The sequence below is a fragment of the Streptomyces tendae genome, from assembly GCF_014650435.1.
GTDB classification, from domain to species: domain Bacteria; phylum Actinomycetota; class Actinomycetes; order Streptomycetales; family Streptomycetaceae; genus Streptomyces; species Streptomyces tendae.
Genome location: NZ_BMUY01000025.1, coordinates 1 through 42,461 on the forward strand (window position 1 = coordinate 1; position 42,461 = coordinate 42,461).

Sequence of the window (42,461 nt, forward strand, 5' to 3'; positions counted from 1 at the left end):
CGCGGAGCGGGATACCAGGCGCTAGCGCCTGGAAATGCAAGGAATTCGCACAGCGAATTCAAAAGCATTTTCGAAGTTTCGCGAAACGCTTACGCGTTTCGCGGATTCCCCGCACGGCGGGGAATTGCATTTCCGCTTACGCTCCAATGCTCGGGGGAATTTCTGGGCGGGTAGGGGGCGTCCGCTTGCGCTCCCGCCCTGCCGGTCGCAAGCGGCAGCAACAGGGGGAGGGGTGATGATGCATCAACTCTGCTGCCGGGTAGGATCACGAACCCGTCACTACCACCCATCGGGGTCGGCACTCCTCTCGGGCCCCCGCCCGAACCAGTCACCCCGGATCCGAAACTACCCGTCGGACAGTAGCGCGAGTCCCGTCGGACGCTCGGCCCGAAATTCACCACTCCCGCAGAGAGTAGCACCCTGCCGGGGGTGGACAGTGCGCGTACCGGTCGACTGCCAGTCGTGTTCGAGGCATCGCTGACATGAGGGATGGAACGGGATACATCGTGTGATGCATCGGGTGGGATCACGAACGAGTTGGCACCTTCGGATCGTGTCACTTGCGCTCGATGTGGGCCACCCATGTAACGGCCTGGACTTTGCTGGGGATTTCACCAATCCTCTGGGCTGCTGCGCGGTAGCAGTCGGCGAGCAGGTTGTACCGTCCGATTGCTCCCAATCCTCGGTCGCGCTGCCCGTAGATTTCGCGTACCGCGATATCATGTGCGTGGCGGTCGATTACTACGGCCTCCGTGTGCTCGGGGTCTGCAATGCACACGTAGAAGAATCCCGTTTTGATGTGCATGGGCAGAACTTCACTCGGGTCGGTTCCTGCCATGATGCGGTTTGCCTTGGTGATTGCATCACGAACGTGTCCGCTTGCCTTTCCTTCGATAAAGGCCTTGCGGGCAAGTCGGCAGTTTTCCGACCATGACTTGTTGGCGGACAGTGCGGCGAGAACACCCGCGCCCTTTTCAGTCTCTCCCGCAGCGATTTCGGCGGCGAACTGATGCGCCGTCACGTACCACTGACGGCCTCGTTTTACCTGGTCGAGCGTGGCCGTATTCCACTGATCGATGATGGCCTGGGTGTAGGCGGTGCGCTGCTTTTCGGTGCACTTGACCGGGATCATGCTTCCTCGGGGTTTGAGTGATCGCGCGGAAGGGGCGGGGAGGAGCGGGCTCGACGGCGGCTCAACTCGGGTGCCGGGCGCGGTGAAGGAATGAGGTGGGGTGAGGGGCCGGGGGAGGCTCGTTGTGGCCTCCCCCGGCCGTATGAGGGCTCAGGCGGTACGCGGGTGGGGAACCGTCGGCGTGTCGATTCCGGCGAGTTCCAGAAGTGCGGCGCAGTTGTCGAGGGTGAGTCCGGTGGTGCGGTTTTTGGGGTCGGTTCCGGTGTATACGGTGGTGCCGTAGTATTCGTGTGAGACGAGGATGGTTGCGGCGTGAATGGCGATGGCCGGCCGGTTAAGCTCAGACCCGTTGTTCCCGTCGTCGTCCAGCCACACGGAAATCTTGGGCGAGAGGTCCATTACGGCGATATTCGGTGAATCGATTTCGCTGTAAATGGTGCTGATGTCGGTCGGAGAGTTGCCGGAGAATTCAACGATCTTGAACGAGGCGTCGGGACGGAGAACGAGCGCGAACGTTGCGGACACGGGTGTCCCCTTTCAGGGCGTGGTGATCTTGGGTGGTGATCGGCTGCCACTGCCGACCAACAAGAAAAGTGTATCGCAATTTAGCTACCTAGGCGATCACTTTCGCCGAGTTTCCGCAGGTCAACCCGTATGGAGCAGTGGGCCGGGGCCCGGCCGCCGTGCCGCCGATTCGCACCGCGCAGCGGTGGGAATCTGCCTGTCCGGACGCCGCAGGCGGCGGGGCTGCGCGCAGCGTCTGCCCCGGGACCGGGCAGGCCCGCCGTAGGACCGCGCAGCGGGCCCGGCGGTGGTGGGGGCGGGGCGAGCGTGCGCAGCACGCGGTCGGGCGCGCAGCGGCCGACGTCCTGGCCGCACCGGGCGTGAGCGCGCGCAGCGCGCGGTCCGGGTGCGCAGCGCCCGGGCACGCCTCGGCGGCGCGGCGGCCGGGCCCCGGCCCACTGCTCCCCCAGGGAAGGCAGTCTTCTGACGGTGTGCCTCGCTGCGCCGTCGGGCGGCGATGCACGCAGGCGGGACGCGCGAGTGCCCCCCAGGCGCGGCCTGGGGGGCACGGTTCGGCGTTTGCTGCGCGCGGGTCAGGTGGCGGGGTCGAGGGCGTTGATGAGGTCGGCGGGGGCGGGGGTGGTGCCGGTGGCGAGGTGGCGCACGCCGTCGCCGGGCGGGGGCCATGCTGCGCCCCGGCCGAGCGGGTGGCGGCGGGAGGTCGCGATGCGCCAGCCGTGCCGTTCGGACCACACCAGAGCGGGGGCCGGCGCCGCGGGGGCGTCCAGGACGATCGCGGCCATGCAGACGTCGTCGTCGGGGTGCTGGACCGGGGGCGGGGTGTCGGTGGAGCGCCAGCCGTGTGCGTGCAGGGCCTGGGCCACGGCGGCGAGGTAGGGGAGCGCCTGGCGGCCGCGCAGGACGGATTCGGCGCGGACGCTCGCGCGGCGGGTCTGGCCGGCGGGGTAGCCGAGTTGGGCGGCGGCCTGTGCTGCTGTGAGCCCGCGCTGGTCCATGACGTCGGCCATCCGCTGCGCGCGGCACTGGGTCAGTGCGGCCTGCGCGGTGTTGCGGTGTACGCCGAGGTGGTCGGTGACGTCGGCCGCGGTGAGGGCGGGGTCGGCGTCCAGGAGCTGCGCGACGCGCGCGGGCAGCTGGTCGCGGGGGACCTGGTCCCCGGCGCCGGTGGGCCGGCCGCCCCCGCCGCTGCTGGTGCGGGCACGGGGCGAGGGGGCGTAGTCCCGCACGACCCGGCGGGGCCAGTGCTCAACTCCGCCCACGCGCACCAGGTGCTCGCTGATGGCAGGGTCCTTCTTGCGGCGGTCCCACACCGACAGGGGCTCGCCTCGCAGGGCGGCGGCCTCCTGGCGGTCCAGGAGGTCTGCGTCGTCGTCCGCTGCTGGCAGCTGCGGGACGGGGAGTCCGGCGAGGTGCGCGTCGACCTGCTCGCCGTCGTAGAGCCGGGTGCGGCCCGCGTTCAGGGGCGCGGGAAAGGCGTCGGCCAGGTGCTGGCCGGAGTTCAGCAGGGTCTGCACTGCGATGCCCTGCTGCGCGGCGATGTCGGCGAGGGTGCGCACCAGGTGCTGGCGTCCGGCGCGGATCATGGGGGCCTCCAGAGTCCGGCGAAACCACCGGCAACTCGTCAAGAAAACGGTACGGATTTTTCCTACTGAACGGCGCGGTAGGCTGCTCTGCGAGCACGCGTCCCTTGGACGGTGACTTGGGTCGGCCGGCACCCGTGCCACCCGCCGGTTGGCGGACTGAGGGTGCCGGCCACTTTGCTGCTGGTGATGCCCATGCGGGCTCTCTCTTCATGATCGGCTGTGCGGGCCGCTGAGGGACGATCATGGGTAGGCCGGGGGATGCGCCCGGCCCGTCCGTGATCGCGCCGCACAGCGGCGTCCAGGACGGTTAGAGGGCAGGTTCTTCCGCGCTGGACATGTCGCGCAGGCGGCTGTAGTGGAACTGGTGGCCCACGGTCACGGTGGCCGTAGGGCCGTTGCGGTGCTTGGCCACGATCAGGTCGGTCTCGCCGGAACGCTCGGACTCCGGCTCGTAGTAGTCCTCGCGGTGCAGCAGGATGATGCCGTCGGCGTCCTGTTCCAGGGCGCCGGAGTCGCGCAGGTCGCTGACCGCTGGCCTTTTGTCCTGCCGTTGTTCGGGCCCGCGGTTGAGCTGGGCCAGGGCGATGATCACGGCGCCGGTGTCGGAGGCGAGGATCTTCAGTTCGCGGCTGATCTCGGTGACGCGGTCGTAGGTCGACTGCCGGGCGTTGCGCTGGTCGGTCTGCATCAGCTGGAGGTAGTCGACGACCACGAGCGGGGCGCGGCCGGTCTCGCGGATGACGGTTTTGATGCGGGAGCGGATGCGGGCGGGGCTGACGCGGGCGCTGTAGTCCATCCACAGCGGTAGGCCCTTCAGCTCCGGAGTGTGTCGGTCGAGGCGGTCCCAGTCGTCCTGGGTGAGGCTGTCGACGCCGTCGCGGATGTGGTGGAACGCCACCCGGGCCCGTGCCGACAGGATCCGGTTGCTGACCTCGGCACGGCCCATCTCCAGGCTGTGCACCAGTGTCGGACCGCCCTTGCGGGCGTTGGCGGTGGCGACGCCGAGCGCGAACGCGCTCTTGCCCATGGCCGGGCGGGCGGCGACCAGGATCATCTGGCCGGGCATGAGCTTCATCAGGATGTCGAGGTCGGTGAACCCGGTGACGGCCGCTGGCGGGACGGAGACGGCCAGGCTGTCCAGGTGTGCGTCCAGGTGGTCGCCGAACCGGCCGAAGGTGTCGTCGTCCTGGTCGTCGGCGGCCAGGGACTCCAGCTCGGCCTGGTGGGCGGCGATCGTCTCCGGCACCGACAGCGGGTCTGCCTGGCGAGCGCCCTGCATCCCGCGCACCAGCGCGGCCTGGTAGCGGCGCACCTGGGCGTACCCGTGGACCAGGTCGGCGTAGTGGCCGGCCTCGGCAGACGAGCAGGCCTCGCTCGCGAGCCGGGACAGGCCCACCATGCCCCCGGCACGCTCGAGGTCGCCGGTGCTGCGCAGCTGCGCCTCCACCGCGGGCACTCCGGTCGGCCGTCCGGCGCCGTGAAGCCGCTGGACGGCCAGCCACACCAGCTCGTGTGCGGGCTCGTGCCAGTCGCCCTCGCGCACGGCGCGGGCCACGTCGGCAACCGGGTCGTACGAGGGGGTCGCCATCAGGCAGGCCCCCAGTGCGCGGCTCTCGGCTTCCACGGAGACGGCCTGCTCCTGGTCCAGGGTCATGGTCACTTGGCCGCCTCCACTTCGCCGCGGGTGACGCCGGGGTGCGTGCATCGCTGCTGCGGGGCGTCGTCGTCGTCGTCCAGCAGCCAGCCGTACTCATCGCACGCCGGGCAGGCCTCGATGACGCCGCGCGCCGCCGCCGGCCGCGCGCCGGTGCCCGGCGCGGGGGTAGATGCCGGCTGCGGGCGGACCTGGGCGTAGCGGCGCAGGTCGCGTACCCAGCCGGGCAGGCACTTGGTCCAGGACGCTGCCCCGCCCGTGTTCTTCAGGACCTCCGCTTCGAGCAGGACCAGGTAGTCGGCGCTGGCATCGACCAACGACGGCCAGCCCTGCTGGCGCATCGTGCGAAGCAGCTTCGGCGCGCAGCTGCGGGCAGTGGACGCACCCGCCTGCCAAAGCCGCATCTGCTGGAGGAAGTCCTCAGCCGCACAGATCTCCTCCGGAGAGAACTCCGGTCCCTCCTCCCGCTGTGACGGAAGCGAACCCGAGGGGCGGGTGTGAGGGGTAGGGGAGGAGGAATCCTCCTCCTCCGGGGGGTGTGGGGGGGAGGAGATTCTGTTTCCCGGAACCCGGGAAGCGTTCTGACCTGCGGGAACATGCCGTTTACCGCTTCCCGGAACGCCGGAACCGTCGTTACCGCTTCCGGCGTTCCGGGAAGCGTTGCGACCTGCGGTTTTACCTGCTTCCCTGGACGACGCTTCCGGCGTTCCGGGAAGCGTCGCGACCTGCGGTTTTACCTCGTCGTGATCTTCGGCCCCCGGAGAGGCCGGCGACCAGTCCGGGTTCCAGGCTGGGTTGTCGTAGACCTCGTAGACGACCCGGCCCTTACGGCCGGGCTTGGTCGGGTGCGGCAGCTGTGTCCGGCGCACGTATCCGGCGTCCAGGAGCCGGGCGAACGACTCGTACACGGCGTTCTTCCCGACCAGTTCGCGCGCGTTCTTGGCAGAGCGAATGCCGCGTTCCTGGAGTTGCTTCCAGACGCTCAGCGGAGTGGACTCCATGGAAGAGGCCAGATTGAACATGACTTGAATCAGCACGACGTAGTCGAGGGTGTGTACCAGGTCACTCCCGACGCCCATGTGTCTCGGGACCGAGACGCCGCTGACGGGGGCCTTCGCCGCTTTCAGGTGTCCCGACTCGTCCACGGGGTGGCTGCCGGGCGGGTGTTGCTGGCTGTACAAGGAGTCATCTCCCCAGGTAGGGGAGCCATGATCAGTGAATGTGACCGACCAGAAGACCCGGAGTAGTGGCGTTGCGCAATCTCTGGCGCATACTCTGGGTAGAGGTGACCACGAGGGCCGCAAGGCCCACGGGCATCACCCCCGGCGAGGTCACCTCACCGGATCACGACTCAAGGCTCTGTGAAGGTCGATTGAGTCGGACTTGGAAGCGGCTCCTGTTGTGGCGACAGGGGCCGCTTCGCATTTACGGGGGGCGAACGCAGGAATCCACGGCTACTCCACTCCGTCGACAGCGTCCGGGTGCTTGGCTGCCCACCCCGCGAGTAGGCGCGCGTACGCCTCCAGGTGGCGACGTCGAGGCTTGGCCGCACCGACTTCCCACCGGTTGAAGGCCACGCGGGTGACTCCGAGGACGTGGGCCACTTCCTGCTGGGTGAGATCGTCCGCCTTGCGCAGCCGCGCACGGACCTCAGGCGGCGGCAGGGCGTCCGGTCGTGCCAGCAGAGCATCGACCGCGTCCAGCAGCTCAGACAACGCTCCCCCTCTCCTTACATGATCCAGAACTATACAGAACTCTTGACTTAAGGCCGGGGAGTTGGGGGCGTGTCGCCGGATCTGCTGCGCGCCGGAACGAACGCTTCCTACGGCCAGCGCCAGCCGGCGCCACGTAGCGCTGCCGCTTGTGCTCGGACGATTGTCCGCAGTTCATCCTGGTCAGCTACCTCGCCATACGAGGATTGTGACGTCATCTGGCCGGGGTGCTTCCGATAGATGCCTCCTGGAGTCGAGATCATCCACCCGTCAGAGACGGCGGCGCAGCACATGACAGCCGCGATTGCCTCCCATGCCGGAATCGCTGGCCAGGCTCCTACCGCGAGCAGCAGTGCTGTACGTGCCGTCAGGTGCGTACTGATCACCGGGAATCGGTCGTCGTCGTACGCAGCGAGCAGCGTCTCGTAGGTGAGGCGCCCCTCTGGGGGGTCATAGGGCCCAGCCGCTGTGGACCCGTCCGGCAGGAGGTCCAGCCCCGCGGAGATGCACCACCCCATCTCGGGGTGTGCCTCCAGAGCGGCGATATCGCGAGCGAGGCCGCCGGGGAGGATCACGTCATCTGCGTCCAGCGCGCGGACCAGTTCGCCCGTTGCTCGCGACAACGCCAGCGTGCGGGTCGCTCCAGCACCGCCTTTGCTGGCCATCCCAGTAGAGATCCAAGGCTCCTCCGGGATAGCCAGCAAAGGCCGGCCTGTGGTCCCGTCCTCTTGGACGAGCCACTGCAACTCCCAGCCACGGGGAAGGCGTTGACGCTCGTCTCGTACGGACTCATAAGCTTCGCGCAGGTATGTCGCTCCGCCGTCGTAGACGGGCGTTACTACGTTGATGATTCGGCTCATGACCATCGCTTCAGTGGTGTGATGTAGCGGAGCTCTGCCCGATCCGCGGGCAACGGAATGTCCGTCACCTCTACGACCTGCCCCTCCGTGGAATACGAGACTTTCCGTACACGGAGCACTGGCACTCCCGGAGGGATGTCCTGCTCCTCCGACTCCGTGGCCGTTGGCATATTCGCTGTGACCCAGTCCTCGATGCGGTCGAGTTCGATACCCACAGTGTGGAGCTGGTGCTGAGCGCCGCCGGGCCACGGCTCGCGGTCAGGGTCGAAGAGGTCGGGATTCTGGCTGGCGAGGTCATGCGGCATGTATGAGACGGATTTCCCTCTGCCGGCGCCTTGCTTGGTGCGCCGCGTGCCGATGCGCCGGAGGACCAACGATCCGTGTGCCACGCCGAGAGCCTCAGCTACATCAGCCGGGGCGGGCACCACATCGATCTGCACGTGGTTTTCCATGGTCGACACGGATACGCCATGGTCCGACTCCGCTACGCCGAAGCCGCCTCGCACCTCTTCAGGCTCCAGCACCAGATCCTTCTCCGTCTGGTAGCGAGAGTTCACCCGCACCTGGTGAATCGGCTGTACTCGTACGCGGGTCGTACCGCCGGCTTTCCCCGACAGCAGGCCCTGCTCCTTGAGTACCTGCACTGCCCGCGAGGCCGTGTTGGGAGCTACTGCGTGCGCTTTGGCCAACTCCACCACAGTGGGGAACCGGTCACCGGGCACGTACTCCCCCCTTCGGATCGCATCGGCCAGCGACTCGGCTAGCTCCAGGTACTTCGACGACGTGTGTGCCATGGAGGCCACTCTCTCACTCGGCAAACCCCTGCGCAACAACCAACGCAACATGGAGTCGTCCATGTTGGTTTGGTTGTTGACGTTGGCGCCCCAGTGTGTCAATGTCTCCATCGGCAGCCGATGCATCGCAATTTGGATGATGCGATCTGGTTTGGTGGGCGTGGTGGACGGGTCTCCTCGGGGGCACGGCCGCGGACCATTCGCTGCCTTGAGAACTCCACAGAGTGATCCACCACTACGACCGCCGTGTGCGGCTGCGGTGGGTGGAGACCCGTCGTGAGGCGCTATCACCGCTGGTGGTAGTAGTCGGCACGTATGGATCCGTCGGGCGCCCTTCCGAGGGCGGTCTGGAGGGGTAAGACCCACCAGGCGCTCATCACCGACGGGGAGTACGGAGGGCAGGCACCCTCACGACGCAAAAGAAGCGCGCGGCACACATTCGCTCCCGAGACCTCAGCTCCAGGCCGCTGAGACGAGGAGTCCGCGTGAGACCTGGGGGATCTACCGTCTCCCGCACGACGATGGGAGGGGCACCCCGTTTCCCCTGCACCACAAGACGGGCGCGCGCGGCGGAAGAGGTCGCGCACACCAACCCCTTGCAGCCCTGCGCTGCCCGCTGGCCACCGCTCCCCGTTTACCCGGGTGGGCGGTGGCCAGCGGAGTGCGCAGGACGCACTACCCGCCCGCTGTCCGTCCGGACCACTGCGGGCTGTGCGACGAACCCCCAGGGATGCCGCCCTGGGGGTTCTTGTCGCAGGTCACTTCTTCGGAGAGGACGACCCGCATGCACAGCATCCCACCCCGCCCGAGCGTCCAAGACGAGATCGGCCCCCGCCTCCCGGGAGCCATCTACGCCAACGTCGACGGACGCTTCGAGGTCCTGGCCCTCATCACCAACCCGACGGACGCCGCGCAGCTGCTTCGCCGGGCCGCTGCTCGATGGGCCCTCATCGTCCGCGACACGCTGCGCCCCGACGGCGACCCCTTCGTGGTCGGCTCCGTCTGGACGACGTCCGACTACCTGGTCCGGCCCGCTCGGACCGAGTACGCCCCGGCTGCCTGACGACCCACCACGGTCCGCCTCCCACCCCCACCAGAGCGTCGGGGGTGGGAGGCGGGCCGTGGCTGGCCGTCCGGTCAGCCACAAGGTGACAGCCCCGGAAGGTGAGAGCTCCGGGGCTGTCCGGTCAACAGGATTGGAGCATCCCAATGACCGCAGCGATCATGACACGCCCCACGGCCCGTACGACAGGGGCCACGATGAACCCGGAGTACTGGTGCCCCCCGTGCGGCGCCTTCCACGCCGGGCCCTGCGCCTCCGTCGCGCACCGGCAGCTCGGTGACCTCCTGGCCCGGATGGTCCGCGAGGCCGACACCCGCGTCCCGACCGGGCGTCGGGCACGCCGCACCCTCCAGGAGATGCTGCCCGGCCACGAGCGGCAGCCGGTGCTCACCCTGCACCGCCCGGTCATGGCCGACGACGCCTGCCCGCTGTGCGGCCGGTTCAACTGCGACCCGAGCAAGTGCCCGCCCTCGGGCCTCGCTCCGGCGCTCGCGCCCGCCACGCCGCGCAGTGAGATGCAGTGCGACCGGTGCGGGGGCGTCTTCGGCGCCGCACCGATGCCGACGGGCACGCAGGGCACGCGCCTGGTGCCGACGGCATGGACGTGCGACGCCTGCCAGGCCCTCGGGATCTGATGCCACACCTCATACACGCGGCCCGGGCAGCGCAGCACCGCGCGGCCCGGGCCGCCGCCCGCATCGGCGCCGGCCACCCCCTGACCCGCCTCCTGCTCGCGGCCGCTGCCGTGGCCGCCGCAGCAGCGTGGGACGCAGGACACCGCGTCGCAGACCTCCACCCACCCCGCCGGCACCACGAAAGACGACCACGTGCCTGACGCCCTGTACCAGCGCTACCTGAGGGCCCTGGAGATCTACCAGGACCACCGCGCCGCCTGCAGCACCTGCACGAACTCCCGCCGCTGCCGCGAAGGCGACCGGCTGTGGGACGCGTTCACGCGCAGCCAGGACGCCTACCTCGAACGCCAGCGCAGTCAGCGCGGCAAGCCCAACTCCCGCTGAGCCACCTCCGCTCAGCCGACACCGCCACCTCTGTCGGTTGCCTCCCACGCCCGTCCCAGCCAGCCCTCCCCCGGGCGGCCGGTACGGGCGCGGTGAGGGGAGCCGGACAGCCCGGACCACCGACCACGAAATGAGGGCCCGCGCACGTGACCGCAATGACGAACGCCCCCACCGCCACGCTGTTCAACGATGAGACGCTGCGCACGGCGGCCAAGCTCGCCGACAACTCCTACCAGCCGTTGTGGATCGGCCCGTCCGGCGAGGAGTCCACCGGCGAGGAGGTGGCCCGCCACCTGGAGGCCACCAGCGCGCTGCTCGACAAGGACGGCTGGATCCGTGCCTACAACTACAGCAGGTCGGCCGGCGCGGACCTCGCCGACGACGACTCCATGTCGGTCAAGGACATGCTCCGCATGCTGCTGCGCTTCATCCGCGAGGAGAGCGACACCGACCCGCAGCGGCCCCTGTTCACCGCCCTGCGCCACGTCGGCGAGGTCGGTGAGGCCGGTGACACCGACACGGCCAGCGTGGCGGGCCACGTCCTGGACCACGTGATCCAGGCCCACACCGGAACGGAATCCGCCCGCGCCACCTCGTGGTCGGAGCGGCAGCACCGCACCCACGCGGACATCACCGCCCTACTGAGGGCCAGCGCCCGGTTCGCCCGCACCTACGGCCCCGCCGACACCACCGGGCGAGCCGCCTGAGCCCCCTGCCCCGTCTGTCGGCTGCCTGACCCGCCCGGCCCGGCCCCGCACCCCTCGCGGTGGCTGGTCCGGGCGCGGTCCAGGGGAGCCGGACAGCCCGGCACGTCAGGAGGACCCGAAAATGATCGAGAAGCTTCGCGCGAGGAAGCGCCACGCCCGTCTGATGAAGGTCGCTACCGACCTGGTCCGGGACGCGTCGGTGATTTCCTCGGAGGACGCCGGGCGGGTCACTACCGCGCAGGTCGCCTGCCTGGCCTTCGCCCGGTACGAGATGCGCATTGACGACACCGAGGCCGCGGACTACTTGGCAGCCGCCCTCGTCTCCCGCGGCTACAGCAGCGACCACCGGCCCGCCCCCGCCGTCTGACAGCTGCCTGACCCGCCCGGCCCCGCCCCGCACCCCTCGCGGCGGCTGGTCCGGGCGCGGTCCAAGGGAGCCGTTCAGCCGCGCTCCGTTCGTCTGCCAGGGAGGTTCCCTGTGTCCCGCACCATCCCGTTACGCGCGCCCCTGGACGACTCCGGGCTGCCGCGCAAGGAGCGCACCGCCCCGACAGGCGGTCCCGCTGCGCCCCGTCCGCACGCTCCCGCACCTCGTCAAGGAGAAGGCATGTCCGACACGTTCTCTGTTCCGTTTCAGCAGGTCCTCGACCGCATCACTCCGCATCTGCCGCCGTACCTGCAGAAGATCGAACCGGTCAACGGCCGGGTGAGGTTCGAGTTCGCGCCGTTCACCGGCCACGAGAAGGACCCGGCCAAGCCGCAGTCGTACTACGACGACCCGCAACTGGATTACGTCCCCGAGTCGGAGGACCAGGCCGAGTACCGCATCCGGAGGATCGCGCGCAGCGTCCTGGACGACCTGTACCAGCAGGCGAGCAAGCACTGGCAGGACGCCGCCTACGTCGCCGAACTCCGCCGGGTCGTCAAGGACGCCCCGGAGCGCTGGCAGGCGTACGAGCGGGAAGCGAAGGCCCTGGAGGCGGCCTACTCGTACCTGCGCACCGCCGAGGCGGCCCGGGAATGGCCGGCCGCCGTCTCCCGCCTGGTCGACGCCCAGGACCGCACCCGCGCTGCTGCCGCCCGGTTCGACGAGCGCGCGGCCGACATCGCCGATGCCGACTACCGGCACCTGTACGCCGACTTGACCCCTGCCCAGGCGCTCGCCGAGGCGGGCTACCCCGAGGCCAAGGACTGGTACGTCGGCGACGGCTTCGGCGGCTACTTCCGCGGCGGCCTCACCGAGCGGGTGGAGCGCCAGATCGAGGAACAGACCGAGCACCTGACCAAGGTTGGCCGCCTGGCGGGCCTGCACCCCTGACCCACCTCCTCTGCCCGCACTGATCAGAAAGGAACGACGTGAACACGCTCAAGAGCCTGCGGATCTCGCCGCGCGGGACGGTACTGACCGTCCTGGGACTGGTCACTCTCGGAGTGGCGATCCTGTCGGTGGCCGTCAGCTACCAGATCCTCGAGCCCCGCTTCGGCGGGTGGGCGGTGCCGGTCGTCGGCGCCCTGGACGCCCTGTGGTGCGTCTTCCAGGCCACCGAGATCCTGGCGGGCAACAACCGCCGCCGGGTGCGGCGCGTCCAGGCGGCCGGCCTGACGCTCACCTTCGTCAATGCGGCCATCCCGACCGCGGACCTGATCCTGTCCGGCCCCGCCGGATTCGACCTGGCCGTCGTCCTCACCCCGGTGGCCATCGTCTTCACCAAGCTGGCCTGGTGGATCGCGCTGCCCTCGCTCGGGCGCCGGGCATCCACCAAGACCCGGCAGGATCTCGACTCCAAGCGCCAGGAGGTCGACGACCGCCTGGAGGAGATGGAGGCGGAGGCCGCGCACCGCATCGAGCTGCTGCGGACCGCGACCAGCCTGGAGAAGCGGGTGTCCAAGGAGGAGACCCGCTACCGCAAGGCACACCTGAAGATGCAGCAGACCAGCATCGAGGCCCTGCACAAGCAGGCCGCGGCCACACAGACCACGGTCACGGAGAAGGCGCTGCCCGCCTCCGTCGCGGCCATCCGGCTGCCGGACTTCGGCACGTGGACGCCCACCGCCCCCGCGCTGCCCACGGCACCGGCCCTGCCCGCCGCCGACCGTGACGCCTCCAACGCCGACGACAGCGGCAGTCACGCAGGTCAGGGCGATGGCGTGGGCAACGGCGACCGCAGCCGTCACACCGGCCGTGACGCCGACCGCGACCGCGTCACGCTCGAACAGCTCGCCACCGTCACGGGCGTGCCCACGCCGGAGCCCGGCGAACAGCTCACCGACGGACAGCTGGACGTCGTCCTGCGCCACCTGCGCTACCGCGACGAACCGCCGCTGTCCTACCGCCAGGCCGTCGCCACCTTCCGCGAGAGCGGCTACGTCGGCAGCGAGAAGCGAGTCCGCCACGCATGGGGCGCGCTCATGTCGAAGGAGGGCACCGCGACCGGCCCGACGGAGACGGCCGGCACCGACACCGACGACGTCGACACCGACGACGAATCCGAGGACGCGGACGCCTGACCCATAAGAGGGCGTCCGCCCTGCTTTGTCCGTCACCACCCATGAGGGCCAGCCCGCCGCGCGGACTGGCCCTTGTGGCGACTGCCGGACGAACCAACCCGCAGTCGACCAGGGCAGACCCGGCGAGTGACCCGGCGAGCGGATCTCGCGTTCGCAGACCCGAGGGAGCAGACCCGGCGAGCACTGGACAAAACTTCTGGAAATCGAATGCGTGAGCGACTACGTTCGCCCACCCGTTCAAGATCACCCGTGAAGGAGAGGGGTGTGGGAAAGAAGAAACAGCAGGTCAGTGACGACTTGTGGGGGCAGGGTGCGGGCGCCATCGGCGGCCTCGCCGTCGTCTTCGGCATTCTCGCCGCCATCAAGGACAAACTCGGCCTGTCCTGGCCGGCCACCGTACTGCTCACCGCAGGCGTCCTGGTCGGCCTCGGATACGCCGCCTGGCGCCTGCGGAGCAGCCTCGTGCGGCTGCTGCACGGCACGCCGCAGCCCGCCGCCGCAGCCGTGCAGAAGGAAGCGCCAGCGGCCTCCCTGGACGGTGAGCAGGCAGGCGCTGAACTGCTGCCTGCTCACCCGGAACTCACCGCGGCACTGCGCACGGCCGGCGTCATCGGCAGCGAGCAGGTCATCCGCGCCGACCAGGTGACGATCGCCCCGGTGCAGACCGGCGACCTCTACGACTTCCTGGTCCCCAAGGGCCGTACCTACGAGGACGTCGAGAAGCGCCTGGGCGCCGTGGCCGGGATGTTCGGTGTCACTCGCCTGCACATGACCCTTGAGCGCAGCCGTGACAACGAGCGCCGCGTCAAGCTCCTCAAGCTGCACGAGCCCCCGTTCACCAGGCCTTTCCCGGCTCCGACCAGGCAGGAGATCGAAGCGTTCGCCGGCGTCCCGCTCGGTCACGACGTGACCGGCCAGCTCGCCGGCGTGCCCACCTTCGACAAAGCATCCCTGCTGGTCGCGGGAATGACACAGATGGGCAAAACCACTCTGGTCAACGGCCTCATCACCTGCCTGCTCATCGCCTACGGCGAATTCGAGCTGTATCTGCTCGACGGCAAATTCTGCGGGCTGACCCGCTTCGAGCCGTACGCCACCCGCTACGAGTCATCCGACGACCCGGCCGTGTTCTGGGACATGGTCCAAGAACTCAACCAGCGGTCGGACGAGCGGTACGCGCAAATTACGGAAGCCATCCGTAACCGCCAGACCCCGCCCAAGTTCAAGCCGGTCATCTTCATCGTCGATGAAGCGGCCGACTTCTTCGCCTCGGGTGCCACAAACGAGGAAAAGGACCAGGCCAAGCAGATTGCCGAGGACACGAGGTCACTGGTTGCCAAGTCCCTGGAATCCGGCATTTCCACGGTGCTCATGACGCAGCGCCCCTCCACGAATGCCATTCCCGTCATGGTCCGTGACCAGTTCCTTTACCGGATGTGCCTGTATGTGGCATCGGCGGGAACGGCCAAGGTTGCTCTCGGTGACACCTATTTCGAAACGGTCGCGCCGATCAACCCGGTACTCCTCGACCCGGACATCAAGGGCCAGGCAGTACTGTTCGCCAAGGGGCGCTCCACCCTCATCAGAGGGTTCAACTTCGAGGACAAGTTCATCTGGGACGTGGTGGATGAAAGAGTCGCCAAGCGCATGGAATCCCTCCCGGAAGAAACGCCGCTGAGGCAGGCCATCGAACTGATGCGGGCCAAGGGTGTGGAGTTCATGACCACACCGGACATGGCGCCCGCACTCGGCATCCTCGAAGACGATCCGGTCAAGCGCGGAAAGAAGCTGAACGAGCTTCTCGGCGGGCCGCCCACCTACAAGAACTCCCAGGGGCGCGGCTACCGACTGGCCGATCTGACCGCCTTCGCGATGTCCGGGTCGTGACCGTCACGCCGCATCGCCACCGCATCGCCATCACGCTGCCGCCGACCGCCATGCCACCGCCATCCTGGCGGTCCCGTGGCGGTCCCGTGGCGGTCCATGGCGGTCACCTGGCGGTGCCATGGCGGACCGGCATGGCGGAGCTGACCTGCGAAAACACGTCACATGCAGGAAAGGAGGGAAGACGCCCTTGAGGAGCACCACAGCCGTCACCATCGGCGTAGGAGCCACCGCCGCCGTCGTCCTGGGCGCGCTCGTCCAGGCCGCCGGCAACGACCCGGTGGGCACAGCGCTCAGCATGGCCGTCCCCGCCGAATACAAGCAGCTGATCGAGGAAGCGGGGAACACCTGTCCTGAGGTCACCCCAAATCTTCTTGCCGCGCTTCTCACGCAGGAATCCAACTTCGATCCGGAAGCACGCTCGCAAGTCGGAGCGCTGGGAATCGCACAGTTCATGCCGTCTACGTGGGAGACCCACGGAATCGACGGCAACGGGGACGGCAAGCGCGATGTGATGGATCCTGAAGACGCGATCCCCTCATCGGCGAAGTACCTGTGCACTATCGCCAAGGACGTCAAAGACGTTCCCGGGAACAAGCAGGCCAACATGCTGGCCGCATACAACGCCGGACCCCAAGCCGTCCGCGACGCTGGAGGAATACCGCCCTTCGAAGAAACACAGAACTACGTCCGTTCCATCACCGCACTCGCCAACTCTGGCGGCGGCGGTGGAAAGACAGCGACCACTGACCAGGCCGCCACCGCCATCAACGCGGCGAAACAGATGATCGGCACCCCGTACTCATGGGGCGGCGGAAACGCTAACGGTCCCAGCGCGGGAACCTGCTGCTCCCCCAACGGCCGATCCGGAAAATCGACCGTTGGTTTCGACTGCTCCGGCCTCACGCTCTACGCCTACGCAAAAGCAGGAATCACCCTGCCCCGCACGGCAGCCGCACAATATGCGGCATCCGAGCCCATCAAACCCGGCCAGATGAAACCCGGCGACCTCGTCTTTTACGGCAGTAATGCCACGAGCATTCACCACGTCGGCATTTACGTCGGCAGCGGCTGGATGATCGACGCCCCCCGTCCCGGCACACAAGTCCGCTACTCCCCCCTCGACACGATGCGCGACCTTTTCGCGGTCGGCCGTCCCACCTCGAACACCAACAAGGAGATCTGATGCGCAAGTTCAACATCGCCGCCCCCGTCGACATGAGCGAAGGCTTCAAGGACTTCTTCGACACCATCGGCCTGACCGGTGGCGGCCTGGTCACCAAGGGCATCGCCGCCGTCATCGCCGTCATCGCCCTGCGCATGCTCCTGCAGCTGTCCGGCGACCCCAAGGGCGCCCTGCGCAAGGGCAGCATGGCCGTCGGCACATTGTTCGTCGCCGTGGTCCTCGCCCTCTACGGCGACACCCTGTTCAGCACCGTGACCGAGGCCAAGGGCTGATCACATGGCGTTCCGGGCAGACGAAGACCCGTGCGACGCCCTGAAGGGCACGCCGGGCTACGAGTACTGCGTGCGGGACGACGACGGTGGCGGCCCCCCTGACGGGGGGCCGCCCGCCGGCGGGGGCCAGGGCCTCACCGACGGAGCCGTCACCAACGTCCAAGACCTCGCTGAAAGCCTCCTCAAGAAGCTCGGAGAGCTGGTGGCGCCCGACAGCACCTGGGCGCCGGAGAAGCCCGACAACTGGCTCTACAGCCAGTTCCTGTGGCTGGGCCAGCACCTGGCCGTCGCCATCTTCATCTGCGTCATCGTCGTGTGCGCCCTGACCGCATGGCAGGGCGCACCCCGCATGAAGCAGATGGGCGCCTCCACCGGATGGACCCTCGCGGCCGTCGCCGGCATGGCCTCCGTCCCCGGCGTCGTGATGTTGCTGAACAAGGCCGTCAGCGCCGCCTTCACCACCATGTTCAGTAGCAACGAATCCACCCTGTTCGGCGCGATCTCCAAAGACATGGACAAGGCAGCTGACGCGGACAACCCACTGGCGCTTCTGCTGATCCTGGCCGCGCTCGTGGTTGCTCTCGCGTTCGCGGCGCTGGTGTTCGCGACACGGAATCTCGGCATCCTGGCGTTCGTCTGCATGGCGCCTCTGGTGCTGGCGTCGTTGGCCCGCGGGGGTGACACGTCGGCAGTCAAGGCGTGGGCGCAGCGGCTGCTGGGCCTCATGTTCGCCCCGCTGACGCTCATTCTGGTCAGCCCGTTCGTGAAGATGACGGAGGGCGCCCTCGTGATGGACGCGGTGCTGCTGGTCGGAGCCGACGTCCTCATGCTGCGGATGGTCTTCCACGGGGTGCCGTACTTCGGACCGCGCATGGCTCGTGGTGCTCGGGCGATGGTGGAGCGCAGGACCGAGAACCCGCTGGCGCGGGCGGTCGTGCGGGCCGGCGCACCGGACGTCTATGAGCAGGAGACGACTCCGCGCGGGCCGCGCCTGGTGGACACTCCGCGCCGCGCCATGACACAGGACCGGGGGGTACTGCTGGCCGCCTACGGCGTCAAGCAGCCCAACCGCCCCGGACGGCTCACCACCGCATCGGCCAGCGACAAGATCCGGCAGGACGCGGCCCGTACCGAACAGCTCCGCCAGGCCCGCCGGCCAACCCGGGGAGCAACTCCGCGCGCAGCCGGCGGACAGGCGGGACCAGCCACGCGGTCGGTGCCCACTCCCGCAGCGGCACCGGAACCGACGGCCCCGCCAGCGAGCAACCCGTAACCCCCGCCGGCCCCGGCGCCCCGCCGTCTCACAGCAGCGGTGGGCGCCGGGGCCGGCCCATCCCTTGAGGAGGAAATGCCATGTACTCCCTGACGCCTGGCTACCGTGTGCCCGCCCTGCAGCACGGTCTGAGCCCTGTCGAGACCCTGTTGACGAAAGCCAACGCCGGCGTCGGGAGCGCCGTCCTGATGTCGGCCGTGCTCACCCCGCCCCCCATCTGGGCATTCGGTGCGGTCGGCGCTACCGCCGCGCTGCTCAACGTGGCGCCCGGGCCGCGCTCGCTCGCCCGGTGGGCGGCCGTCGGCTACCGGCGCCTGCGGGAGCGCACCGCCCCGGCCGCCATGACCGACAACGCGGGGGCAACCTCGACCTGGACGCTGTACCCGGAGCACGGCACCATGCAGGACACACAGCTGCGCGCCGCCTGGCACGAGGCGTTCTCCCGCGCTCTCGCGTTCGCTGGCGACCAGGCCCGCGGCGCCGGGATCCAGGTGCACGTCACGCACCACACCACCGTCGGTGAGTACACCGACCACGCACAGACGATCTCCGTACACGTGCCCAAGGGCCTGGTTGGCCAGCCCGCCCGGGTCGTCGACACGATGGCCCACGAGTTCGCCGGCCTCGGGGCCCTGACCCTGGTGGAGCCGGAGCCGCTGCCCCTCGTGACCGCGCGCGGCGCGGGATGGGTCGCTCTGGACGACGGCCGCCACGCCAGCACGGCCCGGATCACGGCCTGGCCCGACGAGACGGGCGGCGACCTCATGCCCAAGCTCCTGCTCGGGCAGGGCGCCGAGGAGCGGTCGTTGTCCGTCCTGTACCGGCCGCTGCCGACGGGCCAGTCCCGCCGGTCCGCGAAGTGGCAGCGCGCCGCCAGCGAGGCCTTCGTCACCGACAAGGTCAAGCAGGACTCGCACGACCTGGCCAGCAGCGCGATGCACGGCGCGCTGGTCCAGGGCGCCACGCTCGTCGACGTCGACGCCTACCTGACGGTGTGGGGAGACAGCCCCGAGGCCGTCACCGACGCACGCTGGCAGGCCTCCCTCATGGCCGACCGGCACCGCCTGGGTCTCGACTGGCTCACCGGCCAGCAGCACCGCGCCCACGTGATGACCACCCCACACGGAGCCTCCACCAGGAAAGGGGCGATCCTCTGATGATTCGCCTGCCCTCCAGCCACGCCGCGATCACCGCACCGCTCGTCACCTCCAACGCCCGCTTTCCCGGCATCCCGATCGGCCGCTCGCTCCTGGACGGCCGCCCGTTCCACCTCTCCCCCGCGATGACCGACGACGCCGTCTTGCCGTCGACCACCAGCCTCGCCCTGGGCGGTCTCGGCTCGGGCAAATCCACGACGGCAAAAGTCCGCGCTCGCCGCGAACACCACATGCACGGCCACCAGTACGTCGTCATCGATTCGTACGGGGAGGAAAACGCTGGTGAGTGGGTGCCCCTGACCCACGCCCTCAACGGCAAGGTTATTACGGCCGGTTCGTTCACCCTGAACCCGGTCTCCGACCTGTTTCCCCGAGAGGTCCGCGAGCAGCTCGTCCGCTCGCTCATCGCCGCTGTGGAGCCCGGCGCCCTCACCCACCAGGCGACCCACGCTCTCCAGCATGCCCTCAACCACCCCAAGGCTGGGAACCTCAATGGCCTGGTGGATGCGCTGGTGGAGCCGGAAGACGGACGGTGGCCGGCCACCAAGCTCGCTGAGTGGGGGGAGGGCGCCGCCATCGCCCTGTCCCGCTACACCGAGGGATCGCTGCGCGGTCTGTTCGACGGAGACAACGCCAGCCTCCCCGAGACCGACCTTCCCATCCTCTGCTTCGACTTCTCCCGTCTGGACCGCAACAGTCCGGCGATTCCGTCGCTGATGGCAGCGGTGGCGTGCTGGGTCGAGCACGTGTGGCTGCCTCAGTCGACCGCCCCCCACCGCCACCTGGTCCTCGAGGAGGCGTGGCAGATTCTGCTGTCACCGGCCACCAGCGAACTGATCCAGCGGCTGTTGAAGTTCAGCCGCAAGATGGGGCTATCGCTGGACGTGGTGATGCACACGCTGTCCGACCTCGGGACCGGTCCGGCGCAGGATCTGGCACGACTGTGCGAGGTCGCCCACATCGGGCGCCTCGGGCCTGAAGAAGCCGCTCTCGTCGGCACCTTGCTCAACCTCCCTGACTGGGCCATCGCCAAGATCCCGACCCTGGACCCCGGGCAGGCCGTGTGGAAGGTCGGCCCCGACTACGTCGACATCGTCCAGACGGTGATCAGCGAGGACGAAGCTCGGCTGACCGACACCTCATCCCGTCGCCGCCAGGCGCAGCAAGCCCTCGCTGTCGAGCAGGACACCGCCACACCCGCCACTGCTCCCGACGTCTCCGAAGACCAGGACCAGGAGCAGGAGCAGGACACCGCCGTGCTCCCGGCCCTTGACCAGGACAGCGCCATTGATGACGACGCGTGGGATTGGGAGATGCCTCCCAATGTCATCGACACCCGTCACCAGGACGCCATCCAGGCCGCACGGGAGGGGCGGTGCAGCGAGGCCGCCGACCTCGCCGCGCTCGGGGAACGCGAGGACATCCACGCCCACGGCATCAACTCCGACGAGGCCATTTCCTGGCTGTCGACCCGGGCCAAGGTGGCTGAACTGTGCGGAAGCCCGGACCAGGCCATACAACTGCGCGCTACCGTCGCCCGTATGGGCAAGGAAGTTGAATGGTTCGAGCAGACCCAGGACGATGACACCTCACCGCAGTGGCACCGCGGACCCGACCCGGTGACGCCCACACCGCCTGCGGAGTACGAACCGTCAGCGAAGGCACGCCGGCGCACCTGGCCCTACATCGCCGCCATCGCGGCTCTGGCCATCGCCGCCGGCGGAGTATGGCAGAGCGCTGCGGACGACAAGAAGGAGCAAGCGCAGCAGGAGAAGGCAGCCGCCTACAAGGGGGTGTCCGCTGTAAACCTCAACATTGACGGAGTCGAGACCGAAACCTTGGCGAAGTGGAGCAAGGACGGTAAGTCCGTGGTCCTGTCCGTCTGGGTCGACTCGGAAGAGAAGCCGAAGTTCGTACGGATCGACTCCGGCGACCAGAAGGCGCAGGAGAAGGTGACTCCCTTGGAAGAGGGCCAGATCCCCATGCCCACCCGTCTGGAGGTGAAGGTGCCGGTCGAGGACCACTACGAAGCGGTACGGATGACCGTTGCCGTGGGCGGCCCGCAGTGGAAAGAAGGCAGCCGGGCCCCGGGGCGCACGATCGAGTTCCGTCCGGATCGGACCGCCGTCGACACCGAGACAGGCAAGGAGCTCAAGCAGCACTACTCCCGGCTGCTCTGACTCTGCCCCATCCCGGCGCCTGCTGCTGATGCCCCGTACCTGGTGTGCGGGGCATCAGCGCGCTATGGCGTCGAAGCGTTCTCCGGGCGCTCCGTCTGGTCCTCACCCCCTGCCCTGCTGCGGGATGCGAGGACTGTTCAGGCCGCCCGGCCTTACGCACGACAACTCCCAGCCCTCCCCCAGTGATTGGACAATTCGTGGCAGTCATAGGCGTTCTGCGGGAGCCGACCCCGCCGACCTGGTGGCAGGCGAACCGTCACAAGCTGTTCGGCGTCGCCGGATTGGTGCTCGGCTACATGCTCGGCAGCCACTTCGGTGGCACAGCCGACCCGCAGCCGTCTCATCCCCGCCCGGGCCACAGCACGCCTGCGCCCTCCGCTCCCGGAACGCACCGCACACCCACGGCCCCTGGCTCCACCGCCTGACAGCTCCCCACAGCGCTGCGCCCCGTCAGACCGAGGCTCTCGGTCTGACGGGGCGCAGCGCTGTACACCGACGTCTGGAGGTACCGCACGTGCTCATCCCCCGCCCGCGCCGCCGCATCGGCCGCCCCCGCCCCACCGTTCCCGGCCCCCGCTACCCGCAGCCTCCCCGGCGTCTGCCCGGCGCCTGGCGACGCTGATGGGTAAGCGAGCATGCCCCCGCCGTGATGTTCCGGAACGGTTACCGCGCGGCGCTCAGGGCCTGCCCGAGTACGACCGGGGCGCTTGCCCCGACCACCTCGCCACCCGGCGGCAGCTGCGGGACCGGAACGTCAGTCCCGGAGGGCACAGGCCGGTGGCCATCCTGCGCTGTGCGCGCTGCCGCTACGTCCCACAGTGGTCCTGCACCCACCGCAGCCGCGCGTGGCTCTACGACCTGCGGGTGGCCCGGCCCAAACGGGTGCCGACGCTCGCGCAGGAATGGGCGCTGGACCGGGCCATGGCAGCGAGACAGACCTGTCCCGTGCCGTCCTGCCGCCGGCGCTACATGTTCTGTCTGCCGCTCAAAACTCTGGGCTGCTGTTTGGAGTGCTGGGACGGCACGCCGGCCGACCCCTCCACCTACATCGCGCCCCGCCCCGCGCATCAGCTGGCCGCGTGACTCATCGGCAAGGGCGAGGGCCCGGGACGGCGGCAGCATCGGCAGACGTACGCGACCGCCCCGGACCGCTGCGGACACCGTCCCGGCGACCGCAGCGCTCTTCAGTGTGCCCCCGGCACGTCACCCCATGACCTGCCCGCGCAGGCGGCACTCCTACGACCCCCGTTCCGCCTTCACGCCCCGCGCGCAAGCGGAATACCGACTCACCGAACCGTCACGACACGAGAGGACGACTCCTCATGAGCCAGGCCCGCTTGCCCGAGGGCGACTGGATCCGCGGCATCAGCGTGAAGCAGCCCTACGCTGCGGCCATCCTGACCGGCGCCAAGCGCGTGGAGAACCGGCCCCGGCCCTGGAAGCCGGGCTGGGTGCTGCTGCACGCCAGCAAGACCATCGACCAGCACGCCCGGCGCCTCCCGCTGGTGGCCCGCACGATCCGCGACCGCCAGCTGGTGACCGGCGCCGTCCTCGGCGTCGCCCGGATCACCGACTGCCACCAGGACACCGACCGGTCCACGCCGTGCTCGGAATGGGCGCACCCCGGGGCCTGGCATCTCGTGCTCGACGACGTCCAGGAGCTGCCCCTGCCCGTTCCCGCGCGCGGCCAGGTCGTGCCCTGGAAGCCAACGCCGGCCTTGGTCCGGAGGGTGTTCCAGCAGTTGCCCGGCTTCCAGCCGTGAGCACCCACCACTGCCCCCGCCAGCGCCGCACCTCCACGAGCAGCGTGCCCGACGGGCCGGGCAGCCCGTCGTTCCACACCACCGAGCAGGAAGGCATGACCGTCCGATGATCCGCCACATGTTCCGCCGCTGTGGCCACGCCCGTGGCGGCCTCTCCCCCGAGGACCAGGCCGCCGTCGACGCGTTCCGCGTGATGCTCGCCGCCCTGCGCTCCCCGGAGCCCTGGACCCCAGGCAGCGCGCAGGACATCGCCGTCCACGTCGGCCCGTTCATCGAGCGCGCCCACACCCGACCCGGCGACGACCACGGCCCCGACCTCATCGCCGTAGCCCTCCAGGACCCGGATGGCCCGTACCCGCTCTACAGCGCCCGCCGCTGGAAGCATGGTTGGCTGCGCTGCGAGACAGCGAAGATCCTCGGCGTATGGAACCCGGCCTACGCCGTCCTCACTCACGCTGCCGCCGGCCTCGACCTGCCCGACGACGTCGGCATGGCCCCCGCGCATTACGCCCTCTACATCGAGGCCCGCCGACGCGACGACAGCCTCGACGGCCACACCGTGCTGCGCATCGGCCCGTACACCCAGACCCGCCACGCACAGCAGGACTGCGACCGGATCACCGCCGCGCTGGACGGACGGGAGACCACCCTCGTGCCCGGACACCGCGTCTCCGTGCGGTTCGCACCGTTTGACGTCAGCGACCACCGACTGTTCACCGACCCCTACAAGGCCGACGTCGTCGCTCTCCTGGCCGCCATCATCGAAGGAGCGACCGCATGACCACCACCCCCGAGGCCACCGCCGACAAGAACCTGGACGCCGCGTGCGCCGCCGTCACAAGCGAGATCAGCCGCACGGACAGCAAGGCCGCCCTACTGCTTGCTTTCAACGGGGCCGCGTTGGCCGGCCTCGCCACGATCGCCAGCCATGACTTACCCACCGCGACCAAGGCCGTCGGTGCGCTCGCCGTCCTCGCTCTGGGCACTGCCGCCGTGCTGCTGCTCCTGGTCGTCCGCCCCGCGCTGCGCGGCGACGACCGCGCGTCCTTCCCGTACTGGGCACGCCTGACCGACGACGACACTGTCCGGGCCACCATGCACAGCGACACCCGCGCCGCTCAGATCCGAGTCCTGTCGGCTATCGCCGTCGCGAAGTTCCGTGGGCTGCGCCTCGCCATCAACTGCACCCTGGCGGCCCTCGCCCTGCTCGCTCTCGCCGCCACGGTCGCCCTGCTGTAACCGCGACCTCCCGGCAGTCAGTGCCGCAGGTCCGCCTCGATTTCCCCGAGGCGGGCCTGCGGCACGACTGAGCCCCCTTGTTCGACCCGTCCACGTTCACCGGCCCGGCCCACGCAGCCATCGGTCACCGACACGAGACGAGGCAACACCGTGACACTCATCAGCCCGAACACCGTCCTCGCGAACGCCCTGACGCACGTAGAGGACGTCCTCGCCCCCCGCATCCGCGCCGGCAAGCCGCAGCGGATCGCTCTGGTGGTGGGCACCCAGATCAACGGCGCACCGCACGCCGGCACTTCGCTGGTGCAGTCGATGGCCTTCGCCACCGCCGCCCGGCTCCATGACCGCCACGGCCTGCCCGTGGAGGTCCGCTTCTCGGCACTGGACAACGCGCCGCACACCCTGATCACCGACCCCGTAACGGGCCACCGCTACCAGCGGGCCTACGCCCAAACCCTCGGCATGGACGGCATCACCAGCCTGGTCGACGCCCTCTACCGGCCTCTGTTCGACGCCCTGTCGGATCGACTGGCCGTGCCGTACGGCGTGGAGACGTACTCGCAGCAGCAGGCCAGCAGCCTGTTCCGGGAGACATGGCTGCGCGTCCTGCCGCGCCTGGAGGCCGCCCGCTTGTGGCTGGCTCCCTCCACGGGAGTGCCCCATGTGCGGGTGCCCTGCCCGCAGTCCTGCGGGTGGGCGGAGAAGTACGCGGAGCGCACCCACGTAGAGATGGCTGGCCGCAGTCTGGCCCGCGTGTCGGCGGTCTGCCTGCACCACGGCCCCTACACGGCCATGGTCACGCCTACCGGCGGCGGCTACCTCGACCTCGCCACCCTCTACCGGAACCTGGTCAAGGAGCTGGCCGCGCTCGCCGAGCCCGATGTCCTCCAGGTGATGGTCAAGGGCACCGACTGGATGCCCGGGAGCCTCCTGGTCGACGGCGCCCTCCAGGCCGTGGGCCTGTCCCAGGGCCAGCTGCCCGCGCGGCTGTTCTGCCCGATGATCGTCGCAGAGACGGGCGCCAAGCTGTCCAAGAGCCTGATCCGATCCGGGGACGCGGCGTTGCCCGCAGGCGCTGAGCCCTGGATGCTCGATACCCGGAAGTGGCCCGGCACCGTCGGGGAGTTCGCGGACCGTCTGCTGCACCTGGCGGGGCTGCTGCTCTCCCACCCCCGGCACTTCTTCCGCTCATACTCGGCCGCGGAACTGTCGCGGCTGATGTCCGTACCCCAAGGGAGCCCGACTGCATGAGCACCACCTCGGCCCGCGTCCTCGAACTGAACCTGTACCCCCAGTACTTCGACCTTGTGGCCGCCGGCCGCAAGACCCGAGAGGTCCGGGTGAAGTACCCCAAGTTCGACGGCCTAGCGACCGGTGACCTGATCCGTTTCGCGGTGAAAGGGACCGACCAGTCATGCCTGACGCGGGTCACACGGGTCGCTGAGTACCCATCGTTCGAGGCCCTTCTGGACACCGAAGGCCCCTCCCAGGTGAACCCCGAAGCGACCCGTGAAGAGCAACTGGCCAACATCCGGCGCATCTACCCGCCCGAGAAGGAACGGCTGGGGTGCCTGGCTATCGGCATCGAACTGGTCCACTGACCTGCAGACGACGAGGGGCAGGCCCCTTGCCGCGTCGTACATCGCAGAAGGCCCCTGCTACCCGGTCTCCGGGTTGGCAGGGGCCTTCTGCGTTCTTGCCAGCCTAGGGGCGAGCACTACCAAGATCATTCTTGCCCAATTGGGCAAGTTCCTCGCTGTGCACCCGATGACTTGTTGTCCGCGGACAACAAAGCGTCGGTGGTCAGAGCCCCCGCACGTCGTCGGGGAGCCGATGGAGCACACGCTCGACTCGTCCACGGAGGATCCCGATCAGCCTGTCCGCATTCTCCCGATCCACAGCAGCTGCGTCACGGTGCACTGCGGCGAGGTTCTGCATGCTGTTGGCGAACTCGGTGGCCTGTCGCACGCAGGCTTCCAGGGCCACGAGTGGATCACTCACCGATGCGTCGGCTGGCGCATCCGCGTGCGAGGTACGCGGTGGGTCTTCGTGAGCTTTGGCTTGTGCAGGCACAGAAGCTTCTGCACCGGACGGGGCCGCCGATACGGGATCTCCTGCCGTGGGAGCGGGGCGTTCCGCTGGTTTGTTGTCCGCGGACAACAAACTGCCGTCCTTGAGATCGGCCGCAGCGCTACTGGGTGGAACTGGCGCTGCGGGCGTCGAGCGTCCCTCTTTGTTGTCCGCGGACAACAAGTCCTCGCTCTTCCCGGCCTGAAGCGCCAGGAGCTTGCGCCGTTCCTCAGCCTTCGCGAGGGCTGAGGCTTCCTTGGCGGCCTTCAGATGATCCAGGAGTGTGGCCGCACCGAGACCAGGGTTCTCCCTGGCATACCGGGCCAGCGTTCGCCCGTCTCGCTCGGGGAGGGAGCCGGCGCTCAGCATTGCCTGCAGCTCGCCAGGTAGCTCCAATAGCGCCAGCTGGTTGGTTACCCATGAACGGTCCTTCCCGAGCTGCTCAGCCGCCCGGGTCCTGGCTCCGCGCTCTCCTTGCTCCGCGCACACAGTCACCAGTTGTTCGACGCCTCGTGCGCGCTCGATGACGTCGAAGTCCTCCCGCTCGAGGTTCTCCTTGAGCAGGTGGTTGATGAATGCCTCGCGACTGGTCGCCAGGTCGTCGCGGACGACGAAGTCGAGGGAGTCCAGGCCGACGTGGACGGCGCTGTGAAAGCGACGCTCGCCGTTGACCAGGACGTGGGCAGCCTCGCCGATCCGGTCCTCATGGTCGGGCCACAGTGCGAGATAGGCGGAGCGTGACACGGCGACGCATGCAGCCAGTTGCGCGTGCCGCAGTTCCTCGCCGAAGCGGGTCTTGTCCTCGTCAGTGCCGAAGTTCCGGCGGGGATTGAGAGGGGTGGGGGAGACCTCGTTCAGTTGCAGCCGGACCAGCTCATAGACAGGGACGTCTCCCTGCGTAACCGCTTTGGCACGGCCGCGGGCGCTGCGTCGGGTCTTGCTGAAGGAGGAGCCAGTTCCTAGCCTGTCGGCGACGCTCATCCGCTGATCCTCCGGGCGATCGATCGCATTGCTTCAGCCTGCTCGCAGTAGGGGGCGTGGGCCAGGAGAGGGGCCTTCACCCGTACCGCCTCCCGCTGATCCTTCAGTTCTGGAACTACGGCAAGGACGGGAGGCTCGCCAACCTTCTTCCATTCATCCAGAGAGGAGGTGGCCACGTAGCCCTTGCGGCTGTCGTACATGTTGACGACGAAACCGAGCTGGCTGATGGCGACGTCCAGGTCTGCAGTCAGATCTTCGATCTGCTCTTCGAGCATGTCGTAGGCGTCTGCCGACGAGTCCTCGGACAGCACGGGGATGACGATGCCGGAGGTGCCTTCCGACTCGCCGTCTCGGGTGCGGCAGTAGTAGATCGCGGTGTCCATGCTGTAGCCGAGGCTGGGTGGGCAGTCCACGACGATGAAGTCGAAGTCATGCTCCAACGGTTCGAGCGCCTTCTCCAGCGCCGTCTCCTTCACTCGCACAAAGCGGCTTGTGGCGAGCTTGGCGTCTAGCAGGAAGGCGTCTTTGCACGCCGGCAGTAGCCAGAGGTGATCCTCGAAGTCGCCACCCTTTATGGGCACCAGTAGGTCGGCGAGTGCACCGTCCTTGACTTCACCGAGCATGTGTTTCGCCAGGCTGGGCTCATTGATATCGATGAGGGGATGGCCGAACTGCTTTGTCAGGTGTCCCTGTGGGTCGAAGTCGATTAGCAGCGTGCGGCGGCCGGACTCCGCCAGTGCCTGAGCGACGCCAGCAGACACCGATGTCTTGCCCACGCCGCCTTTCTGATTGCCGAAGATGACGCGCCGTGCTCCGGTGACCCGCTGAGGTGTGGGTCGTGGCGAGGGGTGCTCGTTCAACCACAGCCTGATCGACTGGGCGATGCCCTGGTTGTATGAGATTCCGCGAGCCTTGCAGTCGCGCTTCAACTTGTCGTAGAGCCCCGTCGGCAGATACGTCGCGAACGACGTGCCGCCCGTCGTATCGACTAGGGGCCGGCCCCTGGACTTTGACTTGCGCCACGCCTCCACGCCATGGGTCACGGCGTCCTGAATGTCTGTATCCACTTCGGCAGCGCGGACCTTGAGCTCCTTACGAAGCTCGGCAGGCAGCTTGGCCACTACCTTTTCCCGATCACCGGGGTCATACGGAGCTGTCATGGCGCTACCTTACTAACTGAATTGGCGCTGGAAGCAACAACCATGACGGTGGGGAAGGTCTGGCTCCCGCATCACCCCGAGCGGGTGATCATCAAGCAGACCCCGTGACTCTGCCCCGGACGTCAAAAGTTGGTCGGACGTGACACGACTGATGATCGCCGCCACTGCGGCAGCCGCGTTCGCCACTACCGCCTTGTTCGCCCCAACAGCTGATGCCACCCCGGCTCCTGCTGCGGCGGTCACCGCGCCCGCCAAGGCATGCACCATCAAGTGGAAGGTCACAGGGAAGAAGGTCGCGGTCCGGATGCCGGAGGGCAATGCACCAGTCGCAGCGCCCGACTCCCCGGTGGTGCGCTACCTCTACCGCGGGGACGTGGTGCGCTCATGCGTGGAGGCGATCGCCCGCACGCAGAGCGGTCCGGCGTACCGCAAGTGCGGTCGCGGAGGCCACATCTGGAGAGTAGTCCGGGGCGGCCAGGTGCCGGCCACGTGCCTTAAGAGGATCTAGACGGCGAGACGGCAGGGGCTGCTGCCGAGTGCTGCGGCCCCTGCACCGCACTCGCCGTCTGTCTCACGGCGGCTGCGGCCCGCCGATACGGGGCAAGGTAGGTTCATGAGTGACCAGTGGGAGTACCAGTTCGTATCGTTCCCCGCTCCGGATGATGAGCAGGTAAACGCGACGCTGGCGGACTGGGGAGCACAAGGGTGGGAGCCCGTGCACCATGCGGTCGCGACGGACCACCATGGGATCCCGACGTACTACTCGTTCCTGTTCAAGCGCCGTCTCGCCTAGTCGGACAGACAACCGCGGTGGCGGCCGGCGAGGCGTGAACGGCACGCGGTCCGGCGTAGCGTTCGGCGAGAATCAATGCCCCATGTCCGGGCGATGCAGAAGGTGTTGAGGGTGGAAGACTTCTTTACGCGGGTGGGGCGGGTCTGGCCGGCGGGGCGGCGTGATCTGCACTGGCACCTCCTGCCGACCGAGGCAGAGGCCCGTGCTCTGACTGTGCCGTACGCGGAGGTGGTGAGTCGGCCGGGGCTTCAGCCGGTGCCGCCGCAGTGGATGCACTGCACGCTTCTGCACGCCGTTGGGGCTGGCCGTAGCGCGGTTGACACGGACGGGCTGGTGGACACGGTCCGGCAGTACGCGCAGACGGTGACGCCGTTCACGCTGACATTCGACCGGCCGGCGGTCGGCCCGGTCGCCGTGGAGATCAGCGGCTGGCCAGGGCAGCCGTTCGCCGAGCTCGGCACGGCCGTGACTGAGGCTATGACAGGCAGCGGTGTGCCCTTCACCGCCGCGCGGAGCCGCTACCCCCACATGTCGGTCGCCTACACCACCGAGGGCGCGGAGGACGTGGACGCTATCGCCGTCAAGGCCTCCCTGGCAGATGTCGCAGGGCCGCTGTCCGCGACGGTGTACGTCGACCGGCTGCACCTGGTGGAGCAGTGGCACGACGGTGCCCACATCACATGGGAGCCGCTCGCGGAGGTACACCTCGCAGGAGCCGGAGCGCCGGCATGACAGGCTTCCCGGGCACACGCCCCATCAAGGCAGACACCGTGCACGTGGTCGCCGACACTCTGGCTGTGACCATGACCGGCGGCATCATCTGCCAGGGCACCCTCCGGAAGGGGCTGGGCTTCGTGGAGCTGGTCCTGCCCGACGCCGATCCCCAGCAGCGACGCGACCTGGAGCGCGCAACGCGGTACACCTTCGAACTGTGGCGCGGCGGCACCCTCCTGTATCAGTCCCCGCCGCTCACGGTCCACGAGACCCGCAGGGACGGCGACGGCGCCCTGGTCGTCACCGGAGCACCCCGGTAAGGCACGTCTCGCCTAGTCGAACATGCGCAGCGCCCTGTCCGGCCGACAGTGCGAGCACGCCGTGACGCCGTCCGCGAGGGCGCGCCGGGCCTGTTCCTGGTCGATGCCCTTGCTGCGCGTGCCCGTGTTCCAGCAGCCGCCGACGTGGACGTAGACGGGCGGGCTGCCCTTGTTGAGGCCCTGTTCCAGAAGCCAGGCGGGCGGGGCCGGCTTCTCCTCGATGCCGCGTTGTCGTTCGGCCTCGCGCCGTTCTTCCTCAGCGATCCAGCGGCGGGTGCGGTCCAGGTCCCGCAGCTGCACGCGCTCCAAAAAGCGGAGCAGTGTGAGACGCGCTGGATCGTTCATGTGTTCGATCCTATGCTGTGGTGGTCCTGCAGCAATCCAGGGGTGGGCGAACGGAGAGACGACATGGAGCCCGCCGACCTGCTCGACTGCCACGGCATCAAGCCCGCCCGCCTGGAAGCGGCACCGCCTCCACCTGCGCGGCGAGAGACGCTGGCCCGCGTCCAGGAAACGCCACCCCGGTCCTGCGTGGTCTGCGGTGACCCTGCGGCCACCGCCCGGGTCGTGTGCTTCACGGGGGCGGGGCCGCGCTGGGTGGATCTGTGCTGGGACGACAGGATGGCGGTCCGTCCTCGATGCCGTGTCCCGGCGACGCTGGAGGGCATCGCCGCAGACCTGCGGGCGGCGGCCCAGGAAGCCGGCCTGCCGGGGGCATCGTCGCTGTCGTTCTATCCTTCGTTCGAAGCGGCTGCTCGTGGCCGCCGGACCGGCGAGGAAACCCGATGACCGCCCCTGTACCGCCCACCAGCGAGCCGGACACTTCAGCGCGCACGTGCCCCAGCGACCAGATCGGCCCCTGCTCCACGTGCCGCCGGCCGACCCACAAATACGGCTCCGGCGCTGGCTCCCCGTTGTGCGAGTACTGCGACGCCAAGGCAGTCCGACGCTGGGGTAGGACACTGCGCGCCGTCTGACACGCGCTGAGCGGTGAGCGGGCCTGAGCCCGGAGGCAAGATTGCCGATCCGGCCGATCTGGCGGATATATGCGGCCAACCTTGTACGACGCAGATGTCTGGGCTGTGCATGGTGGCTACAACCTTGACCAGGGGCGTTCGCTGAGCTGGTGGGGGTTGTGCGTGCTAACCATCAATGTTGCCGTGCTGTTGGCGGTCATCATCGTGGTGCGGTTGCGCCGACGGACCGAGGCGCGCAGCCGCAACGACGAAAAGCTGACGGTGCTGATCGTCCTGGTCTTCGGCATCGTCGTCGCGCCGACCGCCTTCGGGCAGGGCGTGCTGGACTTCGTGGGCCAGCTGGTCTCCGGCATCAACGACACCGGCCGCTGACGGCCCCGCACACACTGCTCGCACTTCCGGGCCGCCAGGAGCATCCTGGAGGCGTGACCCGCGCGCCCATCGTCGTGCACCGGCCCTCGATCTCCGGGGGGCGACGGGTCACGGTGCACCGGCCCGGCCGGGACGAAATCCTCGGCACCGCCCACAGCGATCACGACCTGGTGGTCTTTCTTGAAGCCGCCGGCATCGAGGACCCGGAAGCTGTTCTGGATGACTCACGGTGGGTGGAGTGGCGCGGCGGCCCGGCTCACGATTTCCGTGCCGCCTGACCCAGCCGTCTCATTCGAGCCACGAGGCGTGCAATTGCACACCAGCGCATCGGCGGCGCCGTAGCGTGAGTGGTGAAGAGGGATGACGGGCGCGGGGGAGCGGACGCATGGATGTCGATTGGGGTGCCTACCTGTACGGTGCTCACTACGCCGCATACCTGGACCACCTCATGCACTGCAACGACTGCGGTCCCATGCGCTGCGCGGTGGGCGCGGACCTGTGCGCCCGCTACCTCGCCTCCCCGGACACGCACACGGCAGCTTCTTCTGGCCCCGTGCCCGGCGCCGGCGCGGAAGAGCCGCGCTGACCTCTCCCGGATTGGCCCGCCAGGCGTCCGGGTGTGAGCGGACAGGCTCACACAGAGCGAGCGGCGCCTTGGATACGCCCTGGACGCGCCGGACCGGTACTCATCACGCCGGTGACCGGCCCCGATCCACCGCCGTACGCCGGTGGTGGCCACCAACGCCACCCGGAGGCCACCAAGGACCGCGAGGGCTTGATCATTCTCAAGTTCACCGCGGTCAACTTGGTCCAGGCCCCGCCTGATCCGAGCTTACCGAGCCCTCATGCCCAGGGGCCCGGAAACAGGCACTGATGCGTGCCTGCACGCGGGTCCGCTGCTCGGGAGCTGACCCAGGCCCTTGCCGTCCCGTTGCGGGCATACGCCGGCGCCCGGCTGTGTCGCCTCACTCCTCCATGCCCTCAATTCGAGTGAGTTATATCGAATGGCTAAATCCAGGGCTAACGTCCTGTTAGGTTGGTGGTTGGAGGTGAGGCGCATGGCAGCGTCGCAGGAGGAGCTGTTCGGTCTGGTGGATGCGTTGTTGGAGGAGGAGCCGTCGTTGCCGCCTCCTGCGGAGCGGGCGCGGCTGCGGGAGGCGGCGGGGGTGACACAGGCGCGGTTGGCGGCGGCGTTGCGGTCGACGGCGCAGACGGTGAAGAACTGGGAGAACGGGCGTTCCGAGCCGCGGCCGCCGCGTCTGGAGGCGTATCAGCGGCTGCTGGCGGGGTGGGCCGCGAAGTACCCGAACCCCGCCACCACTGCCCCCACGGCGTCGCCCGGGCAAGGGGCGTCTACTGCGCCGCCCGTCGCCGCAGCCCCGGCAGCTGCTCCGGTGGGCCAGGGCCCTGCCGGTCAGGAACCCGCTGCCCCGGCAGAGCTGCCCGAGCCGCCGGTGCAGTCGTCTTCCGCTGCGGCGGCCGGGACCGGCACCGCTGCTGCCCCTGCTGCTCCCACGCGTCCGGCTGTCCGCAAGACGGGGCCGGTCCGCAAGGCTGCGGTCGGGGCGGGTGTGGAGGTGGACCCGCGGTTCGCGCATGGCCCGTTGCTGGTCCTGGACGGTGACGGGACCGCGTTCGGGGTCGGCGGCCTGGTCGTGGACTGCCCGGCCACCACGGTCCCGCAGCTGGTCAAGTGGACGCTGGAACAGCCCGTGGGCGCGCCCGCCCTGAACCGCTACGGCCGCCCCTCCGACCCGCTGGTAGTCCTCACTGCCGAGGCGGCGGTGCGCCTGGGTCTGCCGGAGCGGCTGGAGGGGCACGAGCAGCGGGCGGGACTCCGGCTGCCGGACGACCACCCGGTGGTCAAGCAGGTGGCCAGGGCGAAGTGGAAGCTGACCCGGCGGGGGTTCGGCCCGTGGGCCCGGATCTACCGTCCCGCGAAGGCCGGCCAGCGCCAGTGCGTCCAGCTGGCGATCCTGTCCTGGGGGGCGCTGGACACCCGCTCCTGGCCCGGCGTCGACACCATGGACCCGCCGGAGATCGCCCGGGTGCTGGGCACGTACGCGGCCCGGGTGATCACCCCGCGCGGGGGGACGGCCGTCAACGGCCTGGAGCTGATGACCGCGCTGCGCCCGCCGACCCGGCCCGTGCGCGAGGCCGCGTCCGGCGCGTGGAGCTCCGGCCACAACCCCGGCTCCCTGGGCACCGAGCCCATCGACCCGGCCCCGCCGGAGGCCCCGATCGAGCACCCGGTGGCGCAGGGCTGGGAACGGGGCTTCCTGGACGAAGAGGTGTTCCAGTGGGTGCGGGACATCGACCTGCTCGCGGGCGAGGAGGCGTTGCAGCCCTTCGCGCTGGGCCTGGACGTGAACGCCGCGTTCCTCGCCGCCACCTCCCGCCTCCAGGTCGGCCTGTGCCCGCCCGCGCACGAGACGCGCCCGGTGTTCGACAAGAAGGTCCCCGGAAGCTGGCTTGCGGACCTCTCCCACATCGAGCTGGACCCCCGCCTGCCCAACCCCTTCACCCCCTCCGGCCGGCGGCCGACCGGCCCGGCCTGGTACGAGACCCACACCCTGGCCTACGCCCAGGAACTCGGCCACAACGTCGACCCCCTGGAAGGGTTCCTGCGCCGGGAGGCCGGCGCCTACCTGGACCCGTGGCACGACCGGCTCAAGACGGCACTGCTGGCCACCCTGGACGACCTCGGCGTGCGCATGGGCATGGACGACACCGCGTTCCTGACCGCGATGGACCAGCTGCGCCACCAGGACCCGGGCGCCCTCGCGGTCCTGGCCGCAGTCAAGGCCACCGCAAAGGGCGGCATCGGCAAACTCCGCGTACGGGCCAAGGGCCTCCACTACGTCAAGGGAGAGCGCTGGCCGCAGCTGGAACGCCCGACCTGGCGCCCCGACATCCGCGCCGCGGTCATCAGCAAGGCCCGCGTCAACATGCACCGCAAGATGCGCCACATGGCCTCCGCCGGCCTCTACCCGATCGCGGTCCTCTCCGACTGCGTCGTCTACCCCAGCCCCGGCCGCAGCCCGCTGGACGTCCTGCCGTACACCACCAGCGGCAAGCCGCTGCCCGGCTCGTTCCGCCTCGGCGTCCAGCCCGGCCTGGTCAAACTCGAAGGCGTCCAGACCATGGCCTGGGCCGTCGACCTCATCGAACAGGGCCACAACCCCGCACAGCTCATCAAGGGCACCGACGCCGTCTGGGACGAAGGAGAGTAACCGTGGCACGCACCATCCGCCCCCAGACCGCAGGCCAGGACGACGCCCTGATCGACCAGGCACTGGAGAGAGCCGGGCGTCACGCCTTCACCGCCGACCCGCCCAAGACCCTCAAAGGCCAGATCAACTACCTGCTGCGCCAGCTCGGCACCGCCCGCGCGGTCGCCGCCGAACTCGGCATCACCGCCGACTCCGTCAACCGCTACCGCCGCGGCGCCCGCAAACACCCGCCCCGCCGCATCCAGGACCGCATCAACGACGCCGTCCGCTCCCGCTGGCAGCCACGGGTGCGCGAACGCGCCCGGCGCCGCGCCGCCGCACAGAGCGGCATGACCGTCGAATTCCGTGCCACCTTCGGCTACAAGGCGCCGATCGGCACCACCGACGAATCCCGCGAGCGGCTGCTCACCGTGCACCTGCCGCCCGCGTGGGCGGGGCGCCTCCTGGACGCGCAGGCCGGCCGCTCCGGCGAGAGCCCCAACGAGGTCCTGGCCGCCGCTGCGGGCGAGCTCTACTTCCGCGACGGCGGCACCCGCGCGGGGAACCTGGACGTGGAACTGACCGGTATCGACTACATTGCCGCAAAGTTCTGAAAACCCACCCCAACTCCCTTAAGGACACGCACCCATGACCCACAGCGACAGCACGCTCAACGACCGGGACACGAGCCCGCTGGCCGCGTACGACCAGGAGGCGGCGGAGGCCCTGGCCTCTGTCCGTGAGATCGAGGTTCTGGCCGACGGCGCGCATGCCGGGCAGACCGACAAGATCGGAGTGCCGTACATCGAGCACGTCCGGGCCGTGGCCGCCGGACTCAGCCCGTTCGGCGACGAACTCGTCATGGCGGGCCTGCTGCATGACGTTCTGGAAGACACCGACTGGACCGCCGAGCGCCTGCGGGAGGCAGGGGTGCCGGCCCGGGTCATCGAGATCGTCGAGGCGGTGACCAACCAAGCGGGGATGGCCTACGCCGAAAAGATCCGCCGCATCACCGCAGACCCCCAGGCGACACTCGTGAAGATCTCGGACAACGCGCACAACTCCCGCCCGGACCGGGCCGCGCAGCTGCCCGCCGACAAGCGGGAGCGCCTCGCAGCGAAGTACCGCTCCGCACGCGCCGAACTGTGGCCGGCCGCGAACCGGGACGACATCGAGGCCATCATCCGCATCGTCAACCCGTCGCTGCTCGCCGAGCTGGACGTCCATCACTGAGCTGGAGCGACCGCCGGATCCCCAGGGGCGTCTACCGGACAGACTGGGATCCATGAGCGCTCGTACGGCGGTCACCGCGACCGTACGCGAGTGGGCCGCCTCCTGGTGGGGCGCCGTACACAGGTCAGGCCCCCGGCACGCCAATTGCCGGGGGCCTGACCTCCATCTCACTCAAACACCGCTCGACCTGCACAGCAAGCATCCGCCCGACCTAGTGACCAGGGAGATCACCCGATGGCGAGCCTGCACGACACCACCACTCCCACGACAGCCCCCACGGACGACGGCACGAGCACAGGGGCCGGCCCCGGCCGGAGCCGGCCCCACTTCCCGTCCTGGCAGGACGTTCCCGCAGGGATCTACGCCACCGAGACCCAGCTGAAGACGATGGACTTCCCGCGCCGGCCCGGCCCGCCCGCCGCCACCGTCAAGGGCCGGGACGGACTGGGACGGACGGCCACCCTCACCCTGTACCGCATCGACCAGTCGGTACCCACCGCGTCCACAGCCGCGCAACTGGCCGCCGCCCGCCGCCGCGCCGACCCCGCAGCCCGCGTGTGCGCGGACTGCGGCGCCCGCCCCGACCGCGCCCCCATCGCGACGGAAACCTACGGCGCGCTGTGCCCGACCTGCTGGCACATCCGCACCCTGCGCCAGCGCCAGGAGGAAGCCGCCCGCGACCGCACGGCCGCCATCCGCACCGCCCGCGCCCTGCTGCGCCACAGCAGCCGGCCGCTGGGCGTGCTGCACGTCGACTACACCGAGCGCGGCCACACTCCGGCGGGAACTCGCCGTAGCCCGTCGGCGGCCAAGGTCACCGTCATTGGCGCGAACGGCCGGGTCCTCGCCGAACCGTTGCTGCGCCTCGTCTCCGCCCGCGCCAAGAGCATCCCTCCGGGCGCCGGCGACCCGGTCTCGGGCGCCGACGTCCTGGCCGCGGTCCTGTCGAAGCTCACCGTGCTGATCTGGTGCCACCGCGACCTGGACGACCTGTCGGCCGGGCTGCGCTCGCAGGGCGCCGCTTGGCCCCTGCAGTCCCACGGGCACGTCCATGAGATGTCCATGCTGGCCACCGCGTGGCGCGGCGAGGTCCACCAGGACGGCGCGCGGCCCGTGGCCCTCGCACCCGGGCGCGCGGACCGGATGCTCTATCTCCTCAACCAGATCACCGACACCGCCCTCTCCGCGAACCGGAAGTGACCTTGGAAGGCCATCAGATGAGTCCGTGGGAGAAGTGGGAGACCGCCGCGAAGGCCATCCTCGCCGACCCGGCCGTAGCCCGGCTGCGCGACCAGATCGACCAGGAGGAACACCGCCTCGGAGCAGAGCTGCGCCCCTCCTTCCATGCCTGGCAGGAGCGCTACGACGCTGCCGTACGGGACGGTGACCTAGCGGCCCTCGCACGTGTCTGCCCCGCGAAGCACGGCCAGTGGGGGCGGATCTGCGTCCTGGACACCGGGCACGACACCACCGCCCCGCACTGGGGGACCACTCGCGACGGCCAGTGCGTGGCCTGGATCGGCACCGCCCCCGACGACTAGACGCCACCGCCTTACGCCACCACCAGCCGGTGTCTATCCTTGCTGTCATGTCTGTCACCACGATGACCCTGCGGGTCCCCGACGACCTCGCCCCCTCCATCCGGGCCGCCGCCTCCGAGGCCGGCCTGTCCGTGAACGCCTACGTGGTGCGCGCCGCCCGCCGCGCCGCCACGCTCGACGCCGCGAAGCAACTTGCCACGCTCGGTCTCGGCGACGACCTGGCGGGCGAGGGCGACGCCCTGTGAACCGCGGGGAAATCTGGGCACTCCCCGACGGCCGCAACGTCCTGGTCATCAGCCTGACGGGCCTCGAAGAGGCGTACGGCGCCGTCCTCGCGATCGTGCTGCACGACAGTGGCCGCTACCCGGACACTGCCATGTCCGTCGTCATCGGCGACCCGCTCCCCTGTACCGCCGTCGCCGTCAACATCGTCCAGCTGCGCACCGAGCGGTTCGACGGCGCCAAGCTCCTCGGTCCCGTCGACACCGCGGCCATGGCCCGCGTGGACGCCGCCCTGCGCGCCGTCCAGGACCTGTAGCCGAACAGGAAAACCGCAGGATGAGCAAGGTGGTGCGGAAATACACTCGTCTGCGTGACAAGCACATGGCGGCGGCTGACGGACCGCCTCAACGGCAAACAAGAACCAGAAGCCCTCTACGAAGAGCTTCCTGATCATCTGTCTGTTCCCTTGAGGCAGTGGTCCATCACAGTCCTACGCAACTACAACCTCGTTGGCCTCGTCTGCCTGCGCCTGCGGCTGCCGTCCAAAGTCCTCAACAGCCAATCCCCGGAGGGGATGCTCGCCAACTACCAGGACAGCCGCAACCCGATGATTTTCATCGAAATCATCGATGCGCTCCTGGCGGGTCTCGCGGACGTCAGCCCCTTCTCATCGGGGAGGTACAACGGGGTTACTGTCGGCGATCTCCGCAATGAGTTGGACCGCATCCTTCTCGAAGGAGGATCGGCCTACATGATCAACCCGGAAAAGAACGGGTTGTGCCGCAGAGTTGATGAGACCTTGAGGCAGTCGCTGGAGGCCGCGGTGCAGGCTGCGGACAAGCAGACTCAGGGCGCAAGCGCGCACCTCCGGGAAGCATTTGCCGCTGCCTATGGGATCAATCCCAACCCCAGTGTTGCCTACTCCCAGTCCATCAAAGCGGTAGAAGCCGTAGCGAACCCCATTTTCCTTCCTAAATCACCTGAGCCCACGCTGGGGGCCGTGCGGTCGAACCTTGACCAGGGCAGGAAGAAGTACGAGATGGTCGTGCATGACCGATCAGGGGCGCCCGCAGAGATCAATGCAGTGGTCGAACTTCTCAACCTTCTCTGGCATGGCCAGCGCGACCGTCACGCAGGCGGCCCTACGAGTCGACCAGTGACACAGGAAGCCGCCGAAACCGCCGTACACACCGCCGCTCTGCTGGTCCACTGGATAGCAACGGGCGCGATTCGCAAGAAGTAGCCCGTCAGGGCAGGTGCTTGACACAGTGTGGGGCTGCTGCCGGTCCGGCGCAGCCCCACACAGGATCTGCGATCCTCGCTACGCCGATGCCCACTCCAGTCCGAGTGCGGCGAGTGCGGCGAGTTTGTCGCCGGTGAGCTTGGCCCGGCGGCTCTTGTGGTTGGACAGGAACACCCCCAGCTTCACGACGTGTTCCACGCCGTCGACCACGACGGTCTCCTCGTGCCCCCTGGAGGGCGTCAGGGAGCCCGTGCGGGCCTTGTACTGGGCCAGCGCCGCAACGCCCCGCTCGAAGGCCGCTGAACCGCCCCGAGACGCATTCACGGGCGCTTCCTGCTCCGGGGGCAGCGGCGTGACACCCAAGGCGGTCAGGCGCTCGCGCTGGCCCTCCGCCAGGCCCTGCCACACCACGTGCTCGCGCTGCCGCTGAAGCCACCGCCCCACATCGTCCCCCTGCGACGTCACCCCCGGCACGATGTCCGCCAGGTCCGCCCCGAGCGCCACCAGCCGGCCCACACCGGCATAGTGCCGCTGCCAGTCCACCGGCCACACCGGCCGCCAGTCCTCATCGATCGCGGCCAGCTGCTCCGCACGCCGGCGCGCCCGGGCCGGGTCCTTGCCCAGACCGCCCTTCTTGCGGCAGTTGGCCAGCCACTGACCCACCGGACGGTCCAGGGCCGTTGCGGTGACCGGAGCGGCCAAGGTGCCGGTCTCCGTGAAGTAGGCACGGGCCGCGGCCAAGTTCTCCTCCCACGCCACCTCCGACGGCTCCCACACCATCCCCAGCTCGTCCAGGTCCGCCGCACGCTCCACCGCCATCGTCCCCGCCTGCACCGCCCGCCGCTGATCCGCCAGCCACCGACCCAGCGGGAACGAGTGCCCGTTCGGCGTCAGCTCCCGGTGCTCGTACGGCACCGACAGATGCCCCGTCCGACTGCGGTAGGCGACGGCGGCCCGGTGGCCGGCCTTCCAGTTGGCATGCTCCGGCTGCAACAGGTTGTACCGGACGAACCGAGCAATCAGGGCAGGGTCCCGGTGCGCACCGAACCGGAGCAGCACCCGCTCCTCCTCCTCACCCTCCGCAGGCGCCTCGCCCAGATACGAAGGCTCCTGCCCCTTACGCTGCATTCCCTCTTGCGGAACCGCCAGCATTTCAACGGCCCGCTCATCATGCGCACGCAAACCGGAAAGAACCTTCACCAAAGGCCGATAGGAAATCGAATACGGCATGTCTTCCGCCGTCTCATCCGACCCTAGAAAAACCGGCACAATCAACGTCGCCAATTTCCCCTGGCCCGGCTTCTGCCGCAACGCCCGACCAATCGCCTGCACAATATCGACCGCCGAACCCTTCGGATCAATCAGAGCAACCGAATCCACCGACGGCACATCCACACCCTCACCGAGCACCCGGCAATTCGACAACACTGCACGCCCGGCACGACCACCGAACGCACGCAGCCGATCCGCCCGCACATCGGCGTCATGCTCACCCGACAACCACTGCGCCCACACCTCTTCGGGGTACCGGCCGGCGTCCTCGGCATGCAGACGCTTCGCCGCCCGCTCCAGCCCCTCCGAAAAGGCGCGCGCCTCGATGGTGCGGTGGTGGAAGGTGATGCAGCGCGTCAGGTCATGCTCGGACATCGTCTCCAACAGCGCGGCCTGGAGGACCGCCAGGCGCTCGCCCCGCACCGTCTCCTCGTACCGCTCCTCGCCATACAACCGCTCCGGAGTCAGGCTCTCGTCCCGCAGCTCGGCAACCACGATCTGGTAGCGGGCCAGCAGCCCCCGCGCGATGGCCTCCGACAGGTCCAGCTCGAAGAGCACCGGCCCGTAGACCGCCTCATCGTCCATGGAACAGGCCATCTCCTCCGGCAACGGGTCATGCACCGGCTCCTCCCCGCTCGCACGCTCCCCGCGACGCCACCGCGGCGCCGGCCGCTCCATCCAAATCCGCGGAGTCGCCGTCATGTACAGCCGCCGCATCGCCGGCACCAGCTCCTGATCGTGCACCGCCGCCCACGCCTTACCCAACGACCCACTTGTCCGGTGCGCCTCATCCACCAGAACCAGGTCCCACACATCCATCGGAAGCCCGTACTCGCCACGGTGCGCCTCGATCAGCACCGGCAGCGACGCGTACGTCGCAAACACCGTCACCGGCCCCTGCCCGTGCCACAGCGCCAACTGCGGCGCACTCGTCGTGGATTTAACCTCCAGCGCGAACAAACGCGGATCGTCCTCCATCGAACACACCGCAACCGCCGGACCCAGATGCCCGAAAGCACGCCATTCCTTGACTGTCTGCGCCAGCAATTCCAGCGTCGGCACCAGCACCAGAACCCGCCCATGCGGAACCAGACGCTTGACCGCCGCCGCACCGATGAACGTCTTTCCCGTGCCGCACGCGCTGACTACGGTCCCCCGCAGTCCCTGCGGGGGAATGCGTTTCCCTGGAGGGATGTCCAGGCCCGTCACGATGGCGTCGACTGCCTCAATCTGGTGGGGACGGAGGGTGAATTCTGCCGCCATTGTGAGTGTCTCCGTTCGAGAGCGGGGCGGGTGGGGATCTGTTCGTGATCCTACCCGCTGCATCATGTGATGTACAGGCTAGATGCATCAGGACAGCAGTTCGGCTGATACTCGCTCCTCCGACAGGCAAGGGTGCTACGGTTGACGCGGTTGCATGAGGTTGAGCAAGGCGGGGCGACATGAAGGGGTGGCGAGCGTGACGGACTGTCGGAGCGTCAGTTGCCGCACTGTGGAAGGTTTGTGCAGTCCCGCATCCCCTTCACCCCTGTCGCGGCGCCGGCCTCGGTGGGGTGGTGGTGACCGGTTCGGGGTTCTACCTGGCAGCAGAGTTGATGCATCATCAGCCCGCCTCCTGTTGCCGCTGCTTGTAACCGGCAGGGCGGGAGCGCAAGCGAACGCCCTCTACCCGCCTCGGAATTCCCCCGAGCATTGGAGCGTAAGCGGAAATGCAATTCCCCGCTGTGCGGGGAATTCGCGAAACGCGTAAGCGTTTCGCGAAACTCCGGAAATGCTTTTGAATTCGCTGTGCGAATTCCCTTGCATTTCCAGGCGCTAGCGCCTGGTATCCCGCTCCGCG

46 protein-coding genes are annotated in these 42,461 nt (G+C 68.9%); 34 read left to right on the forward strand and 12 right to left on the reverse strand.

Annotation, left to right across the window (positions count from 1 at the left end):
- Window positions 1–556: 556 nt before the first annotated feature.
- The 8 genes from IE258_RS41540 to IE258_RS38510 form a co-directional block, all read right to left on the reverse strand.
- Window positions 557–1,132 carry a DUF7178 family protein gene (locus IE258_RS41540; protein ID WP_229892707.1) on the reverse strand — a complete coding sequence of 192 codons (576 nt, stop codon included), beginning with the start codon at window positions 1,130–1,132 and terminating at the stop codon, window positions 557–559.
- A 150-nt stretch (window positions 1,133–1,282) separates the two neighbouring features.
- Window positions 1,283–1,657 (reverse strand): DUF3846 domain-containing protein, encoded by a 375-nt coding sequence (locus IE258_RS38480; RefSeq protein WP_189750446.1) that lies wholly within the window; start codon window positions 1,655–1,657, stop codon window positions 1,283–1,285.
- 572 nt (window positions 1,658–2,229) lie between these two features.
- Window positions 2,230–3,240: a DUF6292 family protein gene (locus tag IE258_RS38485; RefSeq protein WP_189750447.1), complete on the reverse strand. Its 1,011-nt coding sequence runs from the start codon at window positions 3,238–3,240 to the stop codon at window positions 2,230–2,232.
- A 307-nt stretch (window positions 3,241–3,547) separates the two neighbouring features.
- Complete coding sequence (locus IE258_RS38490; protein WP_229892712.1) at window positions 3,548–4,894, reverse strand: replicative DNA helicase; 1,347 nt, start codon at window positions 4,892–4,894, stop codon at window positions 3,548–3,550.
- A gap of 2 nt (window positions 4,895–4,896) precedes the next feature.
- Window positions 4,897–6,075 (reverse strand): hypothetical protein, encoded by a 1,179-nt coding sequence (locus tag IE258_RS38495; protein WP_189750449.1) that lies wholly within the window; start codon window positions 6,073–6,075, stop codon window positions 4,897–4,899.
- A gap of 273 nt (window positions 6,076–6,348) precedes the next feature.
- Window positions 6,349–6,609, reverse strand: a complete 261-nt coding sequence (locus IE258_RS38500; protein WP_189750450.1) for a helix-turn-helix domain-containing protein — start codon at window positions 6,607–6,609, stop codon at window positions 6,349–6,351.
- Between the two features lie 107 nt (window positions 6,610–6,716).
- Window positions 6,717–7,466, reverse strand: a complete 750-nt coding sequence (locus IE258_RS38505; RefSeq protein WP_189750451.1) for a glycosyltransferase — start codon at window positions 7,464–7,466, stop codon at window positions 6,717–6,719.
- Window positions 7,463–8,260 carry a GntR family transcriptional regulator gene (locus IE258_RS38510; RefSeq protein WP_189750452.1) on the reverse strand — a complete coding sequence of 266 codons (798 nt, stop codon included), beginning with the start codon at window positions 8,258–8,260 and terminating at the stop codon, window positions 7,463–7,465. The genes IE258_RS38505 and IE258_RS38510 overlap by 4 nt, the downstream gene beginning before the upstream one ends.
- Before the next feature lie 784 nt (window positions 8,261–9,044).
- Between IE258_RS38510 and IE258_RS38515 the strand changes: the two genes are divergently transcribed.
- The 19 genes from IE258_RS38515 (at window position 9,045) to IE258_RS38605 (ending at window position 26,112) form a co-directional block, all read left to right on the forward strand.
- A complete protein-coding gene (locus IE258_RS38515) occupies window positions 9,045–9,323 on the forward strand; it encodes a hypothetical protein (protein WP_189750453.1) in 279 nt (92 codons plus the stop codon).
- A gap of 146 nt (window positions 9,324–9,469) precedes the next feature.
- Window positions 9,470–9,958: a hypothetical protein gene (locus IE258_RS38520; protein WP_229892708.1), complete on the forward strand. Its 489-nt coding sequence runs from the start codon at window positions 9,470–9,472 to the stop codon at window positions 9,956–9,958.
- Between the two features lie 192 nt (window positions 9,959–10,150).
- Complete coding sequence (locus tag IE258_RS38525; RefSeq protein ID WP_189750454.1) at window positions 10,151–10,342, forward strand: hypothetical protein; 192 nt, start codon at window positions 10,151–10,153, stop codon at window positions 10,340–10,342.
- Window positions 10,343–10,497: 155 nt separating this feature from the next.
- The gene (locus tag IE258_RS38530; protein WP_189750488.1) at window positions 10,498–11,049 is read left to right on the forward strand and encodes a DUF6197 family protein; all 552 of its coding nucleotides are present in this window, start codon (window positions 10,498–10,500) and stop codon (window positions 11,047–11,049) included.
- 121 nt (window positions 11,050–11,170) lie between these two features.
- The gene (locus tag IE258_RS38535) at window positions 11,171–11,416 is read left to right on the forward strand and encodes a hypothetical protein (protein ID WP_189750455.1); all 246 of its coding nucleotides are present in this window, start codon (window positions 11,171–11,173) and stop codon (window positions 11,414–11,416) included.
- 240 nt (window positions 11,417–11,656) lie between these two features.
- Complete coding sequence (locus IE258_RS38540; RefSeq protein WP_189750456.1) at window positions 11,657–12,367, forward strand: hypothetical protein; 711 nt, start codon at window positions 11,657–11,659, stop codon at window positions 12,365–12,367.
- A 38-nt stretch (window positions 12,368–12,405) separates the two neighbouring features.
- Entirely contained in the window at window positions 12,406–13,557 is a 1,152-nt protein-coding gene (locus tag IE258_RS38545) for a hypothetical protein (RefSeq protein WP_189750457.1), read from the forward strand.
- A gap of 264 nt (window positions 13,558–13,821) precedes the next feature.
- Window positions 13,822–15,444: an FtsK/SpoIIIE domain-containing protein gene (locus tag IE258_RS38550; RefSeq protein ID WP_189750458.1), complete on the forward strand. Its 1,623-nt coding sequence runs from the start codon at window positions 13,822–13,824 to the stop codon at window positions 15,442–15,444.
- A 187-nt stretch (window positions 15,445–15,631) separates the two neighbouring features.
- Complete coding sequence (locus tag IE258_RS38555; protein WP_189750459.1) at window positions 15,632–16,627, forward strand: C40 family peptidase; 996 nt, start codon at window positions 15,632–15,634, stop codon at window positions 16,625–16,627.
- Window positions 16,627–16,899, forward strand: coding sequence for a hypothetical protein (locus IE258_RS38560; RefSeq protein ID WP_189750460.1), 273 nt, complete (start codon window positions 16,627–16,629; stop codon window positions 16,897–16,899). Before IE258_RS38555 ends, IE258_RS38560 begins: the two co-directional genes overlap by 1 nt.
- 4 nt (window positions 16,900–16,903) lie before the next feature.
- A complete protein-coding gene (locus IE258_RS38565; protein WP_189750461.1) occupies window positions 16,904–18,172 on the forward strand; it encodes a hypothetical protein in 1,269 nt (422 codons plus the stop codon).
- 80 nt (window positions 18,173–18,252) lie between these two features.
- Complete coding sequence (locus IE258_RS38570; protein ID WP_189750462.1) at window positions 18,253–19,329, forward strand: hypothetical protein; 1,077 nt, start codon at window positions 18,253–18,255, stop codon at window positions 19,327–19,329.
- Window positions 19,329–21,509 carry a putative type IV secretion/conjugal transfer ATPase gene (locus IE258_RS38575; RefSeq protein ID WP_189750463.1) on the forward strand — a complete coding sequence of 727 codons (2,181 nt, stop codon included), beginning with the start codon at window positions 19,329–19,331 and terminating at the stop codon, window positions 21,507–21,509. The genes IE258_RS38570 and IE258_RS38575 overlap by 1 nt, the downstream gene beginning before the upstream one ends.
- Before the next feature lie 621 nt (window positions 21,510–22,130).
- Window positions 22,131–22,592 (forward strand): RRQRL motif-containing zinc-binding protein, encoded by a 462-nt coding sequence (locus IE258_RS38580; RefSeq protein ID WP_189750464.1) that lies wholly within the window; start codon window positions 22,131–22,133, stop codon window positions 22,590–22,592.
- Between the two features lie 239 nt (window positions 22,593–22,831).
- The gene (locus tag IE258_RS38585; protein ID WP_189750465.1) at window positions 22,832–23,272 is read left to right on the forward strand and encodes an ASCH domain-containing protein; all 441 of its coding nucleotides are present in this window, start codon (window positions 22,832–22,834) and stop codon (window positions 23,270–23,272) included.
- A 118-nt stretch (window positions 23,273–23,390) separates the two neighbouring features.
- Window positions 23,391–24,053, forward strand: coding sequence for a hypothetical protein (locus tag IE258_RS38590; RefSeq protein WP_229892709.1), 663 nt, complete (start codon window positions 23,391–23,393; stop codon window positions 24,051–24,053).
- Entirely contained in the window at window positions 24,050–24,511 is a 462-nt protein-coding gene (locus IE258_RS38595) for a Pycsar system effector family protein (RefSeq protein ID WP_189750467.1), read from the forward strand. The genes IE258_RS38590 and IE258_RS38595 overlap by 4 nt, the downstream gene beginning before the upstream one ends.
- Window positions 24,512–24,661: 150 nt before the next feature.
- Window positions 24,662–25,762, forward strand: coding sequence for a hypothetical protein (locus IE258_RS38600; RefSeq protein WP_189750468.1), 1,101 nt, complete (start codon window positions 24,662–24,664; stop codon window positions 25,760–25,762).
- Window positions 25,759–26,112 carry an ASCH domain-containing protein gene (locus IE258_RS38605; RefSeq protein ID WP_189750469.1) on the forward strand — a complete coding sequence of 118 codons (354 nt, stop codon included), beginning with the start codon at window positions 25,759–25,761 and terminating at the stop codon, window positions 26,110–26,112. The genes IE258_RS38600 and IE258_RS38605 overlap by 4 nt, the downstream gene beginning before the upstream one ends.
- Window positions 26,113–26,314: 202 nt before the next feature.
- On the opposite strand, the gene IE258_RS38610 is transcribed toward IE258_RS38605, so the two are convergent.
- Both IE258_RS38610 and IE258_RS38615 read right to left on the reverse strand, forming a co-directional pair.
- The gene (locus tag IE258_RS38610; protein ID WP_229892710.1) at window positions 26,315–27,562 is read right to left on the reverse strand and encodes a ParB/RepB/Spo0J family partition protein; all 1,248 of its coding nucleotides are present in this window, start codon (window positions 27,560–27,562) and stop codon (window positions 26,315–26,317) included.
- Complete coding sequence (locus tag IE258_RS38615; RefSeq protein WP_189750470.1) at window positions 27,559–28,722, reverse strand: ParA family protein; 1,164 nt, start codon at window positions 28,720–28,722, stop codon at window positions 27,559–27,561. Before IE258_RS38615 ends, IE258_RS38610 begins: the two co-directional genes overlap by 4 nt.
- 613 nt (window positions 28,723–29,335) lie before the next feature.
- On the opposite strand from IE258_RS38615, the gene IE258_RS38620 reads away from it, so the two are divergent.
- The 3 genes from IE258_RS38620 to IE258_RS38630 all read left to right on the forward strand — a co-directional run bounded on the left by IE258_RS38620 (window position 29,336) and on the right by IE258_RS38630 (window position 30,549).
- Window positions 29,336–29,515 carry a hypothetical protein gene (locus IE258_RS38620; RefSeq protein ID WP_189750471.1) on the forward strand — a complete coding sequence of 60 codons (180 nt, stop codon included), beginning with the start codon at window positions 29,336–29,338 and terminating at the stop codon, window positions 29,513–29,515.
- A 93-nt stretch (window positions 29,516–29,608) separates the two neighbouring features.
- On the forward strand, window positions 29,609–30,247 hold the full coding sequence (locus IE258_RS38625; RefSeq protein ID WP_189750472.1) for a 2'-5' RNA ligase family protein: 639 nt from the start codon (window positions 29,609–29,611) through the stop codon (window positions 30,245–30,247).
- Window positions 30,244–30,549 carry a hypothetical protein gene (locus tag IE258_RS38630; protein WP_189750473.1) on the forward strand — a complete coding sequence of 102 codons (306 nt, stop codon included), beginning with the start codon at window positions 30,244–30,246 and terminating at the stop codon, window positions 30,547–30,549. Before IE258_RS38625 ends, IE258_RS38630 begins: the two co-directional genes overlap by 4 nt.
- 12 nt (window positions 30,550–30,561) lie before the next feature.
- On the opposite strand, the gene IE258_RS38635 is transcribed toward IE258_RS38630, so the two are convergent.
- Window positions 30,562–30,894, reverse strand: coding sequence for a DUF6233 domain-containing protein (locus IE258_RS38635; RefSeq protein WP_189750474.1), 333 nt, complete (start codon window positions 30,892–30,894; stop codon window positions 30,562–30,564).
- Between the two features lie 63 nt (window positions 30,895–30,957).
- Here IE258_RS38635 and IE258_RS38640 point away from each other — a divergent pair, with 63 nt between their 5' ends.
- From IE258_RS38640 to IE258_RS38695, 12 genes are all read left to right on the forward strand, one after another.
- Complete coding sequence (locus IE258_RS38640) at window positions 30,958–31,338, forward strand: hypothetical protein (protein WP_189750475.1); 381 nt, start codon at window positions 30,958–30,960, stop codon at window positions 31,336–31,338.
- 350 nt (window positions 31,339–31,688) lie between these two features.
- Window positions 31,689–31,898: a hypothetical protein gene (locus IE258_RS38645; RefSeq protein ID WP_189750476.1), complete on the forward strand. Its 210-nt coding sequence runs from the start codon at window positions 31,689–31,691 to the stop codon at window positions 31,896–31,898.
- 53 nt (window positions 31,899–31,951) lie between these two features.
- Window positions 31,952–32,176, forward strand: a complete 225-nt coding sequence (locus IE258_RS38650; RefSeq protein WP_189750477.1) for a hypothetical protein — start codon at window positions 31,952–31,954, stop codon at window positions 32,174–32,176.
- A gap of 107 nt (window positions 32,177–32,283) precedes the next feature.
- On the forward strand, window positions 32,284–32,484 hold the full coding sequence (locus IE258_RS38655) for a hypothetical protein (protein ID WP_189750478.1): 201 nt from the start codon (window positions 32,284–32,286) through the stop codon (window positions 32,482–32,484).
- A 472-nt stretch (window positions 32,485–32,956) separates the two neighbouring features.
- On the forward strand, window positions 32,957–35,131 hold the full coding sequence (gene tap, locus IE258_RS38660; RefSeq protein WP_189750479.1) for a telomere-associated protein Tap: 2,175 nt from the start codon (window positions 32,957–32,959) through the stop codon (window positions 35,129–35,131).
- Window positions 35,132–35,133: 2 nt separating this feature from the next.
- Complete coding sequence (gene tpg, locus IE258_RS38665; RefSeq protein ID WP_189750480.1) at window positions 35,134–35,724, forward strand: telomere-protecting terminal protein Tpg; 591 nt, start codon at window positions 35,134–35,136, stop codon at window positions 35,722–35,724.
- Between the two features lie 112 nt (window positions 35,725–35,836).
- Window positions 35,837–36,343 (forward strand): HD domain-containing protein, encoded by a 507-nt coding sequence (locus IE258_RS38670; RefSeq protein ID WP_189750489.1) that lies wholly within the window; start codon window positions 35,837–35,839, stop codon window positions 36,341–36,343.
- Between the two features lie 234 nt (window positions 36,344–36,577).
- The gene (locus IE258_RS38675) at window positions 36,578–37,543 is read left to right on the forward strand and encodes a hypothetical protein (RefSeq protein ID WP_189750481.1); all 966 of its coding nucleotides are present in this window, start codon (window positions 36,578–36,580) and stop codon (window positions 37,541–37,543) included.
- Between the two features lie 17 nt (window positions 37,544–37,560).
- Entirely contained in the window at window positions 37,561–37,884 is a 324-nt protein-coding gene (locus IE258_RS38680; protein WP_189750482.1) for a hypothetical protein, read from the forward strand.
- 47 nt (window positions 37,885–37,931) lie between these two features.
- Window positions 37,932–38,129, forward strand: coding sequence for a toxin-antitoxin system HicB family antitoxin (locus IE258_RS38685; protein ID WP_229892711.1), 198 nt, complete (start codon window positions 37,932–37,934; stop codon window positions 38,127–38,129).
- Window positions 38,126–38,422, forward strand: coding sequence for a hypothetical protein (locus IE258_RS38690; protein ID WP_189750483.1), 297 nt, complete (start codon window positions 38,126–38,128; stop codon window positions 38,420–38,422). Before IE258_RS38685 ends, IE258_RS38690 begins: the two co-directional genes overlap by 4 nt.
- A gap of 54 nt (window positions 38,423–38,476) precedes the next feature.
- Window positions 38,477–39,349, forward strand: coding sequence for a hypothetical protein (locus IE258_RS38695; protein WP_189750484.1), 873 nt, complete (start codon window positions 38,477–38,479; stop codon window positions 39,347–39,349).
- A 78-nt stretch (window positions 39,350–39,427) separates the two neighbouring features.
- On the opposite strand, the gene IE258_RS38700 is transcribed toward IE258_RS38695, so the two are convergent.
- Window positions 39,428–41,884 (reverse strand): DEAD/DEAH box helicase, encoded by a 2,457-nt coding sequence (locus IE258_RS38700; RefSeq protein ID WP_189750485.1) that lies wholly within the window; start codon window positions 41,882–41,884, stop codon window positions 39,428–39,430.
- Window positions 41,885–42,461: the final 577 nt, after the last annotated feature.

Excerpts from the sequence above, each read along its gene's own strand:
- IE258_RS41540 (WP_229892707.1), bottom strand. The coding sequence starts at position 1,132 with ATGATCCCGGTCAAGTGCACCGAAAAGCAGCGCACCGCCTACACCCAG.
- IE258_RS38485 (WP_189750447.1), bottom strand. The coding sequence starts at position 3,240 with ATGATCCGCGCCGGACGCCAGCACCTGGTGCGCACCCTCGCCGACATC.
- IE258_RS38490 (WP_229892712.1), bottom strand. The coding sequence starts at position 4,894 with ATGACCCTGGACCAGGAGCAGGCCGTCTCCGTGGAAGCCGAGAGCCGC.
- IE258_RS38505 (WP_189750451.1), bottom strand. The coding sequence starts at position 7,466 with ATGAGCCGAATCATCAACGTAGTAACGCCCGTCTACGACGGCGGAGCG.
- IE258_RS38510 (WP_189750452.1), bottom strand. The coding sequence starts at position 8,260 with ATGGCACACACGTCGTCGAAGTACCTGGAGCTAGCCGAGTCGCTGGCC.
- IE258_RS38515 (WP_189750453.1), top strand. The coding sequence starts at position 9,045 with ATGCACAGCATCCCACCCCGCCCGAGCGTCCAAGACGAGATCGGCCCC.
- IE258_RS38520 (WP_229892708.1), top strand. The coding sequence starts at position 9,470 with ATGACCGCAGCGATCATGACACGCCCCACGGCCCGTACGACAGGGGCC.
- IE258_RS38530 (WP_189750488.1), top strand. The coding sequence starts at position 10,498 with ATGACGAACGCCCCCACCGCCACGCTGTTCAACGATGAGACGCTGCGC.
- IE258_RS38535 (WP_189750455.1), top strand. The coding sequence starts at position 11,171 with ATGATCGAGAAGCTTCGCGCGAGGAAGCGCCACGCCCGTCTGATGAAG.
- IE258_RS38540 (WP_189750456.1), top strand. The coding sequence starts at position 11,657 with ATGTCCGACACGTTCTCTGTTCCGTTTCAGCAGGTCCTCGACCGCATC.
- IE258_RS38560 (WP_189750460.1), top strand. The coding sequence starts at position 16,627 with ATGCGCAAGTTCAACATCGCCGCCCCCGTCGACATGAGCGAAGGCTTC.
- IE258_RS38565 (WP_189750461.1), top strand. The coding sequence starts at position 16,904 with ATGGCGTTCCGGGCAGACGAAGACCCGTGCGACGCCCTGAAGGGCACG.
- IE258_RS38570 (WP_189750462.1), top strand. The coding sequence starts at position 18,253 with ATGTACTCCCTGACGCCTGGCTACCGTGTGCCCGCCCTGCAGCACGGT.
- IE258_RS38575 (WP_189750463.1), top strand. The coding sequence starts at position 19,329 with ATGATTCGCCTGCCCTCCAGCCACGCCGCGATCACCGCACCGCTCGTC.
- IE258_RS38580 (WP_189750464.1), top strand. The coding sequence starts at position 22,131 with ATGGGTAAGCGAGCATGCCCCCGCCGTGATGTTCCGGAACGGTTACCG.
- IE258_RS38585 (WP_189750465.1), top strand. The coding sequence starts at position 22,832 with ATGAGCCAGGCCCGCTTGCCCGAGGGCGACTGGATCCGCGGCATCAGC.
- IE258_RS38590 (WP_229892709.1), top strand. The coding sequence starts at position 23,391 with ATGTTCCGCCGCTGTGGCCACGCCCGTGGCGGCCTCTCCCCCGAGGAC.
- IE258_RS38595 (WP_189750467.1), top strand. The coding sequence starts at position 24,050 with ATGACCACCACCCCCGAGGCCACCGCCGACAAGAACCTGGACGCCGCG.
- IE258_RS38605 (WP_189750469.1), top strand. The coding sequence starts at position 25,759 with ATGAGCACCACCTCGGCCCGCGTCCTCGAACTGAACCTGTACCCCCAG.
- IE258_RS38610 (WP_229892710.1), bottom strand. The coding sequence starts at position 27,562 with ATGAGCGTCGCCGACAGGCTAGGAACTGGCTCCTCCTTCAGCAAGACC.
- IE258_RS38615 (WP_189750470.1), bottom strand. The coding sequence starts at position 28,722 with ATGACAGCTCCGTATGACCCCGGTGATCGGGAAAAGGTAGTGGCCAAG.
- IE258_RS38620 (WP_189750471.1), top strand. The coding sequence starts at position 29,336 with ATGAGTGACCAGTGGGAGTACCAGTTCGTATCGTTCCCCGCTCCGGAT.
- IE258_RS38625 (WP_189750472.1), top strand. The coding sequence starts at position 29,609 with ATGCAGAAGGTGTTGAGGGTGGAAGACTTCTTTACGCGGGTGGGGCGG.
- IE258_RS38630 (WP_189750473.1), top strand. The coding sequence starts at position 30,244 with ATGACAGGCTTCCCGGGCACACGCCCCATCAAGGCAGACACCGTGCAC.
- IE258_RS38635 (WP_189750474.1), bottom strand. The coding sequence starts at position 30,894 with ATGAACGATCCAGCGCGTCTCACACTGCTCCGCTTTTTGGAGCGCGTG.
- IE258_RS38640 (WP_189750475.1), top strand. The coding sequence starts at position 30,958 with ATGGAGCCCGCCGACCTGCTCGACTGCCACGGCATCAAGCCCGCCCGC.
- IE258_RS38655 (WP_189750478.1), top strand. The coding sequence starts at position 32,284 with ATGGATGTCGATTGGGGTGCCTACCTGTACGGTGCTCACTACGCCGCA.
- tap (WP_189750479.1), top strand. The coding sequence starts at position 32,957 with ATGGCAGCGTCGCAGGAGGAGCTGTTCGGTCTGGTGGATGCGTTGTTG.
- IE258_RS38675 (WP_189750481.1), top strand. The coding sequence starts at position 36,578 with ATGGCGAGCCTGCACGACACCACCACTCCCACGACAGCCCCCACGGAC.
- IE258_RS38680 (WP_189750482.1), top strand. The coding sequence starts at position 37,561 with ATGAGTCCGTGGGAGAAGTGGGAGACCGCCGCGAAGGCCATCCTCGCC.
- IE258_RS38685 (WP_229892711.1), top strand. The coding sequence starts at position 37,932 with ATGTCTGTCACCACGATGACCCTGCGGGTCCCCGACGACCTCGCCCCC.
- IE258_RS38700 (WP_189750485.1), bottom strand. The coding sequence starts at position 41,884 with ATGGCGGCAGAATTCACCCTCCGTCCCCACCAGATTGAGGCAGTCGAC.